Source organism: Nocardioides sp. URHA0032 (genome assembly GCF_000620645.1).
In the GTDB taxonomy this organism is placed as follows: Bacteria; Actinomycetota; Actinomycetes; order Propionibacteriales; family Nocardioidaceae; genus Nocardioides.
Map to the genome: position 1 here is coordinate 495,246 of NZ_KK211160.1, position 57,671 is coordinate 552,916.

At 68.7% G+C, this 57,671-nt stretch carries 47 protein-coding genes and 1 pseudogene (1 of these 48 only partly in view); 25 read left to right on the plus strand and 23 right to left on the minus strand.

The features are described 5' to 3' along the window. Positions 1-50: 50 nt before the first annotated feature. Both N538_RS0120585 and N538_RS0120590 read right to left on the minus strand, forming a co-directional pair. Positions 51-1,049: a hypothetical protein gene (locus tag N538_RS0120585; protein WP_036571414.1), complete on the minus strand. Its 999-nt coding sequence runs from the start codon at positions 1,047-1,049 to the stop codon at positions 51-53. Positions 1,050-1,180: 131 nt separating this feature from the next. Further along, positions 1,181-2,047 (minus strand): hypothetical protein, encoded by an 867-nt coding sequence (locus N538_RS0120590; protein ID WP_155992300.1) that lies wholly within the window; start codon positions 2,045-2,047, stop codon positions 1,181-1,183. Between the two features lie 478 nt (positions 2,048-2,525). Here N538_RS0120590 and N538_RS0120595 point away from each other — a divergent pair, with 478 nt between their 5' ends. From N538_RS0120595 to N538_RS0120615, 5 genes are all read left to right on the plus strand, one after another. Beyond that, entirely contained in the window at positions 2,526-6,527 is a 4,002-nt protein-coding gene (locus N538_RS0120595) for a YobI family P-loop NTPase (protein ID WP_028638869.1), read from the plus strand. 585 nt (positions 6,528-7,112) lie between these two features. Beyond that, positions 7,113-8,078, plus strand: a complete 966-nt coding sequence (locus N538_RS0120600; protein WP_155992302.1) for a hypothetical protein — start codon at positions 7,113-7,115, stop codon at positions 8,076-8,078. 470 nt (positions 8,079-8,548) lie between these two features. After that, positions 8,549-8,818 carry a hypothetical protein gene (locus N538_RS0120605; protein ID WP_155992304.1) on the plus strand — a complete coding sequence of 90 codons (270 nt, stop codon included), beginning with the start codon at positions 8,549-8,551 and terminating at the stop codon, positions 8,816-8,818. Continuing rightward, on the plus strand, positions 8,815-10,359 hold the full coding sequence (locus N538_RS0120610; protein ID WP_028638872.1) for a hypothetical protein: 1,545 nt from the start codon (positions 8,815-8,817) through the stop codon (positions 10,357-10,359). Before N538_RS0120605 ends, N538_RS0120610 begins: the two co-directional genes overlap by 4 nt. 5 nt (positions 10,360-10,364) lie before the next feature. Next, positions 10,365-11,765: a hypothetical protein gene (locus N538_RS0120615; protein WP_155992306.1), complete on the plus strand. Its 1,401-nt coding sequence runs from the start codon at positions 10,365-10,367 to the stop codon at positions 11,763-11,765. A gap of 81 nt (positions 11,766-11,846) precedes the next feature. Here N538_RS0120615 and N538_RS0120620 read toward each other — a convergent pair whose 3' ends face one another. From N538_RS0120620 to N538_RS0120640, 5 genes are all read right to left on the minus strand, one after another. Then, positions 11,847-13,664 carry a tyrosine-type recombinase/integrase gene (locus N538_RS0120620; protein ID WP_155992308.1) on the minus strand — a complete coding sequence of 606 codons (1,818 nt, stop codon included), beginning with the start codon at positions 13,662-13,664 and terminating at the stop codon, positions 11,847-11,849. Positions 13,665-14,019: 355 nt separating this feature from the next. Further along, entirely contained in the window at positions 14,020-14,367 is a 348-nt protein-coding gene (locus tag N538_RS0120625; RefSeq protein WP_028638875.1) for a hypothetical protein, read from the minus strand. A gap of 131 nt (positions 14,368-14,498) precedes the next feature. After that, on the minus strand, positions 14,499-14,828 hold the full coding sequence (locus tag N538_RS0120630) for a hypothetical protein (RefSeq protein WP_028638876.1): 330 nt from the start codon (positions 14,826-14,828) through the stop codon (positions 14,499-14,501). Between the two features lie 81 nt (positions 14,829-14,909). Continuing rightward, complete coding sequence (locus tag N538_RS0120635) at positions 14,910-15,689, minus strand: hypothetical protein (RefSeq protein ID WP_028638877.1); 780 nt, start codon at positions 15,687-15,689, stop codon at positions 14,910-14,912. Between the two features lie 59 nt (positions 15,690-15,748). Beyond that, positions 15,749-16,747: an IS481 family transposase gene (locus tag N538_RS0120640; protein WP_028638878.1), complete on the minus strand. Its 999-nt coding sequence runs from the start codon at positions 16,745-16,747 to the stop codon at positions 15,749-15,751. A 635-nt stretch (positions 16,748-17,382) separates the two neighbouring features. Between N538_RS0120640 and N538_RS0120645 the strand changes: the two genes are divergently transcribed. Further along, positions 17,383-17,661, plus strand: coding sequence for a hypothetical protein (locus tag N538_RS0120645; RefSeq protein WP_028638879.1), 279 nt, complete (start codon positions 17,383-17,385; stop codon positions 17,659-17,661). A gap of 437 nt (positions 17,662-18,098) precedes the next feature. Here N538_RS0120645 and N538_RS26515 read toward each other — a convergent pair. The 8 genes and pseudogenes from N538_RS26515 to N538_RS0120690 all read right to left on the minus strand — a co-directional run. Further along, positions 18,099-19,088: pseudogene (locus N538_RS26515) on the minus strand (IS481 family transposase); the annotation flags it as partial. 102 nt (positions 19,089-19,190) lie between these two features. After that, on the minus strand, positions 19,191-19,346 hold the full coding sequence (locus tag N538_RS28680) for a hypothetical protein (protein WP_155992310.1): 156 nt from the start codon (positions 19,344-19,346) through the stop codon (positions 19,191-19,193). Further along, positions 19,343-19,540 carry a hypothetical protein gene (locus tag N538_RS0120660; RefSeq protein ID WP_028638880.1) on the minus strand — a complete coding sequence of 66 codons (198 nt, stop codon included), beginning with the start codon at positions 19,538-19,540 and terminating at the stop codon, positions 19,343-19,345. The genes N538_RS28680 and N538_RS0120660 overlap by 4 nt, the downstream gene beginning before the upstream one ends. 5 nt (positions 19,541-19,545) lie before the next feature. After that, on the minus strand, positions 19,546-20,361 hold the full coding sequence (locus tag N538_RS0120665) for a DUF6308 family protein (protein ID WP_155992312.1): 816 nt from the start codon (positions 20,359-20,361) through the stop codon (positions 19,546-19,548). Between the two features lie 10 nt (positions 20,362-20,371). Further along, entirely contained in the window at positions 20,372-20,524 is a 153-nt protein-coding gene (locus N538_RS28685) for a hypothetical protein (protein ID WP_155992314.1), read from the minus strand. 160 nt (positions 20,525-20,684) lie between these two features. Continuing rightward, complete coding sequence (locus N538_RS0120675) at positions 20,685-21,224, minus strand: hypothetical protein (RefSeq protein WP_155992316.1); 540 nt, start codon at positions 21,222-21,224, stop codon at positions 20,685-20,687. 349 nt (positions 21,225-21,573) lie between these two features. Then, on the minus strand, positions 21,574-22,335 hold the full coding sequence (locus N538_RS0120685; RefSeq protein WP_231496283.1) for an enoyl-CoA hydratase/isomerase family protein: 762 nt from the start codon (positions 22,333-22,335) through the stop codon (positions 21,574-21,576). Between the two features lie 305 nt (positions 22,336-22,640). Continuing rightward, positions 22,641-23,555, minus strand: a complete 915-nt coding sequence (locus N538_RS0120690; RefSeq protein WP_028638884.1) for a LysR substrate-binding domain-containing protein — start codon at positions 23,553-23,555, stop codon at positions 22,641-22,643. Between the two features lie 143 nt (positions 23,556-23,698). Between N538_RS0120690 and N538_RS0120695 the strand changes: the two genes are divergently transcribed. Next, complete coding sequence (locus tag N538_RS0120695) at positions 23,699-24,820, plus strand: diaminopropionate ammonia-lyase (RefSeq protein WP_197025409.1); 1,122 nt, start codon at positions 23,699-23,701, stop codon at positions 24,818-24,820. Positions 24,821-24,960: 140 nt separating this feature from the next. Here the strand turns inward: N538_RS0120695 and N538_RS28130 are convergent, their stop codons facing one another. Beyond that, complete coding sequence (locus N538_RS28130; protein ID WP_155992320.1) at positions 24,961-25,641, minus strand: hypothetical protein; 681 nt, start codon at positions 25,639-25,641, stop codon at positions 24,961-24,963. A gap of 289 nt (positions 25,642-25,930) precedes the next feature. Here N538_RS28130 and N538_RS26525 point away from each other — a divergent pair, with 289 nt between their 5' ends. From N538_RS26525 to N538_RS0120730, 6 genes are all read left to right on the plus strand, one after another. Then, entirely contained in the window at positions 25,931-27,313 is a 1,383-nt protein-coding gene (locus N538_RS26525; protein ID WP_231496284.1) for a dipeptidase, read from the plus strand. 14 nt (positions 27,314-27,327) lie between these two features. Beyond that, on the plus strand, positions 27,328-28,524 hold the full coding sequence (locus N538_RS0120710; RefSeq protein ID WP_231496285.1) for an acyl-CoA dehydrogenase family protein: 1,197 nt from the start codon (positions 27,328-27,330) through the stop codon (positions 28,522-28,524). Between the two features lie 214 nt (positions 28,525-28,738). Further along, positions 28,739-29,914 carry a M20 aminoacylase family protein gene (locus tag N538_RS0120715; RefSeq protein WP_028638887.1) on the plus strand — a complete coding sequence of 392 codons (1,176 nt, stop codon included), beginning with the start codon at positions 28,739-28,741 and terminating at the stop codon, positions 29,912-29,914. A gap of 128 nt (positions 29,915-30,042) precedes the next feature. Further along, positions 30,043-31,542 (plus strand): class I adenylate-forming enzyme family protein, encoded by a 1,500-nt coding sequence (locus N538_RS0120720; protein WP_028638888.1) that lies wholly within the window; start codon positions 30,043-30,045, stop codon positions 31,540-31,542. Further along, positions 31,539-32,483 carry a CoA transferase subunit A gene (locus tag N538_RS26530; protein WP_051549479.1) on the plus strand — a complete coding sequence of 315 codons (945 nt, stop codon included), beginning with the start codon at positions 31,539-31,541 and terminating at the stop codon, positions 32,481-32,483. The genes N538_RS0120720 and N538_RS26530 overlap by 4 nt, the downstream gene beginning before the upstream one ends. Then, complete coding sequence (locus tag N538_RS0120730) at positions 32,483-33,277, plus strand: 3-oxoadipate--succinyl-CoA transferase (RefSeq protein ID WP_028638889.1); 795 nt, start codon at positions 32,483-32,485, stop codon at positions 33,275-33,277. The genes N538_RS26530 and N538_RS0120730 overlap by 1 nt, the downstream gene beginning before the upstream one ends. Positions 33,278-33,316: 39 nt before the next feature. Here the strand turns inward: N538_RS0120730 and N538_RS0120735 are convergent, their stop codons facing one another. The 6 genes from N538_RS0120735 to N538_RS0120760 form a co-directional block, all read right to left on the minus strand. Continuing rightward, the gene (locus N538_RS0120735) at positions 33,317-33,841 is read right to left on the minus strand and encodes a hypothetical protein (RefSeq protein WP_155992322.1); all 525 of its coding nucleotides are present in this window, start codon (positions 33,839-33,841) and stop codon (positions 33,317-33,319) included. A 17-nt stretch (positions 33,842-33,858) separates the two neighbouring features. Beyond that, a complete protein-coding gene (locus N538_RS0120740; protein WP_231496287.1) occupies positions 33,859-34,122 on the minus strand; it encodes a hypothetical protein in 264 nt (87 codons plus the stop codon). Between the two features lie 268 nt (positions 34,123-34,390). Further along, positions 34,391-35,791 (minus strand): L-serine ammonia-lyase, encoded by a 1,401-nt coding sequence (locus tag N538_RS0120745; RefSeq protein ID WP_197025424.1) that lies wholly within the window; start codon positions 35,789-35,791, stop codon positions 34,391-34,393. Positions 35,792-35,831: 40 nt separating this feature from the next. Beyond that, positions 35,832-36,572 (minus strand): SDR family NAD(P)-dependent oxidoreductase, encoded by a 741-nt coding sequence (locus N538_RS0120750; RefSeq protein ID WP_269320364.1) that lies wholly within the window; start codon positions 36,570-36,572, stop codon positions 35,832-35,834. A 123-nt stretch (positions 36,573-36,695) separates the two neighbouring features. Beyond that, positions 36,696-37,841 (minus strand): thiolase family protein, encoded by a 1,146-nt coding sequence (locus tag N538_RS0120755; protein ID WP_231496288.1) that lies wholly within the window; start codon positions 37,839-37,841, stop codon positions 36,696-36,698. Between the two features lie 111 nt (positions 37,842-37,952). After that, entirely contained in the window at positions 37,953-38,819 is an 867-nt protein-coding gene (locus N538_RS0120760; RefSeq protein ID WP_028638895.1) for an alpha/beta fold hydrolase, read from the minus strand. Between the two features lie 732 nt (positions 38,820-39,551). On the opposite strand from N538_RS0120760, the gene N538_RS0120765 reads away from it, so the two are divergent. From N538_RS0120765 to N538_RS26560, 11 genes are all read left to right on the plus strand, one after another. Continuing rightward, positions 39,552-41,093, plus strand: a complete 1,542-nt coding sequence (locus N538_RS0120765; protein ID WP_197025410.1) for an ABC transporter substrate-binding protein — start codon at positions 39,552-39,554, stop codon at positions 41,091-41,093. Between the two features lie 11 nt (positions 41,094-41,104). Beyond that, positions 41,105-42,064, plus strand: coding sequence for an ABC transporter permease (locus N538_RS0120770; protein WP_028638897.1), 960 nt, complete (start codon positions 41,105-41,107; stop codon positions 42,062-42,064). Further along, a complete protein-coding gene (locus N538_RS26535) occupies positions 42,061-42,969 on the plus strand; it encodes an ABC transporter permease (protein WP_051549480.1) in 909 nt (302 codons plus the stop codon). Before N538_RS0120770 ends, N538_RS26535 begins: the two co-directional genes overlap by 4 nt. Next, entirely contained in the window at positions 42,959-43,951 is a 993-nt protein-coding gene (locus tag N538_RS0120780; RefSeq protein WP_028638898.1) for an ABC transporter ATP-binding protein, read from the plus strand. Before N538_RS26535 ends, N538_RS0120780 begins: the two co-directional genes overlap by 11 nt. After that, positions 43,948-44,760, plus strand: a complete 813-nt coding sequence (locus N538_RS26540; RefSeq protein ID WP_051549481.1) for an ABC transporter ATP-binding protein — start codon at positions 43,948-43,950, stop codon at positions 44,758-44,760. The genes N538_RS0120780 and N538_RS26540 overlap by 4 nt, the downstream gene beginning before the upstream one ends. A gap of 212 nt (positions 44,761-44,972) precedes the next feature. Continuing rightward, a complete protein-coding gene (locus N538_RS0120790) occupies positions 44,973-46,379 on the plus strand; it encodes a sialidase family protein (RefSeq protein WP_155992328.1) in 1,407 nt (468 codons plus the stop codon). Positions 46,380-46,721: 342 nt separating this feature from the next. Continuing rightward, the gene (locus tag N538_RS26545; protein WP_197025411.1) at positions 46,722-48,200 is read left to right on the plus strand and encodes an amino acid permease; all 1,479 of its coding nucleotides are present in this window, start codon (positions 46,722-46,724) and stop codon (positions 48,198-48,200) included. A 143-nt stretch (positions 48,201-48,343) separates the two neighbouring features. Further along, positions 48,344-49,318: a DMT family transporter gene (locus N538_RS26550; RefSeq protein WP_051549482.1), complete on the plus strand. Its 975-nt coding sequence runs from the start codon at positions 48,344-48,346 to the stop codon at positions 49,316-49,318. A 376-nt stretch (positions 49,319-49,694) separates the two neighbouring features. Next, positions 49,695-50,258, plus strand: coding sequence for a hypothetical protein (locus tag N538_RS28690; RefSeq protein WP_155992330.1), 564 nt, complete (start codon positions 49,695-49,697; stop codon positions 50,256-50,258). Between the two features lie 650 nt (positions 50,259-50,908). Next, entirely contained in the window at positions 50,909-52,120 is a 1,212-nt protein-coding gene (locus tag N538_RS26555) for a MalY/PatB family protein (RefSeq protein ID WP_231496289.1), read from the plus strand. A 47-nt stretch (positions 52,121-52,167) separates the two neighbouring features. Beyond that, positions 52,168-54,594, plus strand: coding sequence for a HelD family protein (locus tag N538_RS26560; RefSeq protein ID WP_155992332.1), 2,427 nt, complete (start codon positions 52,168-52,170; stop codon positions 54,592-54,594). Between the two features lie 25 nt (positions 54,595-54,619). Here N538_RS26560 and N538_RS27655 read toward each other — a convergent pair whose 3' ends face one another. After that, positions 54,620-55,411, minus strand: a complete 792-nt coding sequence (locus N538_RS27655; protein ID WP_081790611.1) for a response regulator transcription factor — start codon at positions 55,409-55,411, stop codon at positions 54,620-54,622. 209 nt (positions 55,412-55,620) lie between these two features. On the opposite strand from N538_RS27655, the gene N538_RS0120830 reads away from it, so the two are divergent. Further along, positions 55,621-57,671: the 5' portion of a hypothetical protein gene (locus tag N538_RS0120830; protein WP_028638902.1), read on the plus strand. The gene runs 55 nt beyond the window's last position; the window shows 2,051 of its 2,106 coding nt (coding positions 1-2,051); it begins with the start codon at positions 55,621-55,623; its stop codon lies beyond the right edge, outside the window.

The following is a 57,671-nucleotide window of genomic DNA, read 5'->3' on the forward strand; positions in this document are numbered from 1 at the left end:
GCGCTGCCATGCCTACGCCGCCCAGCCGGTGATCGCAGCCGCTAGCGACCCTATGGCTCCCGACGTAGTAAGGCCGCGACCTCTGCCAACGCCGCGACAGATGGTGCACTCGCAGTTTCGTCGGACGCGCTCGCGGCGGGCGGAGATCCCAGCACGCGGCGCGCGAACTCCTCATGGATGCGCCATCTGGTCGGCGGATCATCAATCGGTGCCGTGAACGCCTCGAATGTCTTCAGCTGCATCTCGATCGTCTTTGCCCATGCGCTGCGCTCGGCATGTTGATTTCCCAGGCGCGCGAGATAAGCACCTAGCGCTAGAACGGCGGTCGTGACTAGGAGATGGGCTACCAAGTACGGCCACTGGGTGTCGCGCGGTTCGTCCTCAATAGTCGAGCTCAACCGCACTGCGATTGCGATCGATGTTGCAAAGAGCCCGGTTGCCAAGATCCGGTATGTCCACTTCGCTACATTTTGATTACTCGCCTCGGTCTTGAACTGCTGCGCCAAAGTCGCGTCGGCGGCGAGCCCCGCAGCCTTCTCCGCACTCTTCCGGGCGTCGTCAGCACTGCGTGCGTGCAAGTCGGCCTCGGCCGCCCGTGCCGCTGCGGTGGCGGTAAGCGCACGGAGGTGGGCGCGGAACCCGGCCGAGTTGCGAAGATCCCACCCACTGTTCAAGAGCTTCTCAAGCTTCGCTACGTCGACCGCGTCAACGTCATCGGTCGGCGGCCCGCCCCAACCACCGGTCATTGACCGGATTAGGTTCGCGAGCCGAGTCGTGAGCGCGTCGAGAGCAGCGTCAACCGAATGAGAAGGGTCGGGGTCGTCCGGAGTCTCGCCCATCTCTAGTCGCTTGCTGAGCGACTCCAGGACAGCGTCGCTATCCCAGTGCTTCGATGCACTCGTCCCTTCGACAGTTCGGTCGACCTCGGCAATCAAGTCGAGCATCGCTGAGAGCAGGCTTCGGAGCGCATCGTCTCGGAACGGACCCCAGTTGACGATGTCCAAGCTCCCGCGAAGGAGTTCGACGGGTGTCGCCTCGTCTGTTGGCATGTCGGGAGCATACGGATCTCAACGCGCCCGATGGCGAGTAGTTGCGGGCCCTGCCCTGCTTCGAGGCGATAGGAGTACACGCGGCGGTGTGACGCGCCCTGGAACGCCCTTAACCGCAACATGAACGGCGTTTAGACGCCGGTGCACAGGAAAGCGGGCGCGCCGAGTACCGGCCAGGACTCGACCGCGTCGCGGTCGGTGGTAGCGCCGGGGGTGGTGTCAAGCAGCTGGATGCCGAACCGATACGGCAGCATCGGGAGGGCGACGGTGACGGGGGCGCTCATGCCGGGCGTCAGTGTCGAAGAGGTGTAGATGTGCTCGTCGTCGGCGGTAAAGGAGATGGTTGCGGAGGACCCGTCGGCGGAGATGTCTCCGACGCCGAGGACTGCCGTGAACGACTTGCAATGCCGTCCGGGCGTGAACCGGCTCTCCCATGTCCCAGCGTGGGAGTACGTGGCGGCTCCCCAACCGGTGTACGCGACGCCGTTGATCGTGGTGGTCCCGAAGCCGGTGCCGCCGGTGGTGTAGTACGGGTCATACTCCGACAGCGGAATCCAGCGCCACACCGTCACAGTCACGGGCCTGGAGACGGCAGGCTTGGCGGTCTTTTTATAGGCGACCGCCACGCGGTACCGCTCGCTGTTGAGGTCGGCAGCGACCAACTTGAACGGAACCTTGCCCCTGTGTCCAACCTTGACGGCCTTGACTGGATCCCACCCCGCCGGGTCCCAGCCGTACAGGGACGGGTGCCATTTCTCCAAGGTCGCCCGCGTGGCCGTCGCTGCCGACCTGAGTGTGGCGGTCAAGGTGTATCGGTCACCCTCCTCGACATTCTTCGCAGACGAGGTCAGCGCGGGCTCGGCGACCGACGCGGCCGACGCCGCGGCAGCCTGCGCAGCCGGGGCCGTTGGGCCGGTTGACGCGTCCGCCGGGTCGGAGAACGCCCCCGACCACGCCAACGTCACCAGAAAGCCGAAGATCGCTGCCGTCGCACGCACCCGCGTCACTACATGCTCCCCCGTCGCAGCCCGAATCTCCGATACGGATTCAGTATCGGTCTCGCGCCGTCAGAACGTGAGCGAACCGCGCGATTCACCTAGCAGCGGAGATCAGGTCGCCGTCCAGCGCACAGTTTGAAGCAACCGGGACAGGGCGCGGGGCATCCGCTCATCGGCCAGAATCGGTCGCTTCGCGCCGTGTTGACAGGCGGCGAAAAGACGCGGTGTCCGGGGTGACATAGCCGGCGCGACCCATCGAGATTCAGCGTCCGGGTGTGGATCTCCGGTCGATCGCGAGGGAGCCGGACATCCCCGGCCAGCCGCGCTCCGGGGTCGCCAAAGCGCCAACGGGCGTCGGTGGACGCGACTAATCTGACGCCGTTGCGTCAGCGCGAGCCGAGGCCTTGCGGTCACTGCCCGGGCGGCTCCTGCGAGCAGGGTGCGACTCGTAGGCTGACGCGCGCTCAAAGGGGGCACAGTGATCAACGGTTCTGGCCAGGACAACCACGAGTCGGAGACCCCTGACGAGCACAGCGCGGGGTCGGGTAACCCGCAGAACTCGGACGCCGCCGCGGACACTGACCACGGTGCCGCGCACGACGGCGAGCCGGACGGCGCCGAGGACGAGGACGAGGGCGGCGAGGAGGACGAGGGCTCTAGGTCGGCCGACGTGCCGTTGCGCTCCCTGACTCCGCACTACGAGGAAGAGCACCACGAGACGTACCTGCTGCGCCTCGAGGAGGCCCTGAAGGACCCCCGCAACCACAACATCGCGCTCACGGGCCGGTACGGCGCGGGCAAGTCGAGCGTGCTCGACAAGTTCGAGGAGAACCACCGCAAGGCGACGCAGCGGCTGGCGATCTCGACCCTGGCTCCTGGTGAGCCGAACGAGTCGACGACGAACCGCATTCAGAAGGAGATCGTCAAGCAGCTCCTCTACGGGGCGTCCCGCAAGGTCGGGAAGAACTCACGCTTCAGTCGGATCGCGGTCTTGTCGAAGCGGCGGGTGTTCGCCGAGGCGGTGGGGGTCGTCGGCGCCGTCGCTCTGGTGCTCCTGATCTTCGGGTGGTTGCCGGAGCTCCACTGGCCGGACTCGGACGCTGACGGGTGGAAGCGCGCGGCCGCGTGGGGTGTCGTTGCTGCGGTGGCGGTGGCGGTGGTCGCGGCCGTCAGGGTGATGACGTACGGGTGGTTCATCTCGGACGTGGGGGCCGGCGGTGCGACGGTGACGTTGACGTCGAAGGAGTCGTCGTCGACGTTCTTCGACAAGTACCTCGACGAGATCGTCTACTACTTCGACCGTGAGTCGAAGGACATCGTGATCTTCGAGGACTTGGACCGGTTCGAGGAACCGGGCATCTTCGAAGCCGTTCGCGAGCTCAACATTCTGCTCAACGACACCCCGCACCGGCGTGCGCGACGCCGTGGTCGCGCACCGGGCCGGTGGCTTCACTGGGTACTGATGAAGCTGCCTGGTGACGTGCCCGGACGGCTCGCGGAGAAGCTGCCGGCGAAGTGGTCTCGGCGTCTGCTGGGGCTCGGGGTTCCGTTGCGGTTCGTGTACGCCGTGAAGGACTCGATGTTCGAGAAGCTCGGCGCGGACACGAAGAAGCTCGCGGCCGCCGGGGAGGCTGCGGCGGCGGAGACGTTACGAGCGAACCGCACGAAGTTCTTCGACATCGTCATCCCGATCGTGCCGTTCATCTCGCACCGCAACGCCCGCGAGCTGCTCTCGGACCTTCTTGAGGAGTCCGCCATCACCGGCATCGACCGTGCCCTGGTGGGTCTGGTCTCTCAGAACTCGACGGACATGCGGCTCCTGCGCAACATGTGCAATGAATACCTGGTGTTCGCGGAGCGGCTGTTGGAGTCGAAGGACACGGCGCCGGGGTTGGAGCCGTCGAAGCTGTTCGCGTTGGTCGCGTACAAGAACTTCCACCTCGAGGACTTCGAGAACATCTCGCGACGCGCCAGTGACCTGGACCGGCTCTACGACTTCCACCAGCAGCTGGTGCGGAAGGCGGTCGCGGCCAACGAGAAGCGGGTGCGTGACCTTAGGGTCGGTCGGGGGCGGCGCCGCACCCAGGCGGCTGTGGCCCAGCGTGTTGGGGATCGGCTGACTCGGTACGTTCAGGCAGTCCACGGGGGGTCGAGCTACAGCGGATGGCCCTACCTGACGCTCACCGTCGGGTCGGCGTCGTTCGAGCTCAACGACGTCACGGGGTACGAGTTCTGGGGCGCGGTCGCCGACGCGGAGTCGATCGTGGTTGCGGCCTCCCCGAACGCACAGGGCGGCCAGAAGTACAACGTGCTGACCATGGCGCGCGCAGACCTCGAGGTCGTGGTCCCGGAAGGCCTGGACGGCACCCAGTGGAACGCCATCGACGAGGAGGCGGCCCGCGTCGAGCTGGCACAGCTGGGTGTCGACATCGAGCGGTTGCGCAGCGCTGACTTCAAGGACCTGGCCACGATGTCGTCCCACAAGCTCAACGTCCCTGTGGGCTTGCCGAGGTCGAAGAAGGCGAAGTCCGACGACGCGGGCGAGGTGACGTTTGCCGAGCAGACGTTCGCTCAGCTCGTGAAGTCCACGATGAAGTCGCAGCTGGCCCGGGACCTGGTCTTGCGCGGCTACCTGGACCGGAACTTCTCCCTGTACGCCGCCCAGTTCTACGGCCACTTCTCCGGCACCGACGTAGCGAACTTCATGGTTCACCACGTCCAGGCGAACACGATGAACGTCGACTACAAGCTCAGCCGCCCCGGCGCCGTCGAGAACCTCCTCGCCGAGACTGAGGAGGTCGGCGAGGAGCTCACCGACACCGTCGCCGCGTACAACATCGACATCGTCAACTACCTCCTTGCCACCGATCACCCCGGTGCGAACCGCATGATCAAGCGGCTCGTGACCGACCACGACGATGACGCCGCCACGTTCCTGACCGCCTACCTGACCTCCGGGAAGGAACGCGAGGCGCTCGTCGGCCGCCTCGCCGCACAACCGTGGCCGATCGTGTTCCAGTACCTCGTCACCGACCCCGACGTGCCCGACGAGGCGCGCCCAGCGCTCGTCGGCGCTGCGCTCGCGGCCGCCGTCGGCGACGTCCCGTACGAGCTGGGCGAGAAGGTCCGCGAGTTCATCACCGCCAACTACACCGACATGCCCGCATTCATTGAACCGCTGCCCGAGGACGCGATCGGGGCGGTCGTCGCGCTTCTGGAACGCACCGGTGTTCGCCTGCCCGACCTGTCCGCCATCGACGACGATCTCTGCGACGTCATCGTCGAGCACGACCGGTACACGCTGACCGGTGAGAACCTGCGCGCCGCGCTCGGCGTCGACGGTGCGGTGTCGCTCGACGCCGTCCTCGCCAACGACACCGTGTACGAGCACTGCCTGACCAACCCGGGCGCGTACCTGACCGCTGTCGAGCAGGACCCGAAGACCAAGCGCACCGTTCGCACCCCGAAGATCCTGGTGAAGGTCCTCAAGGACGCCGTCGAGCAGTGGAGCGAGGATCAGCTCGCAAACCACCTTCACGACCTAGTCGTCGGCGCATCGCCGAAGGCACGGATTCCGCAGCTGCGGGCCGTCCCGGACGCCACCTGGGCCGAGCTCGCCGCCGCGGGTCTGTTCGACGCCACGCTGGCCAACGTCGAGCGGTACCGCGCGCACGTTGGTGGGGAGATCGATGCCGACCTCGCCGGGCTCCTGGAAGCGGCCGCAACGATCGACGACGTCGATGATGGCAGCGGTGAGGAGTTCGACCCGGTCGCGGCCGCGGTCGCTGTCCTCAACGCGACCACGTTCTCCTCAACGGCTGTGCGCGTCGCGCTGGCCGCAAGCCTCGGCGCCGAGTTCCCTCTGCCCGTCGCCGACATCACGCCCGAGCCGAGCGACCTGTTCGCGCGCATGCTGACCGCAGGCATAGTCGCCGACGAGGCGGAGTCGTTCGAGCACTTCCACACAGCCGGATGGGACGCGATCAAGCCCGCCATCAAGGCCTCGTCCGACATCGCCACGTTCCTGACCCCGGCACTGGTGGACGGCATGGTCGACAAGGTCCTCACCAACACCACCGGTCGCGACAAGCTCGGCGACAAGATCGTCTCCAACGTCGAGGCGTACGTCCCCGGCCCCGACACCGACGCCCTGCGGGCGGTGGCCGAGTACGCCGTCGAGCACGGAATCGCGCTCCAACCGGCCACGGTTGCCCGGGTCGCGGCTGCTCAGCCGGGCAAGGCGGAGCAGGTCATTCGTCTCCTTGCCGCCGCCGTTCCGATCGCGTCCGCGCAGCAGGTCGTGGAGGTGTTCACGGCGCTCGGCGCCGAGTACGCGAAGGTCCTCACCCCAGGGAAGAAGTTCCACGTCGGCAAGGACGACGCCCACACGGCCGTGCTGACGACCCTTCGTGAGGGTGGTGTCGTCAAGCAGTTCCGGAAGAGGATGGGCAAGGACATCTACGACGTGACGGCGATCTGACCTCACCCCGCCGCACCACCCCGGGCAGATCCACATCGCGACCCGGGAACGAGGTTCGGAGTGAGTCTCGTTTGATTCAGAGCCTGAGTGTTGAACGCGCTCAACGCCGGGTATCGAGGTGTAACCGCGTTCGTGGCAGACCGAGATGCGTCTTAGTGGGCGGGATTGCGCGGGCGATCTGGTCAGTCGGTTACTGGCAGCTGGGCTTGCCGTGCCAGCCCACGGGGCGTGAGCTCGGCGCCGGTGCGGTAGTAGCGGTTGAGCACCGTCGCCTCGTTCTCCCGCCCGCCGAGGGGCCATGAGCATCCCGAGGTCGGCCTGGTAGAGGTTGATGGCGACCCGAGCGAACCGCAGGAGTGCCAGGTCAGCACAGCGGGGGTGCGTTCACGGGTCTCGCGGTGATACCGCCTGGTCAGGCGCGCGCGGTGCGGACTCCTCTGCGGGCGCGGCCGACGGAGGTGTAGACGAGGGTCCCTTCGGCGTGCTGATCAACGATCTCAGCGCCCGTGAGCCGGGCATTCTTGTTCCGCCCGTGAGCCGGGCATTCTTGTTCTTCCCGTACGCCGGGCCGATCGAGGGGCCCGATTGGCGGCCGCGCAACTGTTAGCGCGGAGTCCCGATGGCGGCAACGCAAACGCGGATGGCGGCGGCGCAACCTCGTTGGCGGTGGCGCAGATACCCGCCGTCAATCCGCCGCAACTCGACAGCATGGTGTGCGTGATTGACGGCGTGGGCGAGCGCTGCACGGTGCCTCCTGTCCGCCCTTACGCCGTCGGGGCACCAACCGAGGAGAACCCCATGACCAATGCTCGCTACCGCCTGATCGAGTCACTTCCGTACCCCCGTGCCTCCCGCACCGGGGGGCTGAGAGATCGGACGGGGATGCCGCTGCACGGCGTCTATGAGCGCAAGTTGGAGTCCGGCTTCCGTGCCGCCCTCGTCAACAACGGCAACGTCGTCCACCGCTACACGTACCGGACCAGTCACGCCGAATGCGCGCCCAGCCCCGTCCGGAGCTTCGCCAACCTCGTTCACACCCTGGAACCCTGGAAGGTTCCCGACGACGCCGAGCGTCCCGTCACGAACCTCCCGGCCAGCGAGTCACCCTTCGCGTGGTGGCGGCCGCTCTGGAACGAGCCGATCGTCCTGAACAGCGTGCTGAACGGTTCCAAGCTGGTCGGGTCTGTCTACGGGAGCCCCGTTGAGGTGGAGGGCTGGGCGGCCGTTGCGCAGGACCGGGGCCTGGTCGTCCGGACGGACAGGTCCTGGACCAACGGACTTGGCCAGCCCCATCTCAGCGTGCTGATCGCGCGCTCGGGGCCGCTGGCGAGCGAGGAGTGCCTGGCGACCCTCGAAGAGGAGTACGCGCGCCAGCTCCCGGATCTCTACACCGGCGGTGCGCTCAGGCGGCTGCAGCAGACGGCGGGTGAGGACGTGTGCCTGCATGAGCTGGCCAACCCCTGGAGTGCCGGCGACCTAATTATGTCGGGCTACTGCTTCGGCTACCCGACCGCCACGACAGCTGCGTGCGTTGAAGGGACGCACGGCTGACGCGTGCGGCGGTCCTCCTCGGCGCGGGCGCCGCGGACCATGATCGACATCGGCGTCGCCAGACCGGGTGCACACGGGCAGGCGATGATGAGCACCGTGACGGCGACTGCGTGCGCGAGATTCGGGTCCGGGTCGACCGCCGCCAGACGGCGAAGGCGACCACGGCAGCGGCAATGACCGAGAGGGCACGAACCACGCCCAGACGTTCTCGACGAGGCGCTGCCCGCTGGGCAGATCACCGCGCTGATCGGTCCCTCGGGCTGCCGCAAGCCGACGTCCTGCGGATCCTCAACCGGATGCACGAGCTGGTTCCCTGGGCGCAGCTGGCCGGCGAGGCCGTTCCGCCATACCGTCGCCGACCGGACGCGGACTGTCTCGACTGGAGTTTCCTGTTCGGACGACCGGACACTCCCACCGGATTCCGCATGGGAATGATTGCGACCTTCGTCTAGGTCAGGACGGTCGCCCACATGACACGACGCATGAGCAATCTGCCAGTGACCGACGTCGTTGCCGGCGATCTGGTCGACGGGACCCTGCACGCCCTCCGTTGCCTCGGACGTCAGCGGATGAGTGAGGAGATCCAGGGCGGCCGTCTGTACGCGCGGTTCCTCGACTTTTGTTGGTCGACCGGCCACGTCGCGACGGCCGAACTCCTCGAACTCTGGATGACGGAGATGTGCGGAGTCGATCGACCAGACGAGGACGCCGCCCGCCAAGCCCTGCGAGCGATGAGATGACCCCGGCACGCGGCCCGGTCGACGAGACCGGGGACGATTTCCAGCGGCTGCTCGAGGTGGCGAGCGAGATGGTGGCGCAGGCGGTCACTGAAGACACCGAGCAGGTGTACAGCAATGCCTTCGCCAATGTCTGGGTCCCGTTCTGCGAGCACCACGGGTACTCACCGTACGGAAGTCCGCCAGACTCCGTCGTCGCGTTCCTCGATGACGCCGCACATGGGAAGTGGAGGCGGCACGGACGGGGACCGGCCCGTAGCGGCGCGCTCAGTCCCGGCTATGTGGACGCCGTGTTCGCCGCAGTGCGCCACCTCCACGTCGTTGCTGGTCGCCCGACCCCCTTCGACGCCTACAGCGGCGAGGAGATGGCGAGCCTGCGTCGCGCCTACCGGAGGCGGTACGCCAACCAGGCGCGCCAAGAAGCCCCTTCGCCCGTCATGACTTCCGACGACCTCGTCACCCTCTGTGAGACGCCGTGGTTCGGCATAGCTCACCACGGCGCCATCGCGATCGCCGGCCTGTTGTCTCTCGATGCCCAGGCGAACCTCGACGACCTGGTCTGGCTTAAGACGAGCGACGTGCAGCCCGGCACCGACGGCGCGATCACCATCGGCTTTCGACACCACCAGGTCACCCTCGTGTGCCGACATGAGCTGGCCCAGAGGATCCGACCGGCCTGTGCCGCGTGCCTGACCACGCACTACTACCGGCTCAAGGCCGGATCCGACCCCGAAGGCGCGTTCCTGGCCCAGCAGCCCGACCATGCGCCGGGCAGCCCGGTGTTCCGAGCGTGGATGAGCGTCCTGTTGCGCCGAGCCGCTGCCAGCTCGGCCGCCTTGAGCCTGGCCCGTGGTCGCGGCAGGGTGCGGGTGGAGTACTCCGCCGCGGCGAGCGAACGGGCCGCCCTGGGTGCCCGGCAGCTGCTCGCCGTCGCGCCCACGCAAGGAAGCCGCGGCCTGCTGGCTGCCCAGACTGCGATCAAGCTCGTCGCCCACCGCGGTCTGACCGCCGCTGACCTGTTCGACCGACTCACCGTCGCCAAGGTGCGGCGCTCGTCGGAGGACCCGAGCGCCGTGGAGCTGCAGCTTCGCGACACAGTCCGCGGCCGCGAGCAAGAGGTCAGTTGGTTGACCGTTCAGCCGAGTAGCAACCCGGCCCTCTGTCCGGTCACCGCCCTGACCGAGTGGCTACTGGTTCGCGAAGCCGCAGCGGGTCAGCCGCTGCGACCAGATGCCGGCCTGTTCGTCGGGTCCGCGGGTTGGGCTGACGGGTCCGCGCAGTCGATCACCATGGGCGCCGCGCGCGTCCAGTTCAGGAAACTTCTCGAAGCCGCCGGGCTCGCCGAAATGGGTTATCGCTGGGAATCCGCGCAGAAGCTCCACGGCAAGACGCTGTACGAGCAAGGCGCCACGGAGGCGAACCTGTACTACACCCTGCGCCGGAGGAATCCCCAGCACGTCGCCCGGCTCCTTGCTGAGGTGAGCTCGAGGACCGCGGCGATCGGCAGGCGGGCTGCCGGTGATGCGCCGCGGGGAAACCGGTGAGTGCCGTGCGCGACGACCTCGAACGCCTGGACACCGTCACGGCGGAGATCTCCACGAAAGGCAGGTTCGCCGAGACGACCCAATGGCAGATGGATGGCGTGTGGCCTCGGTTCGCGGCCTTCTGTGCCAGCTACGGCCGAGAACCGCTGCCCTGTAGCGAGGACACGGTCCTCGCGTTCCTCGCCGCCACGCCGGAGTGGACACGTCACACCTATGCCAGGGACCTGGTCACGCGGATTCGACAGAAGCATCGCGATGAAGGAGCCGATTGCCCGCCCTGGGGTCGCGTCGAGAAGCAGCTCAACTACCTCAGACGCACCGCGCCAGCCCGCCAGCCGAAGGTCAGCGCGTTGCACCAGGACGAGGCCGAGCAAATGGCACAACGGCTGAAGGAACCTGCGATCGCGGCTGCGTCGGTCGCGTACATTCGCGGCCGTCTGTGCCTGGTCAGGCTGCTGAAGGCCACGAAGTGGAGCCAGGCTCGACTCGACAAGCTCGCACTCGTCCCGAACCTCGGGTTCACCTATGACGGTACCGCCATCGAGGTCCACCCCGCGTCGCCCGAGGCCGAGCTGCTCGAGGACGCCGTCCGCGCCATCCGGTCCGGAGATTCCACGGGCAAGGCGGGGATCGGGGAGCGTGTCCACGCCGCTGCGCGCAGGGCCGGCCTGGCAGTCGCGGGGCCGGCAGAGGTGCAGAACCTGGACAGCGGCGAGTTCCACTCCCTGATCGCCCACTGTGATCCGGATGTGGACCGCCATACCCGGGACCTCGCTTGGCTCACGCTGGGCATCGGCGGTGGGCTGAGGCACATCAGTCTCGCCGACTTCGACATCCGCGACGTGTACCCGACCCCCACCGGGTACCGGGTCGTGTTCCGCAAGGCCAAGCTGTCCGCGGGCAAGACCTTGACCAAGGAGTTCCACCACCTCGGCGCCGATCCCGACACCTGCATCGACATCTTGTGCCCTGTCTGTGCGCTCGCCCGGCAGCTCGACGCCTGCCGGCGCCAAGGACGAACCACGGGCCCGGTCCTCGCGACCTACTACGGCGGCCGGTGGCGGGCGATGACCCGCCAGAACGGGCGCCTGCGGATTCTTCGAGCCTGGGGATCGATCTCGCGCGCGTACGCCGGTGAAGCAACGGGCCGGGCCGCCGGCCAAGCAGCGTGCCAAGCAGCCGACGGCACGGCAGCTGAGACCACCGATGAGACCGCCGGCGAACGCGGGGAGAAGCGCAGGATCGCGACCAGGTCACTGCGCCGGACCGCTGCCACGTGGGCCATCGCCGCAGGCATGAGCATGTCCGAGGCAGCCGAACACGTCACCAACCATCAGACGCTGACCGTCTTCGCCTCCTACGTGGAACTCACCAGGAACGACGAGGTTCATCCTCGATTCGAATGACGTCCTCGACCACCACTGATGGCGCCCGGGTGGCGGCCCGGGCGCCATCAGTGGTGAGAGGGGAGTGCGACCGCGGCATGGTCACACTGCGCGCGCGACGTCGCGGAGCGTGTCCATGGATGAGCGGTCGTTGGGCTTGTTGTAGGTCACCAGGCTGCGCGGATCGGCGTGGTGGGTGACCTGAGCGATCTCGATCAGCGGGACCCGGTTCAGGCAGGCCTGCGTGACAAAACCCGAGCGCAGGCTGTGGCCGCCAAACGGGTTGCGGCCCTGACGGTCGCCGGTCACCAGGCCGGTCCGAACGACGAGCTGCTGGATGAGGTCGTTGACGGCCTCGCCTCGCAGTCGCCGCATCGAACCCTCCTTCATCTTGAACTGGTCGTGGCGGTTCATCGCCGCAAACACCGGCGCGTCCGGGCACACCGCGGCCGGGTCGCCACCGACCAGCTCAGCCACCCGATTGCGCCATTCGGTGAGCGCCGTGGCGGGGCAAGCGCTGTCACCGTCCAGACGAGGCAGCCAGTTCCACTTCCCGGTGCCCTGCTGGTCGGTCTTCGATCGGCGCAGCCGGACCCGGATCTCGCCCCCGGGGTACCAGGTCAGGTCGGACCATCGCAGCGCGACGATGTTCGAGCGCCGCAGCGCGGCGAACCAGCCGCAGGTGAGCAGGGCGGCGTCACGAAGACTCTTGTTGCTGGGGCGCGGGGTGGGCGCGACGTCCCCTGCGGGGCGACGGGCCAGAACCCGCAACCGCTTGTCGATCGCCTGCCGGGTCAACGCCTCACCGGCAGGACCGGTGAGCACCGGCCCGGTTGCGCCCGCGAGGTCACGCAGGTCGCGCAAGGCCGCTACGGGGCACCGCGTGGGCACGGTAGCGGCCCGCAGCCGGGCCCGGCGCCGCGGACCGCCGCGTCGTTCCGGCGCGAGGACCAGGTAGGCGTCAACGTCACCGATCTCGACGTCGGCCCAGTCCAGCCGGGCCAGCTGGCCCGGGGTCGCGCGCAACTGTCGGCGCGCCTCAGCCATCACGCGGTCGCGCACCGACTGCGCCTGCTCGCGGCGCACCCCGGCGACGATGAGCCGCAGATCCGCCAGGAGCAGGGGCCCCTTGGCGTGCACCGGCGCCACACCGTAGAGGCGCCGGATCCCCTCCATGAGCTCGCGGACCACCAGGTGCTGACCGGGCCGATCGCGCCCGGTCCGTTCGAACGCCTTGTCGATGGCCGCGAGCCGGAGGGCCAGCGTCGAGGTCGCGACCGAAGCCACCGGGTTGCCCTCCTCGTCGCGCAGCACCTGCCCGCTCTCGTCGCACTCGATCAGGTAGCCGGTGAGGTGGCGCGCCACGTCCTGGGGCGTCGCCTCGCCCGGGGCGATCTCGCGGTCACGGCACCAGTTCTCCCAAGCACGTTGATGTCCCGCGTAATTGCGCCGTGTCTGCGTGGCCAGCGAGTGCTCCGCGAACTCGCGTCGCAGCTGGTCGAGCACGTCGCCGTCACGATCCGCCAGATCCGCCAGGTCGGCCGGCTCCGCCGCGTCGTTCGGGCGGGCCGCGGCAGGCACCCCGGCGCCCGCGCCGGGCTTCGACTGCACCGGGTTGAATCCATCGGGCGCGCCCACCGAGTGCGATGCGCCGGCAGGCGAGGCGGCGCGAGCGAACATCCGCACCGCAGCGGAGCGGGGCGAGTCGGCACCGCCGGGGGGACCGACCAGGCGTGGGACGTCCGTCCCGGTGCTGGACAGGTCGCCTCCGCCGGGCCCGTCGCCGGCGGTGGCATGCGCCGACGCCACGGCTCGCAACCGGTCACGAGCCTTGGCGCGTGCGGGTGAGGGCACCACGGAACGGCGAGGAGTCGATGCCGGGTCGTCGTTCCCGGCGAGCCTCTCGGAGCGGTTGGTCATGTCGGGGACGGTGCGCAATGCCTCGCGCGACGCAATGGTCTCTGACCTGCATCTGCGACGACATGGCGCCAACCCTGGCCGCCGCAAAGGGTGGTTAGCAGCGGTCAGGGTTTGCACCAGTCCGCGTGGCCACTCATCGAGTCGATGCTCGGCGTCGGAGCCTGCGCGGCCGACTGGTCGGTTCTGTGCCCGGAGTGCGTCAGTCAGCCTGTTCGGTGCCACTGTGCGGTCGCCGCCGGTTGCCGTGGACCGCGCGGGCGAGCATCGACGTTGAGGCAGTCCGGCTGCGGTCGGCGTGCAGATGCCTTGAGTGCCACATGGCGGCCGACGCGTCGTCGGCCGCCATGTCGATGGGTCAGTCGGGCAAGCGGGCCAGGATGTCTCCCAAGCCGAGAGCGCCGTGCGCGCAGGTGGCGCAGTCCAGATGGAGCGGCGGTGTGCCCGGGTCATGGACCAGGCTCGCATCGTAGGCGACCCAGAAGGCGACCAGCTGTCGGGCTAGGGCGGGGTCGACCGCGAGCCCGACGATGGAGGCCTCCACCAACTCTAGCTGTCGCTCCAGGGCCGGCACTTCGACGACGCCCCAGCAGGCGAGTTCAGCGATGATCCGCGCCAGGTACAGCCGGTGCTTGGCGAGTTGGACGAGGCGCCGCCGCTTGCCGCGGGGGAGCTGGTCATGGAGCTGTAGTTCGAGATCGTTCATCAGACGACTCCGTGTCTCGGCGCCGGAACCCCAGGCTTGGGGCCCTGGGCGCGGCACGTCATGTTGGACGTGGCGAACGGCACCGTGGGGGCGAGCCCGCTGCAGGCAAGTCAGATGAGCTGGAGTCGAGATCAGCGTGCAGCGAGCGTCCGAGCAGCGGCGGCCGCGGCGTCCCGCAGCGGCTCCGCGCCCCAGATCGTGCAGAACCCGGGCGCAGGTGCGGCGACGCCGGCAAGTAACCCGTGAGCGAGCAGGAAGGCGTCCGCGAGGCAGTCGGGGTCCGCGGCCGGGTGGGCCTGGCGGGCCAAGCGCAGGAGCGTGATGAGGTCGCTTCCGCGGTCCAGATGCTCGGCGATCGCGAGAGCGAGCTCCCGTAGCGCGCCGTCGAGCGAGCACCGACCGGCGGCGACGTGGTCCTGCGGGGAGTCGAGGTCGTCGTTGGGTCGGCCGTCCTGGGTCATGTGCCCTACCGTCCGGCCAGCCCGTCCTCCTGCCTGTATCCCGAATCGTGCAAGCCGGCCCGCTGCCGGGGCCGGGCGACGTCAGCTGAGTTGGCTGATGACCAAGGGCATGCGCGCTCGGAGCACGGCTTCGGCTCGCGCGAAGCCTACGAGGTGGACGTCTCGGCGCCGGTCGCTGGAGGTGGGGGGTTGGCGGTGCTTCAGGGCCAACGCGCAGGCGGCGTCCAGTGCTTCAAGACCGGCGTCGAGGAAGCACTCGACGCGGATGAGGGAGTAGGACCAGGGGTGTGCGGACGTGGCGGTCCGGAGGCGGAGGAATGCCGTGAGCCGGTCCCGCTCACCGATGCGGGTCGCCGGCAGTCGTAGGGCCGGCGACCGCCAGCCGCCTTCCTGAGGGAGGCCGCTTGGGTCGGTCAACCACGGCGTGTCCGCGGCGCCCTTGATGATGCCCGCTACGTCGGGGCGGGAGGTAGGCGGCAGCGATCCGTCGACCATGACAAAGGCGCCCGGCCGGGCAGGAGCTTCCTCGAGGGCCTGCCGCTCGAGGCGTCGACGGGTCTGGTCGATCCAGGTGTCGGTGGAGAGTGCGAGATCCCAGGGCTGGAGGTCGGGAAGGGCGACGATCGGCATGTCGTCGCAGGCACGCCGGACCTCTGCGGCATCGGCAGCACTACACAACGCCGCGAGTTCCTCCTCGACGTTGAGGAGGTCCCGTCCCAGCACCGTCCCGGCCGAGCAGTAGGCCAAGGTGATGTCTCGGTGGCCGGCGACCCGCCCTGCCAGGCAGCGCGTCTGGATGCCATCGATCCACCCGATCGGTTCCAGTGACCGGTCCCCGACTGGCCGCGGCCCGTCCTCCACGACGAAGGCCGTCCGACGGTAGCCACCGGCGGTTGCCGTGCCGTCGGGGCGGTGACGCGCTAGTTGTGATGTTCAGCCAGGTTGTCCAACCGGGTGATGGGTGGTTGGCCGCCGAGTGCTGAGTGGGGCCGGTGGTGGTTGTACTGGTGGAGCCATCCTGCCAGTGCGGCCCTGCGGGTGCTCTCGGATGCGTAGAGCTTCTTGTAGGCCCACCCGTCGGCCATGGTGCGGTGGAGTCTCTCGATCTTGCCGTTGGTCTGGGGGCGTCGGGGTCGGGTCTTCTTGACCTTGATGCCGAGCTCCGCACAGGTGTCGTGCCACAGGTACGACTTGTAGGCCGCGCCGTTGTCGGACAAGATCCGCTCGACGACGACGCCGCGTTCGGCGAACCAAGCCACCGCCCGGTAGAGGACCCCGACCGCGGTGATGGCCTTCTCGTCGTCGTGGCACTCGGCATAGGCCAGGCGGGTGTAGTCGTCGATCACGGTGTGCACGAAGCACGTCCCGACCTTCGGGTGGTACTTGCGGGCCTTGATCCCGGTCCGGTCGCGGGTGGCACGCCGGTTGGCGTAGCCCTGGGACTTGCCAACGAAGCGCCACCCGCCACCGTCGGGGATGTTGCCGAACTTGGTGACATCGACATGGAGCAGCTCCCCGGGTCGCGACTTCTCGTAGCGCCTGGCTGGTTCCCCGGTGGCCCGGTCGATGTAGGCGAGCCGGTTGAGGCCGCAGCGGACCAGCACCGCGTGCACGGTCGAGGCCGGCACGTCGAGCTTCGCGCCGATCTGGACCGGACCCAGTCGTTGCTTCCAACGCAGGTGCACGATCTTGCGCACCACCGGCTGCGGGGTCTTGGCGTGCTGGGCATGACGTGCCGAGGACCGGTCGTTCATCCCGGCGACGCCCTCGTCGCGGTACCGGCGAGCCCACTTGTCCGCGGTGCGCCAGGTGACGTTGAAGAACTCAGCAGCACGCGACGGTGGCCACCCGTCCTCGACGACCAACCGAGCCAGCCGTAGCCGATGCCGTGGGGTCAGAGCAGCATTAACGTGAGACATGAAGGCCTCCTGGGTGGGAGTGGTTCCTAGGTAGCTCCACTCCACACCGGGAGGCCTTCACCCATCTACGACTTCGCCGTACCCAATCGCACAACGTGCCTGGGCATCACAGCTAGTTGCTGAATGAAGTGCTTCAGGTCGACTGGGGCAGGCCGAGCCACGCCGTTCGTCAGTGTTGAGGGCTCTGTTCCATTCCCCGGTTCGTCGGGTGATTGGGTTGTCGCCCCGGACGGAACCGGTTGGACGGCGGGTGGCTGACTGTGGGGAAGCTTCTGCATGGGTCCTCCAACGGGCTCGGGAACTCGAGCGGACAGCGAGCAGCTGACGAGACCATGGGTGCCCTCGGGAGCCGTCGGTGCAGTGGCTACGGCCCGCGCCCCAGGTAGGCCAACATCGCACTGGCGCATGCCGTCGCGACCGGCCATCAGCTCCCCTCGGCCGGTGCGCGCGAGCGGGCCGGTACGGTCGACCTGTGCTCCGCCGATTCGCTGAGCGCAATAGTTCACCGCGCCGAAGATGCCTCATCACAGGTGTCGGTTGCCGGACGTGAGTCGATGTCAACAGGGCGTCCCCCACGACGCGGCGCCCGTCTACGAACGGCTGCGCGCATCGGAGATCGCCGCACTGTCATTGCTATGCCGATCGACCTCACTGCGACACACATCCACATCGTGTTCCGCCGACGACGCGACCACTGGGTCAGCGCCATCACGTGTTACACGGGTAGCGGGACCGTGCACTTCCACGACGTAGGCGTGTCCGCCGATCCGGCGGTCGCTTTCGCGCCGGCTCTGACCGCGTTCGAATCCTTGGAGCAAGCGCCCGATGAACTCATCTGGGCCGTCGCACAGGCGTACGTGCCCGCCGACGATCTTCCCGCCCTCATCGAAGCAGTGTACGCCGCCAACTTCTAGACCGTGGTCGCCGCGCGCGCAACAGGACGTGCCGGGCACGTCGAGCACATCTTTCGCAACCTCGACGGCACCATTGGGGAGCGCAACACCTACGGGCACGGCCCGCGCAACATTCCCAGCTGATGGGTCGGTGGTGGCGCTGGCATGGCGGCCGGCTGATGCTGAGTGCCGGCGCAATCTGTCTGGTTGCGGCTGCAGTGCTCACCGTTGCCACTGCTGGCTAGCGATCGCGGGCACGCATCGAGGCGGCCTGTCGGCATCGACGCCGAGCGCGATGCAGCCCGCCGCCACCGGATGTCTCCGGTGACGGCGGGCGGCCCTTCGGGGTTGCTCTAGCGGCTGGCGAGCTCCTCGGCTGAGGGATTGCTGGCGGCTGCCGCGGGCTCGACCTCGCCGTCGGCGACAGGGGCGTGCTTCTCGAGGCTTAGGGTGTAGTTCCCCGTGACGTTGTGAACGCGGTCGGCGGGGACCCGGCCTCCGATGCCGGTGTGGGGTCTGTGGTGATTGTAGAAGTGGAGCCAGGCGGCGTAGGTCGCTGCGCGGGCATCGTCTGAGAGGTAGACCCCGGCGTAGGCCCATTCAGTGACCAGGGTGCGGTTGAAGCGCTCTACCTTGCCGTTGGTCTGAGGCCGGTAGGGCCGGGTCCTGCGGTGCTTGACCCCTTCGCCGAGCGCGGCCGCGAAGTCGTGCGAGCGGTAGCAGGCGCCGTTGTCGGTCATGACTGCTTGGACGGTGATCCCGGCGTCGGCGAAGTAGGCCTTGGCTCGCAGCCAGAAGCCAGCGGCCGTCTCCTTGCGCTCGTCGAGGAGTTGCTCGGAGTAGGTCAGCCGGGAATGGTCGTCGACGGCGTGGTGGAGAAACACGTAGCGGCGTGAGGGTGATGCGCCAGCGCGAGCAGCGCGGTCAGTGGCAGCCTGTGCACGCTTGTGCTGAGCCGAGCCTCGTCCGAACGCGCGCCAGCTGCCGCCGTCCGGGATCCGGCCGAGCTTCTTGATGTCCACGTGCACAAGTTCGCCTGGTGCGGCGGCTTCGTAGCGGTGTGGCTTGGGTTTGCGGATCACCAGGCCCGTGGCCTGATCGACGTGCGCAAGCAACGGCATCCGGTATCGCTGCAGCACCCGGCCGACCGTCGAGCGAGGCACACGCAGGTGATAGCTGATCCGGTGCGGGCCCCACCGCCGGCAGTAGCGCAGCTTCACGATCCGGCGCTCGAGGCGGGTCGGGGTCTTGGTCGGGGACGAGTGAGGTCGCGACGAGAAGTCCGTCATCGGCAGCCCCGCCCGCAACCGGGCAGCCCACTTTGAAGCAGTGGCGGGCGAACACTGGAACCGCTCGGCCGCCCGGCGGACCGACCAGCCGTGCACGACGATCAACTCGGCCAGCCGCCGGCGTCCGACCGGAGTCAGCGGAGCATTAGCGTGAGTCATGAGGACCTCCAGTAAGAGGGTTGGTGTGGTAACCCCCTCCGTACTGGAGGTCCTCCTCATTCGTCTACGCCTTGGCGTTCACAACCTGTCGGGGAACTACACCTAGTCGTCGAGCGGGTGCACCGGACCAACGTCGGGGACCAGCCACACTTCGACGCCGAGCTTGCGACGAACCCGGGCGGGCACGCGTGCGGTCGCCGCCCCAAGTGTCTCGGGGACGGCGAGGACGAACATCGCGTCAGAGTTCGCGTCGGTCATCCGGCGTAGGAGCTGTCCGTACCCGGTGTCGAGGTCGGTGCCGGCTCGGAGGTGTGGCCCTTGACCTCGGCGACGATGAGCTCGGCGCCTCGGCGCGCGATGACGTCGGTGTGGTCCAGGTTCGTAGTGGTGACGTCCCACCCGCGCTCAAGCAGGTGCGCAACCAGGGCGGCCTCCACCTCGGCCTCAGTCATCGACCTCAACCTGCCCGCGTGCTCCTTGCCGCATGCATCCACAACACGGCGTCGAGCAGACGGAGGTCGACGGCGTCGACCTGCACTTCACGTTCGGCCGCCTCTTGGCGTAGCCATCCCAGGGCGACCTTGACCTTCGCGTCGGTCATCAGGTGGGCATAGACCTGGATGTCGATCGAGAAGTTGCCTGGTCGATCCTTCGCACCCAGGGGGCGGTCGCCGCCGAGGTAGGTGCAGACGAGGTTGTCGCGCACTGGGAACAGGTAGGGCCGCTTGCGGGCGCAGAGCTTCGCCGCGGTCACCCAGCGGTTCGCGTCCTCGCGGAGCAGGGTCTTGAACCGGTGGTGAAGTTCCCACATGCGGGTCAAGGTCTCGACGCTCCCGCCGGGCCCGTGTTCGAGGTCGGTGATGTGCGGCGAAGGGTCTAGTCCCTCAAGCTGACGAATCACGTCCCGGCGCACGTCGCTGGGCTCGAGCAGGAGCCGCCCGTACCGGGCGTCGAGCGTGATGCTGAGGGTGGTGACGGCGTACAGGTCGGCCGCGTCGATGCCGACCGGGTCGTTCGGAGACGCGTCCAGGAATAGGGTCCCGGAGTACCCGCCGGCGCGGTCGTAGTAAGCCGCCATCGCGCCCACGGCGTCGGCGGCCGTGAGCGCGGCCAGCGCCTGCGTGACCGCCGTGTCGAGAACCTCGTCGGTGGCAGACGGCCAAGAATCGGGCAGTGCGAACTGGCGGCCGTCGGCGTAGCGACCCGGCTTGGACATGGCCACAGCAAACCACTCGGGGTCGACGGCCGGGCGGAAGCGCACGCGTGAAGCCATGTCCGAGGCCCTAGTCGCTGGCCGGCCGAACGTGGGCGGCCGGTACCCACTGCGTGGTGACGGTGACGTCCACGTTGCCGCCGCCGGTCGCGTACATGACGTACGCGAACCATTGCCCGTCCCGGTCCTTGCGCCAGTTCAGGAGAACCCCTGGTGAGGCCATCGACCCGAACCGAACCCACACGTGCCGAGGCGAGACGTGGCGCCGCAGCCCCGTCCCATCGCCCGCGCGCCCCATCACCCAAGAGTAGAACGTATGTTCGAACAACGGGCCGGGACTAAGCGGGGCCTCCGAGGCGCGGGGGTGCGTTGAGCCTGGAGAGTTAGCCGCGGCGCAGCGTGAGTGGCTTGTTGGGCGCGTACTCGCGGCGGACCCCGCCGCCTTCCTGAACGCCTCCGACGACTTGGACGTGGTCGCGGCGAGGGTTGGTGCCGCGGTCGGTGCACTTGTGGGGGAGCCGGAAGGTGATGGTGTCGGCACGGTAGTCGGCGGTGACACCCTTCCCGGGGCACCTGACCTTTCTCACGAGCCGGTCGCCGCGGACCTGCCAGAGTGTGACCTTCCAGCGGCCGTCGAAGTCTTGGAATCGCATCAGTGCATACTCCGGGCCGCCCGATGGCCCAGGGTTGACGTTCAACGAGGCCCCGAGGTGTCCGGCGCGAAGGTCGCGGTAGGTCGCGACCGCGTCGATGCGCGAACCCTTGTCCTTGACGGCCACCTGAATCACGTCGTTAGGAGCGTTGGTGTCGCGCGCCGGGTCCAACGCGGTCTTGTTCTGTGCCATCGCGGACGACACTCCCGTCGCGGCGAAGAGGACCGCGGCCACAGCAGCGCCTGAGGCGACACGCAGGGTCCGAGACATGAGAGGGACACTAGCTCCCTTCGCGCTCCAGTCTCATCGCTCGCGACCGGCCGTGAGCCGCGGGGGGCAGCCGGTCGGACGCCTCGAGGGCTGCCTTCAGCTCCTCGCGAGCGGCGTCCCCGAGCGCGTCGAGTCGCCGGTACAGCGCCGCGACAGCCACCGCGTCCGGCGCGTCCTCGAGGGGTCCCCGCTCTCCCGCTGAACGACGTCTGCGGCCGTTCGCGCGACTGGCTGAGCCGTCGGTCGGCCGTCGCGGGTCGGCCGGTGGGGACGGCGGCGCCGCTTCACGAGTTGACGGGTCTCCCATGCGCGGTAAGTCACCTTTAGATTCCGCCAATCGCTGACTCGGCTAGCTCGCCGAGACCCAGCTCTCCGGAGCCGGCGCGAGGCGAGCGACTGCCGGGGCGAACATCATCGCCTTGATCGTGCCGAGCGCCTGGTGGTCCTTGCCCGCCAACAGCGCGACTCGGTCGATCGCAGTGCCCAGCAGGTCATCGACCGCTGCGGTGTCGTCCACCAACCCGATACCGAGTGCTTCGGGGGCAGTGAAACGGTGGCCGGTCGTCATCGCCGCGACGGCGGCGGCCGGGGTGAGTTTGGCCTGGATGAGTGCCGCCATCCCAGGCGAGAAGGCCACGCCCAGATCGACCTCGGGCAGGCAGAAGTAGCCGCGGTGGCTCCTCATCACACGCCAGTCGTGAGCCAGCGCGAACATGGCTCCCGCCCCGAAGGCGTGCCCGTTGATGGCGGCGACCGTCGGCACCGGCAGGGTCAGCACGCGGGCCAGCAGTCCTGCGATGCGCCGGCCGTGCACCTCGCGCAGGTCCGGGTTCGCCTCCAGCTGTTCGAGGTCGAGCCCGGTGGAGTAGAACTTGCCCTCCGCGACCGTGACCAGCGGAGCCGGGGACGCCATCACCTCATCGAGTGCGCCACCGACGGCATCAACCCAGCTGAGGGAAAAGCGGTTCTCGTCGTCGCCCAGGCACAGGACGTGCACACCGTCTTGCTGAGTCAGAGAGGGCATGACGGTTGTCTCCTTCGCGAGTGTTGCTTCGGTGACCGAACCGCCGCAGCGTGACCGGTTCAGTAGTGCCAGGTATCGGTGGCCCACGTAGTGCCCCTCCGCGCGAGCGTGCCCCATGACGCTGCCACGGAGTAGAGCCCACGGCCCGCCAGCACGGAGACGTGCCCGGCTCGAGCGCCTCGTTCTCAAGCAATCGTGCCGATCCGGACTGCTAGGAGTAAAGCGGGAAGAAGCGGCCGCAATGCTGAAGCAAACACGCATGATGACGGTGCCCAGTCCCACTGTGCTCGGCGCCCGCTTCACGGGGCCGCCCACGAGCGGCGTCTGTCAGCGCGGCCTCGCCGGGTACCCAGGGTCGTGCTGTCGGCGTCAAACCAGGTGCGGACCGCGTCCTAGGTAGGAGCGAGGGTCGCGGCCGCCTGCTCGAGTGCGGCGCGCATCGCGACGATCGCGGTCCGGTTGCGTGCCGCCTCCCGGTAGGCCAGCAGGAGCTGGCGATTCTGGACCTGCGGCGCGGCCGGCAAGCTGCGCACCTCGGAGATGGCCAGCTGGAGCGCAAGCCGGGGGAGGACCGCGACGGCCAGGCCGGCCTCGACGAAACGCAGCTGCACGGCGAGATCCTCGGTGGAGCACACGACGCGTGGTTCGAATCCCTGCTGGCGGCACTGGCTGACCACCCACGTGTGCGGGACGGAGTCCGCAGCCTCGACTGCCCAGCCGGCGTCACTGAGCTGTGCGATGACGTTGGCCTCGCTGTCGACAGAGGCGAAGGTGTCTTCGTCCATGACGAGCATGAGGGGGTCATCGAGCAGATGGTCGAACACCAGCCCCGGTGTGGCGGGTGCTGGGATGCCGGGATAGGCCTCCGCGACGACCACATCAAGGTCGGCTGCGTGCAACGCCGGAAGCGTCCTTTCCGGCTCGCCCTGGTGGAACTCGACGGTCAGCTCCGGATGGTTCTCGCGGAGAATGGCGACGGCCTGCGGGACGAGGGTCATCGCAGCTGACTGGAACGCGGCAACTCGCACGGTGCCGCGCGGCTGGTCGAGTGATTGGGAGATGTCGGCCTCGGCCAGCTCCACGAGGTCCAGGATGCGTGCCGCATGGTCCACCAAGATGGTTCCCTGCGGCGTGAGGTGCAGCCGGCGGCCAACAGGCTCGACCAGGGAAACGCCGACCTCACGTTCGAGCTGACGAATCTGCTGGGAGACCGCGGACGTGCTGTACGACAGACTCTCGGCGACGGCAGAAAGCGTGCCGCGACGGTGCAGTTCGCGCAGCACCTTCAAGCGCATGATGTTGAGCATTTGCGGCCTCTCTCGCGCCGCCGTGCGGCATCGACCTGATGTCGCCCCTGAGGCGACGGGGACTGATTGTGAAGCAGCGCCGGAAGGAAATGTCCCAGAACTGCCGCTTTGTCTTCAAGGTGTGGCCGACCATGATGGGCGCCATGGTGCTGGACCACTGGTATGCGAACCCCGCCGCGAGGGCGTGGCGCACCCCGCCGCCGGAGTCGGCGCGCGCCTTCCACCGGACGTTCACGGGCTACCGACCTACGCCCTTGACCTCGCTGCCGGCTTTGGCTGCTGAGCTCGCTGTCGGGCACGTCTTGTTGAAGGACGAGTCGCATCGCCTCGGGCTGCCCGCGTTCAAGATCCTGGGCGCATCGTGGGCAACCTGCCGCGCGCTCTGCACGCGCTACGGCCTGGACCTGGGCGCCGCGACGGTCGCCAGCCTCGGCACCTACCTCGGCGCTGAAGTCGCAGCGGAGCTGCGACCGGTGCTGGTAACGGCCACCGACGGCAACCACGGAAGGGCCGTGGCCCGGGTGGCGTCCCTGCTCGGTCTGGCCGCGCGGATCTACGTCCCGAAGGGCGTGAGCGACGCGGCGCTCGAAGCGATCCGGAACGAGGGAGCGAAGCTGGTCGAGACCGACCTGGACTACGACGACGCGGTCGCGTTGGCGGCCCGGTCGACAGAGGACGACGAGGTCGACCTTCTCATCCAGGACACCTCGTGGGCCGGCTACACCGACGTCCCCCGGTGGATCGTCGACGGCTACGCGACCTTGTTCGAGGAGGTCGACGAAGCGCTCGAGATGCGCGGCCTGTCCGGCCCCCACCTGGTGGCCTGTCCGGTCGGAGTGGGTGCGTTCGCCCACGCGATGGTCGACCACTACCGGTCGCGAGCCAGCTCCCCGGCCCTGCTCAGCGTCGAGCCGGACACCGCCGCCTGCCTGGCGCAATCCCTCCTGGCCGGACAGCCGCTGACCGTCAAGACCGGCGAGACCATCATGACCGGGATGAACTGCGGGACGCCGTCGGAGCTCGGCTGGCCCGCGCTGCTCGCCGGCATGGACGCCGCCATCACGGTCTCCGACGAGGAATGCCGTCGCGCCGTCGCGGACCTGACCAACCTGGCGCAGGACGTCGGACCGTGCGGCGCCTCCACCCTCGCCGGCGTGCGGAAGGTCGCCGCGATGAGGGCTCGCCGGGACGCGCTCGGCCTCGACGACCAAGCCGTCGTTGTGCTGGTCAGCACCGAAGGGTTCCAGGCAAACCCCCTCGGCTGACGCGGCCGCTGGCTTAAGGTCACGCATTGGTACCGCCGGTGCCTGGCGCGCAGGCACCGCGTCCCCTGCCCCGCTCGGCGTCAGTGTCAGCGTCGACGTCAGCGTCGACGTCGGGTCCGGCACGGTGCGCTCGACCCACCTCACGCTGTCGTAGCGGCCGGCTCGGCCACGACGCGGTCACCCGATGCTCGGCCGGTGATGACGACCAGCCAGATCATCCAGGTCAGGCTCAGGAGCCACGAGGCGACGATGAGCACCGAGTGGACGGCGTTGAATCCGCCGGTCCCTGCGACCCAGCCCTCGACGAGGTAGACCAGGCCCGTCACAGCGACCAAGGCCGCCACCACGCGGGGGGCGCCTGTCCGGACCGCCGCCAGGGCGGCCGCAAGAGCGATCAGGGCGAACCCCATCGCGTAGGCGTGGTAGCTGCTCATGCCCCACTCCAACCACCGCATCGCCTCGGCGCTGGCGAACCGGGCCGACTTGTCTGCGTCGGACGCCGTCAGCCAGGCGTGGTCGACCTGCTTGTTCCCGATACCGTCGACGGCTTGCAGGACGCCGTACAGCCCCAGCGAGACCACCGCCAAGGCGGCGCCAACGCGACCGGCCCAGACGGGACGACGTGCCGAGATCTCAAGCGCGCCGGACAGGACCACGAGCCCGGCGACCAGGACGGCGACCGCCACGAACTGGAGGGCATGCACGCCCTTCCAATCGCCGCTGTGGGCGTACGCGGAGAAGATGGAGTCGTGATCGTTGGCGTCCCCGCCGGTGTGGAACTGTGTGACAAGGATGAAGAGCAGCTGCCCGGCAAGGAGCAACCTCGCCGCGAGTCGAAGGGCAGGGCGCCCAGCCTGGTGTGACGGCAAAGATCCGGTGGTCACGGTGACCTCCTGTGCTGGTGACGGGGGATGACCGGTCCACGGTGCCGCGGGTAGCCAGGACTTCGGACCGGCGAAATCACCGGGTTTTCGTTCGCCTCTTCCCCGGGGGCCGGACCGCCCGCTCCGGGCTGGCCGGGTCAGGGCCGAGACGGTGAAGTAGAAGTGAACGAGACAGTCCGGAAAGTGCCGCTTTTGCTTCACGGTTGGTCTCAGCAAGATGGTCGCCGTGACGAGCGTCGACGACATCAAGGCGCGCGTGACCGCCGTCCTGCCCGGCATCCGCCAAGACCTGGAGGAGCTGGTCAGGATCGAGTCGGTCAGCGCCGACCCGGCGAGAGCCGGGGACGTGCGGCGCAGCGCCGAGGCGGTCGCCGACCTGCTCCGGGCCGCAGCATTCAAGACCGTCGAGATCGTGAGCATCGACGGTGGCGCCCCCGCAGTGATCGCCCACAAGGCCGGCCCTGCTGGGGCGCCAACGGTGCTGCTGTACGCACACCACGACGTCCAACCGGAGAACGACCACCACGACTGGCACTCGCCCCCGTTCGTGCCGACCGAGCGAGACGGCCGGCTCTACGCCCGCGGCGCCGCCGACGACAAGGCCGGCATCGCCGCCCACCTCGGCGCCGTTCGCGCCTACGGCGACGACCTCCCGGCCAGCGTCACCGTCTTCATCGAGGGGGAGGAGGAGGTCGGCTCCGCCACCTTGCCGGCCCTGCTCAGGGAGCATCGCGGCAAGCTCGACGCTGACGTCATCGTCATCGCCGACTCCACCAACGCAGCCGTTGGTGTTCCCGCCCTGACCACCAGCCTGCGCGGTCTGGTCCGCGTCGACGTCGAGGTCCGCACCCTCACCCATGGCGTCCACTCCGGCGGCTGGGGCGGGCTACTCCCCGACGCGCTGATCACACTCTGCCGCCTGGTCGCCAGCCTGCACGACGATCGCGGCAACGTCGCAGTCGAGGGACTGCGCCACGGACGGACCGCGGACATCGAGGGTGCCGCGGAGCTGCTGCGCGCCGGCTCCAGTGCTGCCGAGGGCGTGGAGTGGATCGGCGACGGCTCCGCGGTCGACCGACTGTGGGCCAAGCCGGCCTTGAGCGTCACCGGCATCGACGCACCGCGCGTCGACGGCGCCAGCAACACCCTGGTGCCGACCGCCCGCGCGCGGATCTCGTTGCGGATCGCGCCCGGAGACACCCCCGACAACGCGGTGGCCTGCCTGACTGCCCACCTGAACGCCCACGTGCCCTGGGGCGCCCACCTGGACCTCACCGTGGTCGACACCGGCAAGGCAACCCAGCTCGACCCCTCCGGCCCGGCCTACGACGCCGCCCGGGCCGCCTTCAAGGAAGCCTGGGACGGCATCGAACCCGTGACCATGGGCGTCGGTGGCTCCATCCCGTTCGTCGCTGAGTTCCGCGAGGCGTTCCCCGGAGCGACCGTCCTGATCACCGGCGTCGAGGACCCCGACAGCCGTGCCCACGGCGCCAACGAGAGCCTTCACCTCGGCGAGTTCGCGCGCGTGGTCCTGGCCGAAGCCTTGCTGCTGCACCACCTCGGCAGCCCCCAACCGCCCACCGAGAGCCCGGAGCACCGCACCATATGAGCTTCACGGACCCCATGACCCTGCCGGACATTGACCCCGCCGACCCGGCCTGCCTCGACGACCTGCTCTCGGCCGACGAGAAGGCGGTCCGCAGCGCCGTGCGAGCCATGCTCGACACGTCCGTCGAGCCCTACATCGCGGACTGGTTCGAGCAGGGCCGCATCCCGAACATCCGCGAGGTCACCAAGGAGCTCGGAGCGCTCGGCGTGCTGGGCATGCACCTCGAAGGCTACGGCTGCGCCGGCATGTCTGCCGTCGACTACGGCGTCGCCTGCCTCGAGCTCGAGGCCACGGACTCCGGGATCCGGTCTCTGGTCTCGGTCCAGGGCTCGCTGGCGATGTTCGCGATCTGGCAGTGGGGAAGCGAGGAGCAACGACAGGAGTGGCTCCCCCCGATGGCCGCGGGCGACCTGATCGGCTGCTTCGGCCTCACCGAGCCCGACGTCGGCTCGGACCCGGGAGCGATGACCACGCGGGCCCGCCGGGACGGAACCGACTGGATCCTCAACGGGCGCAAGATGTGGATCTCCAACGCCCCGCACGCAGACGTGGCCGTCGTGTGGGCCCACGCGTACGGACAGAACGGCACGGACGAGGGGATCAGAGGGTTCGTCGTACCGACCGACTCACCCGGCTTCACCGTCCACGAGATCCGGCACAAGATGTCCCTTCGCGCGTCGGCGACAGGCGAGCTCGTCCTCGACGACGTCCGGCTTCCCGACACCGCTGCCTTCCCCGAGGTCCGGGGGCTGCGCGGTCCCCTCGCATGCCTCAATGAAGCACGCTACGGAGTCGTGTGGGGGGCGCTGGGCGCCGCACGCTCCAGCATCGAGACCGCGCGACGGTACGCGGTCGAACGAACCCAGTTCGGCAAACCGATCGGCGCGTTCCAGCTGACCCAGCAGAAGCTCGCCGACATGACGCTGGAGTACGTCAAGGGCTACCTGTTGGCGGTGCACCTCGGCTTGCGCAAGGACGCCGGAGGCCTCCGCCCCGAACAGGTCAGCATCGGCAAGCTCAACAACGTGCGCGAGGCGATCGAGATCTGCCGCACCGCGCGCACCATCCTCGGCGCCAACGGCATCTCCCTCGAATACCCCGTCATCCGACACCAGAACAACCTCGAATCGGTGCTGACCTACGAAGGCAGCGTCGAGATGCACACCCTGGTGCTCGGCCAGGTGCTCACCGGAATCCAGGCGTTCCGCTGAGCGCTCCCGAACCCGCGACCGACCCGATTTGCTTCACGGATCCCTACGGATTTCGCCGCTGTTCCCCGCGCCCGCGTCCCCCCAGCATGGGCGTGGCGCTGGCGCGATTCACCTAGCCCTCCGCCCGGCCACCCCAACGGCAGGAAGCCCACCGGGCTACCGGTGCCCCCGCCGACCCGACACACGACACCCCGATTCGAACGGAGACCCATCCGTGCCCACCTCCGCGGCCTACCCGCGTGACCGCTTCGCCAGCCAGCTTCGCGACTGGCGCCACCACCTGCACCGCAACCCCGAGCTGCCCTTCCAGGAGCACGCCACGGCCGCCTACCTGGCCGACGCCCTCCGCGCAGCGGGGGTCACCGACATCGCGACCGGCATCGGCGGCACCGGTCTCGTCGCCACCCTGCGCTGCGGTGACGGGACTGGGGTCATCGGGTTGCGTGCGGACATGGACTGCTTGCCGCTGACCGAGGCCGGTTCGCGGAACCATGCCTCTCGCAATCCCGGCGCGATGCACGCCTGCGGCCACGACGGTCACATGACCATGGTGCTCGGGGCAGCAGCCGTTCTGGCCTCGGAGGGCGGGTTCGACGGAACGGTGCGCTTCATCTTCCAGCCCGCCGAGGAACCGGGCCGCGGCGCCCAGGCCATGCTCGACGACTGGCTGTTCGACACCTACCCCGTCGACACCATCTACGGCCTGCACAACGCCCCGGGACTGCCCGTCGGATGGTTCAGCACCCGCACCGGCCCGATCCTGGGCAACGAGGACAACTTCGAGATCCGCGTCCTCGGCCGCGGCGGGCACTCGTCGATGCCGCACCGAGTCATCGACCCCATCGTGATCGGCGCGGAGATCGTGACCGCGCTGCAGACCATCGTCGCCCGCAACGTCCCCTACGGCGAGTCAGCCGTCCTGTCCTGCACCGAGGTGTTCACCGACGGCTCCCGCAACGCCATCCCCAACCAGGTGGTGATCCGCGGAGACACCCGCAGCTACACGACCGAGGTCAGCGACCTCCTCGAGCGGCGCATCCGAGAGCTGGCGGACGGCATCGCACGGAGTCATGGCGGAACGTGCGAGGTCACCTACACCCACGAGTTCCAACCCACAGTCAACGACGCCGCCTGCGTCGAGGTCGCAGTTGAGGCTGCCCGTTCCGTCTTCGACGCCGTGGAGGCTGACTGCGATCCCCACATGGGCAGCGAAGACTTCGGTGTGTTCGCACGTGCGGTCCCCGGATGCTTCGCATTCATCGGCAACGGCGTCGAGCCCGGCCAGGGCGGCGACCCCCTGCACAGCACCGACTACGACTTCAACGACGACATCCTCGAGCTCGGCGTGCAGTACTACGCCGGCCTCGTCCGCAGCGTCCTACGCCAGTAGCGCAGCGACGACACCGACCCCCGCCCCGCTTTCGCGGTCCTGGTCCCGCCCGCGAGGTCACGCCCACCGCAGCCACCGACCACGCACTCGGGCGTCCCTTGTCCGCCCTCTCTCCAGGAGTCCTCATCGTGCATCTCGCCTCCTTGCCCGACCTCCGTGCGCGTATCGCACCGGATCGACGCGCCATGTCCGACCACGCGCGGAGCCTGACCAATGCAGAGCTGCTCCGCGAGGTCATCGCCGCCGCCGAACACCTCCGGGAGCTCGGGATCGGCCGGGGCGACGTGGTGGCACTCAAGCTGACCAATCGGATCGAGTTCGTCACCCTGATGTTCGCGACCTGGCGTCTCGGCGCGACCGTCACCCCGGTCAATCCGAGCCTGACCGAGGTCGAGGTCGCTCGCCAGCTCGACGACGCCGGCGCCCGCCTGCTGGTCACCGACGCCGTGGACGACGCCGTGGACGATGCCGCGGACGACCCACGGGTCCCGACGCTCGCGGTCGGCCACCTGCGGCGTACGTCGCTGCAGCCGGAGATGACTGCGGAGACCGACCCGGCGGCGCTGGCTCTGCTCATCTACACCAGCGGAACCACCGGCGTGCCCAAGGGCGTCATGCTCGACCACGCCAACCTCAACGCCACGCTGGCGATGGGTCACCCCAGCCTCGACCTCGGCGCCGACGACCGGTGCCTGCTGATCCTGCCCCTGTTCCACGTCAACGGCATCGTGATCAGCGTCCTCCTCCCGCTCTCGACCGGAGGCAGCGTGATCATCGCCGACAGGTTCGACCCCCACACGTTCTTCGGCCACGTCGAGGCGCACCGTCCGACCTACTTCAGTGCCGTGCCCACGATCCTCACCATGCTGGCCGCGCTCCCACCGGAGATCGCCCCGGACACCTCATCGGTGCGGTACGCCATCTGTGGCGCGGCACCCGCCTCCCCGGACCTGTTGGACCGCTTCGAGGACCGCTACGGCATCCCCGTTCTCGAGGGCTACGGCCTGTCCGAGGCGACCTGCGGGGCGACGATCAACCCGCTCGCCGGTCTCCGCCGGCCCGGTTCGGTGGGTCTGCCGTTCCCGGGCCAGGACGTGCGGATCGTGGGCGCCGACGGAGCCGACGCTCCCGTCGGTGTGCCGGGGGAGGTGGTTCTGCGCGGCGCCAACGTGATGCGCGGCTATCTCGGCCGGCCCGAGGAGACCGCCAAGGTGCTCGTCGATGGGTGGCTGCACACCGGCGACCTCGGTTACGTCGACGAGGATGGCTACCTGACGTTGGTCGGCCGCTCCAAGGACCTGATCATCCGCGGGGGAGCGAACATCTACCCCCAGGAGATCGAGCACGCCCTGGCGGCCCACCCGGCGGTGGCCGAAGCGGCCGTGATCGGCGCACCCGACCCGGTATGGGGAGAGATCGTCGTCGCCTACCTCGAGCTCGAGGCCGGCCAGGTCGTCGAGGTTGGGCAGCTGGAGGCCCACTGCGCGGACCACCTCAGCGGCTACAAGCGCCCTGTCGAGTTCCACGTCCTGGACGCCTTGCCGCGCAACGCTCTGGGCAAGGTCGCCAAGCCGGTGCTTCGCGATCTCCGCGCGACGTCGGCCAGCGGCGTCGGGGCAGAGGTATGACCAGCTCGAAGGTCCTCGACCTCCCGACGGCGGTCTCGCGCTACGTCACCGACGGTGCGACGGTTGCGTTCGAGGGCTTCGGCCATCTCATCCCGTTCGCCGCCGCCCATGAGGTCATCCGTCAACGTCGCCGAGGGTTGACGCTGTGTCGGATGACGCCTGACCTGCTCGCAGACCAGCTCATCGGGGCCGGCTGTGTCTCCCGTCTCGTCGCCTCCTACTTCGCGAGCGGGTCCGCTGGAGCGCTGTACGAGATCCGACGGCGTGTCGAGAACGCCGACCCGGATCCCCTGGACGTCGAGGAGTACAGCCACTACGGCATGGTCTGCCGTTACCAGGCCGGCGCTGCGGGCCTGCCGTTCTTCCCGCTGCTCTCCTACGCCGGCAGTGACATCCCCGCCGTCAACCCCGACATCAAGAAGGTCGCCGACCCCTACGGCGGCCCGGCCATCTACGTGGTCCCGCCGCTGCGACCCGACGTCACGATCGTGCACGCCCAGCGCGCCGACCGGGACGGCAACGTCCAGATGTGGGGCATCGTCGGGGTCCAGCAGGAGGCCGCCTACGCAGCCCGACGGGTGATCGTCACCGTCGAAGAGATCGTTGAAGACCCCGTCGTCCGCTCGGCCCCGAACCGAACCATGATCCCCGCGCACAAGGTCGACGCCGTCGTCCACTGCCCGGGTGGAGCACACCCTTCCTACGTCCTGGACTACTACGTCCGCGACAACGCCTTCTACCGCGAGTGGACAGCCATCAGCCGCGATCGACGTCAGCTGCTGGCATGGCTCGACCATTGGGTGGACCGCGCGCCCGATCGGGCGGCCTACCTCGATCGTCTGGGCCCGGCCCGATGGCAGCGCCTGAAGGCCGGCCCGGTCCCGATCGAGCCGAGCGCCTCCCTTCGTCGCGACGTCAGCACTCCCGGAGGTGAGGGCTGATGACCGACGCGTCGCGTGTCCTCTCCGACGTCCCGCCGTCGAGCGCTGAGTTCCTCGCGTGCGTGGCGGCCCGCCAGTTGGCGGACAAGCACCGTGTTTTCGCCGGAGTGGGCCTGCCCACGCTCGCCGTAGACCTGGCGCGGCGGACCATCAACCCCGACCTCGACCTCGTGTACGAGTCCGGTGTGTGCGGTGCGGCACCCGGCGCCATGGCCGAGGGCATCGCCGACTCGGTGCTCGTCTCCGGTGCCGCAGCTGTCCTGCCCATGGCCGCGCTGTTCGGGTACGTCCTGCAAGGAGGGCACATCGACGTCGGGTTCCTGGGGGCGGGCCAGGTAGATCGCTATGGCAGCCTGAACACCAGCATCATCGGCGACTGGAAAACCCCGGCTGTGCGGCTGCCGGGTTCTGGTGGTGCGGTCGAAGTCCTGCGCAACGCCCGGGAGTGCATAGTCGTGCTCCGCCGACACGACCCGGACGCGCTGCCACTCGAGTTGGACTTCTGCACCTCGCCCAGCCCGGTGCGTGTCTGCGCGGAGGACGTGCGCATGGTCCCCGCCGGCCATGGGGTGTCGACGGTCATCACTCCTCTCGCTGTGCTGCGACGGCCCGAGAAGTTCGGCGAGCTGGAGATAGCCCAAGTGCACCCGGGTACGAGCGTGAACGACGTGCGCGCCGCCACGGGCTGGCCGATCCGTGTCGCCGCCACCGTCACCGAGACCGAACGCCCGACGGTCGAGGAGGTCCGCCTCCTGCGCGAGGAGATCGACGTCGTGCGCCTGTACCTGCGGTGAACGAACGTGGGCCGGGAACGAGGTTGTGGCGCGGCGCCGTCACTTGCCGTCAAGAAGGGCATCCACTCGTCCGCTCGAATCATGGAGCGGCATCGGCGGAACCGTCTCGGGTAGCCGGGCTTCGACGACCCTCCAGTCGTTGTAGATGCTCAGCAACAGCGCCTTGAGGTCGGCCGTCCACTCGTCCAGCGGCCTGGTGGCTGCGTCGTCGAAGTACGCCGACCAGGAACGGGTGTAGTCCACGTAGGCGTCGCGGGCTCGGTCGGTCGAGCGGTGCCAGGGAAGAACGAGCAGCCCCTCGGCATCGGATCGGGATGCCGCCAGCTCTCCGGACACCTCGATCGCCTGGGTTTGCGCGGTCGCGTACGCCTGGTCGTCAGCCGCAGTCGGGGCGGCTCGGTTGATCCCGGCGATCTCGTTCGACATCTCCTCATTCGCGGCCCGGATGACCTGTTGAGAGGCCTCCATCTGATCTAGCAGCGTGTCCAGCTCGCGGTTCGACTCCCACCAATCCCCGGCTACCACACCCGCGACCACCAGCGCCGGCGCCGCGATGCCGACCACGACCCGCGAGCTTCTGTTCACCAGCAGGTCCCGGCGTGCTGCTGTCCCGGCGTGTACTTGCGCTCGTAGGCCTTGATGGACGCACAGAACCCGTCGTAAAGCTCGGCCGCCACCGCGTCGGCCACGGTCGCGCCCGGGGGAAGCTCGGCCCACACGCCCGGCGCAATCGCGACCGCGAACTTCGCTTCCCCGCTCATCTGGTACCAGGACCGCACCTGGTCCGGTAGTGAGGACACCGCCACCTTCTTCGGATAACCCTTCGGGAACGGAGCCGGCGGCATCTCCGGCTTCTCCGTCGGCGTTACTGCAGGTGCCGTGCTGCGTGTCGCAACATCTGACGGGTCAGCAGCAGTCGACACCGTCGTAGTCGCCGTCTCCCGGGGCGCGGCAGCCGCGGGTCCGTCGTCCGCACCTCCACACGCCGTCAGACCGGCCAGGGTCGCCAACACGGCGACCGACACCCCCGTGCGTCGCATGGACCGCACCTTAGAGCTTGACCAGGCCCCGCGTCGCCCGAACGACGCCTATCCGCGGATACGGCTGAGTTAGTCAGCATTCGACGACGTTGACGGCCAGACCACCGCGCGACGTCTCCTTGTACTTGGAGTGCATGTCCCTGCCGGTGTCGCGCATGGTCTTGATGGCATCGTCCAAGCTGACCTTGTGTGAGCCATCACCGTGGCTCGCCAGGCGGGCGGCGTTGATGGCCTTGACCGACGCGATCGCGTTGCGTTCGATGCACGGGATCTGCACCAGTCCGCCGATCGGGTCGCACGTCAGTCCCAGGTGGTGTTCGATGCCGATCTCGGCGGCGTTCTCGACCTGTGCGGGAGAGCCGCCCAGGACCTCACAAAGCGCGGCCGCGGCCATCGCGCAGGCGGAGCCGACCTCACCTTGGCAGCCGACCTCCGCGCCCGAGATCGAGGCGTTCATCTTGACGAGGATGCCGATGGCTGCGGCGGTGAGGAGGAACCTCACGATCCCGTCCTCATCGGCGCTGGGTACGAACCGCACGTAGTAGTGCAGCACCGCGGGCACGATCCCCGCGGCTCCATTGGTCGGGGCGGTCACGATCCTGCCGCCGGAAGCGTTCTCCTCGTTGACCGCGAGGGCGAACAGGTTCACCCAGTCCAGGACCTGCATCGGATCACTGGCGGTAGCGGTCTCGCCGGCTTGGGTCAGCGTGCGGTAGATCGCCGGTGCACGCCGCGGCACCCGCAGCGCGCCCGGGAGCTCCGCCTCGGTCACCGGGTCGCGGCCACAGCCGGCTTCGACACAGGACTCCATCGTGTGCCACAGCTCGAGCAGGCCCGACCGGACCTCGGCCTCGGACCGCCACGTGTACTCGTTGGCCAGCATGACGTCACTGACCCGCAGCCCCTCTGACGCGCAGACGTCGAGGAGCTCAGCGCCGGTCGTGAACGGGTACCGGACCTGGATGGCAGCGTGAGGATCTGAGGGTGCGTTGAGCTCGGCGTCGTCGAGCACGAAACCGCCGCCGATGGAGTAGTACGTCTTCTGGAGCACCGGTGTGCCGACGTCGTCGTAGCCGGTGAACGTCATGGCGTTGGGGTGTCCGGGCAGGGTTCGACGCCGATGGAGCACGATGTCGTGCTCGGGGTAGAAGCGGATCTCCCTCCTGCCGCCGAGCAGCAGGGCACCTCGGGCGGCCGTGGCGGCGACACGTCGGTCCACGGAGTCGGTGTCCACGGTGGCCGGGTCCTCGCCCTCGAGGCCGAGCAGAACCGCGGTCGCGGACCCGTGTCCGCGACCGGTCGCTCCCAGGGAGCCGAAGAGCTCGGCACGCACCTGGACGACTCGATGCCGGGTATCGATGTCGTTCAGGTCGTCGGCGAAGCGCTTGGCGGCCCGCATCGGGCCCACGGTGTGTGAGGACGAGGGTCCGATGCCGACGGAGTACAGGTCGAAGGCGCTGAGTGTCACCGAGATCTCCTCGTCGGCGGGGGATCGGCCCGCTCGAGCACTGGACTCATCGCGGCGCCATGCGGATGGCTCCGTCCAGCCTGATGGTCTCGCCGTTCAGGTAGGAGTTCTCGATGATGCTGACGGCGAGGCGGGCGTAGTCGTCGGGGTCGCCCAGCCTTCTGGGGTGGGGGACGGACGCGGCGAGGCCCTCGCGGATGTCTTGTCGGAGACGAGCGAGCATCGGAGTGTCGAAGGTGCCCGGGGCGATGGTGTTCACCCGGATCTGACGACTCGCCAGGTCGCGTGCGGCGACCAGGGTGATGCCGTGGACGGCGGCCTTGGTCGCCGTGTAGGAGGTCTGGCCGATCTGGCCGTCGAAGGCTGCGACCGAGGAGGTCAGGACGATGGCCCCGCGGTCGCCGTCGACGACGTCGTTCTTCGCCATCACGGCTGCGGCATGACGTAGCACGTTGTAGGTGCCGATCAGGTTGATCCTCACGACGTTCTCGAAGGCGTCGAGCGGTGCGGGCATCCCGTGCTCGTCCAGGATGCGCGTACGGTCGCCGCCGCGACCCGCGCAGTGCACGACAGCCCGCAGAGGCATGATCTGGGAGGCCGCCTCGAGGGCATCCGCGACCTGCGCCTCGTCGGTGATGTCAGCCGGGTGAAACCGCGTAGCACTCCCGAAGGGGTGCAGGGCAGCGTCGCCCGGGCTCTCGGGCAGGTCGAGGACGGTGACGGTCGCGCCGGCTGCAACCAACCTGCTGGTGGTCGCCAGCCCGAGGCCGGACGTGCCTCCTGTCACCAGGGCCGATGTTCCCTTCACATCCATGGTGCCTCCTCGGGCTGGGACGAACTGCTGATGGCTGGTGCCATGACGTGGGGCCGTTCTGCGTCTTCCGCGACGTCGCGAGCGGTCACCGGGCGGTCACCGGGCAGCCTGGTCGAGCAGCTCGAAGACCGTGGCGTTGGCGGTACCGCCGCCTTCGCACATGGTCTGCAGGCCGTAACGGATCCCGTGGTCGCGCATGTGGTGGATGAGTCGGGTCGCCAGGACCGCGCCCGACGCGCCCAGCGGATGGCCGACGGCGATCGCGCCACCGACCGGGTTGGTCAGCTCCGGGTCCGCGCCGGTCTCGGCGAGCCAGGCCAGCGGGACCGACGCGAACGCCTCGTTGACCTCGAATGCCCCGATGTCGTCCAGCCTCAGTCCCGCTCGCTGGAGGACCTTGTGCGTAGCCGGGATCGGGCCGGTGAGCATCATGACCGGGTCGTCGCCCACCACGGCGCCGCTGTGGTACCGCACGATCGGGGTCAGTCTCAGCTCCGCCGCACGTTCGGGGGTGGTCATCACGATGGCGGCCGCGCCGTCGGAGATCTGGGAGGAGTTGCCGGCGTGGATGGTGCCGTCGTCAAGGAAGGACGGCTTGAGCTGGGCGAGCGTGTCGACCGTGGTGCCGCGGCGCAGACCTTCGTCGGCCGACAAGGTGCCGCCCTGGAACGGCACCGGCACGATCTGCTGGTCGAACGCCCCGGCGTCGGTTGCAGCGGCGGCCCGTCGGTGGCTCTCGGCCGCATACGCGTCCAGGGCGCCGCGGTCCAGCGCCCAGTGTTGGGCCACAAACTCAGCGCTCGGTCCCTGGGCGAGCTCGGTAACGCCGAACCGGTCCAGCACGGTCTGCCCGTAGGGGAAGCCGCTGGCTCGCGCGGCACCCAGCGGGACGCGGCTCATCGACTCCACGCCGCCGGCCACCACCAGGTCGAATGCCCCCGACATCACCGCATGTGCCGCCTGGTCGATCGCCTGCTGGCTTGATCCGCAGGCACGGTTAACCGTCACCGCCGGCACGGTCTCGGGCCAGCCCGCCGCCAGCACGGCGAACCGCCCGATGTTGCTCGACTGGTCGCCGAGCTGTGTGACGCAGCCCCAGATGACGTCGTCGACGTCGGCCGGGTCGATGCCGGTCCTCGCGCACAGCTCGCTTAGCACCACGGCGCTGAGGTCGGCGGGGTGGATGTCCACCAACGAACCGTTGCGTTTGCCGATCGGAGTACGAATCGCCTCGACGATCACTGCTTCACGCACCGTTGACGACCTGCTTCCTGGTGGGGATTCACGGATGGGTGCTGCTGGGGGAGGGGGTGCCGGGCGGGGCCGCCGGTCAGGCGGTCACTGTTCGCGGGCTCACAGGCCGGCCTGGTTGATGAGGTCGTCGAAGATCACTTCGACCTCGCTCCACAGCGAGAGGTGACCCTCGTTGTCGTACAGGTGCGCGACTGCGCCGGGCACGTGGGCGGCCAGCCACTTCCCGTGGGCGAAGGGGATGGTCCAGTCCGCGGTGCCGTGCCAGATGGACACCGGCACGGTGATGTCGGCCAGGTCGAAGCCCCAGTGCTGGGTGAAGGCGAAGTCGTCGTCGAGCCAGCCGTCGACGCCATGGGTGAGGCCCCGGTTGATCGACGCGAGCAGTCGGGACGCGAACTCGCCGGTGGCGTAGGCCTTGTCCGCCGGCGAGGCCAGGTCTCCCAGCGCGTCGGCGACCTGCTCGATGGACACGGCGTCGAACTTCGCGGCCTCGGACTCCAGGAGCGGTCGGAGCGCGTGCCGCCCGGCGAGGGCGGCGGTGTACTCGACGATGTTGTCCTGGCCCATCCCTTCAAAGAAGTTCAGGCCGTCGGCGCGGAACGGGGCTACCCCGGCGCCGACTGCCGCTGCGCGGCAGCGGTCGGGCAGCGTGGCTGCGCAGGCAAGCGCGTGCGGACCGCCACCGGACCACCCGAGGGTGATGAACTCCTGGCAGCCCATGTCGTCGAGCACGCCCGCGATGTCCTGGGCGATGTCGCCGATGGTGCGGTTGGGGAGTGCGGTCGACGCGCCGTACCCGGGGCGGCTGGCCACGACCAGGGCGAGACCTCGGTCGGCCGCTGCTCGGGCGACGCGCGGGTAGGGGACTGCGGCTCCCGGGGTGCCGTGGTGGAAGACCAGCGGGAATCCCTCCGGGTCCCCTTCGACGAGGTACTCGACCTCGCGACCGTCAGGGAGGGTTGCCATGCGGTAGTCGCCGCCGGTCTGTGCCATCGCTGTCGCGGCGCTCGGAGAGCTGGTCGCTGCGACTGCTTCGTCGTAGCTCGAGCCGGGAGTCGACATGGGGGTCTCCATTCGTTGAGGTCGTGGGGCCGGTCCAGGGATGTCTGGTGCTGACACCCGTTGCGGAACCTGGCGGCGTGGGGGATCTGGTGGCTCGTGCTCTCGAGCCTGGGCGGGCATCGTCGAGCCTGGGCGGGAAACGCGCGGTTCGTCGACGCGTCGGTGCGCCAGATGCGGTCGAGCACCGGCGTTCCGCCCTCCAGGGCGTCCTCGTCTGCGCGAGGCCGCACTCCAGCCTGCCGGCCACCCATCGTGGCGGCGTCGAGCCTGGATGAAAAGCGACAAGGTCTGGTCGTCACGGTGAAGGATATCCGCACGTTGCCGCCTAGCTCGGGCCGGCGGCGCCTCGATGGCCGCCTGTGCACGCGGGGCTCGAGGCGAGGTAGACGAGGAAAGGCAAATGTCCGGTTGTGCTTCAAGATCGAGGCCGGAATTTCCCGCTTTTCTTCAGCCAACGGCGGCCCTCAGGATTCGGCTACGCCACCGTCGAAAGGGTTTCTCATGCTGAAGTCGCGTCAACACGCACGGCGCCTTGCCAGGCGCGTCGGGATCGGTCTTGCCAGCGCAGTGCTCCCGGTCTGTCTGCTTGCCGGCTGCGGGAGCGGCGACTCGAGCTCGGCCGGCGGCGGTGGCGGGGTGCTCCGCATCGGCGACGCCCTGTCGCGCATCGACTCCTTGAACCCGTTCGTGGGTCGCAATGGGTTCGCTACCGCGACGTTCCGTGTCATCTACCCGTACTTGCTCCAGTACGACGAGACGCAGAGCATCGTGGGTGACTTCGCCAAGACGACCGAGGTCTCCGACGACGCGAAGACGCTGACGTTCACCACCTACGACGGGGGGAAGTGGAGCGACGGCGAGGACCTCACCGCCGAGGACGCTGCCTGGACCATCAACACGATCGTTCGTCTCAAGGACGGAGCGGCCGCCAAGTTCGCCCCCTACGTCGCCAACATCGTGCGCGCCACGGCGCCCACGCCCACGACCCTGACTGTGGAGTACAGCACTCCGACCGCCACTGCCGAAGACGGTCTGGCCTCGTTGCCGATCCTTCCCGAGCACATCTGGGCGCCCATGGCGGAGGGGAAGGGCGAGCAGTTGACGACGTTCGTCAACGACGCCCCTGTCGGTGCCGGACCGTTCCAGGTCACCAAGTACACCGAGAACCAGTTCGTGAACTTCTCCGCCTACGACGGGTACTACGGCCCGGCCCCGAAGCTCAAGGGCTTCGGATTCCAGTTCTTCACCAGCAACGACGCGATGCTGAGCGCGCTGCGTTCGCACGAGCTCGACGTCGCCTACGAGGTTCCTCCTACGGCTGTGTCGCAGCTGGAGTCCGACAAGTCGCTGACCGTCAACAACGTCCCCGGTCTGGACATCGACGTGCTCGGCTTCAACTCCAGCGCCTCCCAGGACGAGCACCCCGAGCTGAAGAACCCAAAGGTGCGGCAGGCCATCGACCTGGCGATCGACAAGGAGTCCCTGATCGACGTCGTCGCCGACGGCTCCGGCACTCTCACCGGCACCATGGTTCCGCCCGTCCTGGAGAAGTGGAACGACCCGTCCGTCACAGCGACCCCGTCCGATCTCGACGCCGCCAACAAGCTCCTGGACTCGCTGGGCTACACCAAGGGCGCTGACGGCATCCGCACCGCCGACGGCCACCCGATGGACTACACACTGCTGTTCCCGTCGGTGGCCACCGGAGCCCCCACCGTGGTGACCGAGGTCGTCAAGCAGCTCGCCGCTATCGGCATCAAGGTCGAGGCGCGATCTTCGGACTTCCCCAGCTTCCTCCAGGCCATCTACGGGCCTGACAACCAGTACCGCGGCTGGGACATGATGATCAGCGACTACGCGTTCGGCTACGACCCGTCCGGCTACCTGTTCTCGTGGACCTGCGCGCAGCTCGGCGGCAACAACCTCACCGGTTACTGCGACAAGGACTACGACGACCTGTTCGCCCGCCAAAGCACCCAGATCGGTGACGAGCGTGTCCAGACCGTCCGCGAGGCCCAGCAGCGATTCGCGCAGCAGAAGCCGGTCATCCCGCTCTACGTCGCGAACGCGATCAGCGTGGCCCGCAGCGTCGGCAACGTGCCGGAGCAGACCAGCTCCCCCCTGGTCGTGGTGAACTACATGTCGAAGCTTTGGATCGAGCAGGCCACGCTGGGATGAGGAACTCACCCTTGACCGCGCTGCTCCCGCTGACCCGACGCCTGGCCGCTGCCGTCGTGGTCACGCTGGCGGTCGCCGTGGGCAACTTCTTCCTCTTCCGGCTGGCGCCAGGCAACGCTGCCAACCTCGGGCTGGTGCCCAACGCCTCGCCCGAGCTCCGGGCGTCGTTGGAGCACCAGTTCGGGTTGGACCAGTCCACGGCCACCCAGCTGCAGGCCTACCTGATCCAGCTCGCGCACGGAAACCTCGGGGTCTCCTTCGCCAACCGGCGGCCGGTGGCCGACAACCTGTGGACTGCCCTGCTCAACACCCTGGCCATGGTGGTCCCAGGACTCATCCTGGCCCTGGTCCTGGCTCTCATCACCGGGGTGTACGCGGCGTGGCGGCGCGGCTCGGTCAGTGACCACGCGCTGCGGGCGGTGGCGCTGACCATGTTCGCGATCCCAGGACAGTGGTTGGGGATGGTGCTGCTCTACGGCGCTCGGGGCCACCTGCCGGCGGGCGGGATCTCTGATCCCTTCCTCGTCGGGACCGGCTTCCAGGCCGAGCTGGCCGACCGCCTCCAACACATGGTGTTGCCATGCCTGACCTACGCCTTGATCGTCTACGGAGCCTTCATGATCGTGCTGCGGACCTCGCTGGTCGAGACCCTCTCCGAGGGCTACATCTTGGCCGCGAAAGCGCGGGGACTGAGCAACCGCGTCATCCTGCGCCGCCACGCCCTGCGCAACGCCCTGCTTCCCCTGGTCACCCTGATCGGGCTGACGATCGGGACAATGGTCGCGGGCGTCATCCTCGTCGAGAGCGTGTTCTCCTGGCCCGGCCTGGGGGAGGCGATCTACGACGCGGTCAACGCCCGCGACTACCCGATGCTGCAGGGGGCGTTCCTGCTCCTGACGGTCGTGGTCGTGCTGAGCAACCTGGTCGTCGACATGACCTACAGCTACCTCGATCCGCGGGTGCGGCTGTGACGCCGCTGACGGCCATCGCTACCGTCGAGGGCAACCGGCGGCCGCGGATCCGGGACCACAAGGCAGCCACGCTGGGGCTGTTGATCATCGTCGGCTTCGGCACCCTCGCCGTGCTCGCGCCGGTGATCACGCCGTCGTCGGTTCACCAGCAGGCGGGACCGGTGTTCGGGCCCCCGTCGAGCAGCCACCCTCTTGGGTTGGACGACAGCGGAGCCGACATGCTCGGCCTGGTGCTCGTGGGGACGCGGATCAGCATGCTGGTCGGGCTGACCTCCACAGCCATCGCCGTCCTCCTCGGCGGCGCGATCGGCGTGCTGGCCGGTTACTTCGGGGGGAGGGTCGACTCGGTGCTCATGCGCCTGACCGACGTCTTCCTCGTCGTGCCGATCCTGCCGCTGATGATCGTCGTGGCGGCACTGTGGGGCCCGAGCGTGGGCCACGCCATCTTGATCATCGGCCTGCTGTCGTGGACCCCAACGGCGCGAATCATGCGATCGCAGGTCCTCGCCACACGCGAACGGGCCTTCGTCCGCCGAGCGAAAGCCCTGGGGGCCGGGCACGCCGGGGTCATCTGGCACCACGTCCTCCCCCGGGTGCGCGGCCTGCTCGTCGCCAACTCGGTGATCGTGCTGGCGTCCGCGATCTTCTTCGAGGCAGCCCTGGCGTTCCTCGGACTGGAGAGCGTCGCCACCACGTCGTGGGGCACCCTGATCGCGAACGCGTTCAACCGGGCCGCTTCGAGCGCGGGAGCCTGGTGGGCGTTCGTCCCACCCGGAGCGTGCATCGCACTCATGGTGCTGGCCTGCAGCCTGGTCGCGATGTCCTTCGAGGACGCCGGCAACGCGCGCGTGCCGGAGTCCCACATCTTCGCCGGCCGTCTGGAGGTGGTGCGCGATGAGCAGTGATTCGCTCCTGGAGGTCAAGGACCTCAACGTCTGGCTCCCCGGCCGCAGACGCGGGACGCGGGTGCACATCGTGCGCGACGTGTCGTTCACCGTCGGTCGCGGTGAGCGGCTCGGCGTCGTCGGGGAGTCCGGGTGCGGCAAGTCGACGACGCTGCTCTCCCTGGTCGGTCTGCTGCCGGCCCGCGCCGCCGTCTCCGGGTCCATCCTCCTCGACGGCGTCGACATCCTGGGCGGCGCGGCGCCGCGGGGACACGCCCTCGACGCCGTCCGCGGTCGCGACATCGGCGTGGTCCTGCAAAGCAGCATGAACACGCTCAACCCGGTCTACCGAGTCGACCGTCAGCTGCGAGAGGTCCTCCCCGCCCAGGTGCGCGCCGACAGCACCACGGCTCGTGCGCGCATCAGTGAGCTCCTCGACCGCGTGGGTCTACCCGATCGCGTCGCCCGGGCCTACCCCCACGAGCTGTCCGGCGGCATGCGCCAACGGATCGCCATCGCGATGGCGCTTGCTCCCGAACCCAAGCTTCTCCTGGCAGATGAGCCGACCACCGCGCTGGACACCATCGTCCAGGCCCGCATCATGGAGCTGCTCGACACCTTGTGCGCGGACGACCAGCTCGCGGTCATCCTCGTCTCCCACCACCTGGCACTGGCGGCACAGTTCTGCGACCGCCTCATGGTCATGTACGCCGGCCGGGTGATCGAGCAGGCCTCCCGCCAGGAGATCTCAGGAAACCCCGCACATCCGTACACCAGGTTGTTGCTCGCCGCGACAGCCGACCTAGGCACTCACAAGGACGACGTGATCACCATTCCGGGCGCCCCACCCAGCTTGACCCTGGCGCACTCCGGGTGCCCATTCGCCCCACGTTGCCCCGAACGGTTCGACGCCTGCACCACCGCAGTCCCAGCGCTCGACCGGGTTGCGGCAGACCACCACGTCAGCTGCTTCGCCAGGCGCACCGCGAGCGTGTCGGCATGACGTCCCTCGACCTCGACATCCGCGACCTCGTCATCGAGTACCCGGCGCGGCGCGGAAGCGGCGTCACCCGGGCGGTGGATGGCGTCAACCTGCAACTCAATCGCGGGGAGTTCGTCGGCATCGTCGGCGAATCGGGGTCCGGCAAGTCTTCGATCGCGAACGCCATCATGGGCCTGGCGCCCGTCACGGCCGGTGAACTCTGGCTCGGCGACACTAACCTCGGTGCCCTGCGAGGCAAGCAAGCCCGGCACGCCCGCCGGCGGCTACAGCTGGTGATGCAAGACCCCTTCGAGGCCCTCGACCCGCACATGAACGTGCACCGCCTCATTGAGGAGCCACTGATCGTCCACCGGTTGGGACTCTCCAAGGCCAAGCGCCGAGCTCGCGTGCGCGACGCGCTCGAGCGCGTCGGCCTGTCCCCGGCCGAGGACTTCGAAAACCGCCGCCCGCACGAGCTTTCCGGTGGACAGCGGCAGCGCGTCTGCGTCGCCGCATGCCTGATTGTCGACCCGTTCGTCGTGATCGCCGACGAGCCGGTATCGATGCTCGACGTCTCCGTGCGAGCCGGCGTCCTCCACACACTCGACGCCTCTCGCCGACGAGACAACGCCGCGGTGCTGATGATCACTCACGACCTACCCACCGCGGCGGCTTTCTGCGATCGGCTGATCGTGATGCACGAGGGCCGGATTGTCGAACAGGGCACCGCCGCCGCTGTCGTCGAGAACCCCAGCCACCGGTACACCCAGGAACTGCTTGACGCGACGCCCGCTCTGCGGAGGCAGGACAGCTCGACCCTGCGGGGTTGACGACTCACACGCCGAGGTCGGGTCAGCAGCGGCCGCGGTCTCAGGCCGAGCCCTCACCGGCGTGGGTTGATTCAGTCGGCGCGCCCGCCCCCGCTCCATCCCATTTCTCGGCGCCTCCGAGCGCACGAGGCAGCACACCGCTGCACCGGAAGTCACAAAGGAAGGGCAACACGTTGAACAAGCATCACCTACTCGCTGGAGTCGCAGCGTCCGTGCTCGCTGCAACACCGGTCGCCGCCGCAGCCCAGGGCGCACCGACCACCGCACCGGCTGAGCCCGCGTTCTCAAACACGACGTTGTTCTCGCCAGCTTCGCCGGCTGCGTTCCCACTGCAGCCCGGCGCGACGACCGCGCCGCACTCTGGCCAGTCGGGCAACAGCGAGCCGGCGATCGCCTTCGGCGGGCCCGGGAACGTGATGGCGGTCGACGGGCTAGGCCAGATGTCGGTTCAGGTCAACCTCTGGAAGGGCCACTTCGGCGAGACGCCGCCGGCGTACTTCGGCGCGATGGACACGTTCCTGCCGACCAACGGCTCCGGCCGGACCACCGTCGGCGACGGGGACGCGGACGTGGAAGTCACCTCGGCGGGGACGGTCCTGCTCGCCGACCTTGACACCCTCGTCAACCGCGGGGTGCTCGGCGGTCATGCCCCGCTCAGTTCGGCGCGGCTCGGCGTCTCCGTGACCCGCTGCCCGGCGGAGGCGTCGGGACCGTCTGGGTGCACGACCACCCCGATCGACGTGGCCGGTGCCGACCGCCAGTGGATCACGACGAATGGAGAGAATGCCTGGCTGTCCTACCACGATTCGGTCGAGAGCGAACTGATTCGGGTGTGGCGCTCGACCGACGACGGTCGGACGTGGACGCGCGTGGCCAGTCCGATCTCGGGCCAGGGCGGTGTGACCGGCGACGGCATGGCGAACAACCGCGTCGGGCCGATCGTGGCCGACCCCCAAAGCGGCAACGTCTACGAGGTCTTCATGACAGGGGAGGCCAGCGCCGAGAAGGGGAAGAGCGAAGACTTCAACAATGTCTACGTCTCGCGTTCGACCGACGGCGGTGAGTCGTGGAAGGCGCAGCTCGTCTACCACGCCCCCCGGTCCACCAACCTGTCGAACTTCTGGCCCACACTCGCCGTTGATCCCGCGACCGGCGTGCTGTGGACGGCTTGGAGCGACGAGCACGGCGTCTGGGCCAGCTCGTCGTCGGACAAGGGGGACCACTGGAGCGCACCGCTGCAGGTATCACCCGCCGCCCTCACCACCACCGTGATGCCGACGGTCGCGGCGCGCGACGGCAAGGTCGACGTCGTCTACTACGGCTCGACCGCCGACTCGGTCGACGAAGCAACCGCAGTCTGGAACGTCTACGACGCGCAGCTCCAGGGCGGCGCATGGACGAATGGACGCGTCAGCAACGCGCCGAACCATGTCGGCAAGATCTGCCTTGAGGGCGAGGAATGCACCAGCGACCGCGAACTGCTCGACCTGTTCGAGGTCGCCGAAGACCCCGCCACCGGCAAGGCGGCCGTGGTCTACACCGACACCACGACCGACACCTGGACGCTGGGTGGCGTCACCCGACAGCTGCCGCAGATCGTGCTCGCCTATGAACAGTAGTCCCTCACTCGCGCCCGCACGAGCGGCGAGATGACCCGGGTGTGAAGCCTGTGTCCCGGGCGGGCAACCGCCCGGGACACAAGCGTGACGAGTGAAGATGACCGCGCATGACTCCGGCCACTCTCGGGTCAGTGCTTGCCCGGCGCGACGCCACCGGAGCCCGCGGTCACGCACGCGGGCGAACGTTGGATCGCCAACCTCCTCTTCTTCTTCAACATGCCCTTCGCGAACTCTCGCTTTTCGCGACGTGAGCTGCCACCCAGGATTGATACCGCCCCGCGCCCGGGGTCGCCGTAGGCCATCAGTGCGGGCGATCAGGCCCGCCCACGACAGGAAGTACCGATGAGTTCGCACGCCCAAAACGGCCGCGTCCACACGACCCAGACCGTCCTCGACGAGGGATACCACCGAGGACTGAGCTCTCGGCAGATCCAGATGATGGCCATCGGTAGCGCCATCGGAGTCGGACTGTTCTACGGAACAGGCGCCGCGATCACCACGGCCGGGCCAGCGATCATCGTTACGTTCCTGGTCGCCGGCCTCATCGGCTTCCTGGTGACGCGTGCCCTCGGCGAGCTGGTCGTTTACCGGCCGACCTCCGGCAGCGTCATGGACTACGCCAGAGAGTTCCTCGGCCCCTTCGCCGGCTTCGCCATCGGCTGGTCCTACTGGGTGACAGCTGTCACCGTCTGTACCGCCGAGTTGATCGCGGCCGGCTACTACATGACTTACTGGTTTCCTGGCGTGCCGGTTGGCCTGACCGCCGCTGTCGCCCTCGCGGTCCTTCTGGTCGCGAACCTCCTCTCGGTCAAGATCTTCGGCGAGCTGGAGTTCTGGTTCGCCAGCATCAAGGTCACGGCGATCCTGGTCTTGATCGTGATCGGCGTCGGGGTCCTGGTCTTCGGACTTTCCTCGCTCGGAGACACCGCATCGATCACGAACCTGTGGCACCACGGGGGATTCGCCCCCAAGGGTGCAGGGCAGATCTTGGTCGCCCTGCCGGCAGCTTTCTTCGCCTACTCGGGAATGGAGCTAGCGGCTGGCACTGCCGGCGAGGCGGTCGACCCGCGCCGGACACTTCGCAAGGCGATCAACCTGATTCCCCTGCGAATCGGCGTCTTCTACGTCGGGTCGCTAGCGGTGATCCTGACGCTGATGCCCTGGACCAGTTACGACGAGAGCAGCAGCCCCTTCGTGCAAGTGTTCGCGGGCATCGGACTGCCCGCCGCGGCTGGGATCATGAACTTCGTAGTCCTGACGGCCGCCTTGTCCGGGTGCAACGTGAACATCTACATGGCAAGCCGTCTCATGCGTCGGATGTCCATCCAGGGCGAGGCGTCCGCTGTGTTCGGACGTCTGAGCGCTCGGCAGGTTCCCACACCTGCGCTCGCCCTGATCACCGTCGGCATCGCGGTTGGTCTCGCCGTCAATCTCGCGTCACCGGAGGGTGCCTTCAGCCTCCTCGTCGCGATTGCTGCTTGTGCAGTGCTTGGCGCGTGGACCGTCATCGTCGTCTGCCATCTCCGCTATCGCACCGCGGTCCGCGCGGGTCGACTGCCCGCCAGCGAGTTCAAGATGCCTGGGGCCCCGCTCACCAACTGGGTCACGTTGGCCCTCGTCGCGCTCGTCGTCGTCCTGCTCGGCCGGAGTCCCGACACCCGCGTCGCCCTCTACGTCGGCGCTGGTTGGGCGCTGCTCCTGGCAATCAGCTACGCGGTGCGCAAGCGGGCTCGCAAGTCGGAAGCGGGGGTCACCTCCAGCCTCTTCCTCTCAGAGACGTCGGCTCCACGAGCGCGGGGGACGCACGCGGAAACTCCGTGAGCTGCATCCCGCAGGTCGTCGCTGTCCTGCCGCCAGACGGACGTCCGTCCATGACGACTTGCGCGTCCCTTACGCCAGCCCATGCCTGCGGCGCATGAACAGCGTGCCGCGAATGATTCGACCCGAGCGGGTGAGGTTCAAGAATGCTCAAGCGACGTCAGGAGCGCCCGTTGATACCTGCGCTGCAGGCCGTCCTTGCCGCGCTGCTGTTTGGCACCACCGGTACCGCCCAGGCGATCGGCCCACACGGAACCACGCCCGTTGGAATCGGTGCGCTGAGACTCGTCGTGGGAGGCGCCGGCCTTGTCGCCGTGCTGCCGATTCTCGGTCTGGCTGCTGAGGACGCAGCACGGCTGTGGCGCACCCGGCGGGGCCTCATCGCGGGGGTGTCCACAGCGGGGTACCAGCTGTGCTTCTTCGCCTGCGTGAACCACACCGGCGTCGCCGTGGGCACGCTGGTCGCGATCGGAAGCGCCCCGATCTTCACCGGCACGCTGGCTTGGCCGACCCTGGGCGAAAGGCCGGCACGCGGGTGGGCCGCGGCAACCGGTATCTGCGCCTCCGGGCTAGCGCTCCTCACGCTCGGCGGGGCCGCAGACGCCACTGTGGAACCCGTCGGAGTGCTGCTCGGGCTGGGTTCGGGTCTGGCGTATGCCGTGTACACGGTGGCCTCGCGTTCGCTCGTCAAGGAGGGGGCGCGGAGTGAGGTAGTGATGACCGCGGCCTTTGGGCTCGGTGGGCTGCTGTTGCTGCCAGTGCTCGCCGTCCAACCGGTTGGCTGGGTGTGGACGCCGCCGGGCGCCGTCCTTGCGCTGTACCTCGGGCTGGGCACGGTCACGCTCGCCTACGTCCTCTTCGGTCGGAGCCTGACCGTGCTGCCGGCGGCAGAGATAACGACCATGATGCTGGCTGAGCCGCTGGTCGCTACCGCGCTGGCGGTGCTCGCGCTCGGCGAAGGCCTCCCTGCGATCGGTATGGCTGGGGCCGTCTTGATCCTCGTCGGGCTGGTGACGCAGGGGTGGGGAACGGGCTGGTCACGCCCCGCTCAGTCGACACCGTTGCTGGCGCGGCGCGATGTCCGTTCCTCCGCGGACCCGGCGCGCTCGATCTCGCCCTAGGTGTTGAGCCGGAGGGGAAGCAATCGCTCTCGGCCGAAGGTACTGAGCCGGTTCGACACCTGGGGCCGATCTTCCTGTTCGGTATCCCCGCTCGACAGGTCCGTGCGAATCGTGACAACTCGCGATGATCGCGGCGTCCTCGGCGGAGTGTCTCCCCGGCTGCGGGCCAGCGGGGTCGGCGACGCATCCACTTCGCCGACTTGCGCCTGGTCACCAACGTCGCGTCCGCCGCACTCGCCGCGGATGTGAGCCACGCCACGGGCGCCAAGATCGTGAAATTCCAACTCTCGACAAGGAATTCGTGTCTAGCAAGTGTGCCTCACTCGGAGGCACCCCGGTCATCCTTCGCGGTGGCCGTTCGTACCTAGGAGCCCCAATGTCCACGACGGTCATGCGCACCTTGTCAGCCGCAGCCGCCCTCGCCGCCCTCGCCGCCCTAACCCCGGTCCTAGCAGCCGCACCGGCTTACGCGGCCACCGCGACTTTCAATGACGCCGTGGGGGACATCTCGCATAGCGCCGATTTGCGTTCGGTGTCGGTGAACAACGCTGACAAGAACGTTCGCATCAGGTTGACAGTCCGGGACCTCGCGCCGAACAAGGGCGTGGGCGCCACAGTGTTCCTCGACACCGACGGCGAGCGCGGCCCGGAGTACGCGATGGTCGCCGGTCTGACCGGGGGCGCCGACTACTACCTCGTCCGCACCGACTCTTGGAAGCTCGGCAAGGCGAGGACGCCGATGACCTGCTCGCACACCCTGCGGCTGGACAATGCCGCGAACACGGCCCGGATCCGCATCAGCAAAGAGTGCTTCGAGGCAGTGCCAGGGGACGGCGACATGCGTGTCGAGGTCCGCACTTCCGGCACCGCCGACGGCAAGTCGGTTGTCGACTGGCTCGGTTCGGCTCGCACCTTCGGCGCCTCGATCGCACAGGACTGACCCACCACGGCAGCACCAAGCGGGCGGCCGGCCATGAGCGCAGCCTCCTGGCCGGCTGCCTCGTTCCCTCACCCACCAAGCGGTGCGGGTCTGGGAACCAGTTCTGACCTGCGAGCTTCGGACAACGCCAGCTTCGGCCCCCGCGAAGATGGAACGTGGACGGAGTGACGGCGGAACGCGAACCCAGACACAGCTCGGACTGTTCGTACCGCCAGTCGTCGCGCACTCAGTCTGGTGCGGAGTCTGGTGGCAGTGTCATGCAGTCCCGTTAAGACACTCAGGTCCAGGTCGGACACTCCCCGTTCCACTCCGGACACTCAGCCCTCGCGTCAGATCGAATCGGGACAGTCAAAGGCGTGATGCCGGGCGGCGGGAACGTGGTAATGACCGGGAGTTGGTGCTGTGCGCCAGTGCGTGGTCTCCGCGAGGGCGAGGTGGTAGGTGATGTCAACGAGGTCGTCAGCTCGCTTTCGGGGACTGCCGGGCGCCGTGGGCCATGGGGTGCAGCCGATCCGCCGTGGGGCTCGTGATGACCTCGGCCCCACATCCCGGCGATTTCGCCAGTGCCATGACCTGAAGGTAGGGGCGAGCATCAAGAGCCCGACCACTCCACCGACCTCCGAGGAGCTTGCATGACTCCTATCGCGCCCATGGCGCCATTGACCGAGCTGCGCCGACGCCGTAGCGCGAAGTGGCGCACCTACCCTGACGAGGTCCTGCCGTTGTTCGTGGCCGAGATGGATGTGCGACTGGCGCCGGCGATCTCTGAGGTGCTCCACAGGGCCATCGACGTGTCCGACACCGGGTACGTCGCCCCCGATACCGAACTGCCTGCCGCCTTCGCCCGGTTCGCTGCACGGCGCTGGAGCTGGGACGTTGACGTCGAGCAGGTGAGTCTCGCGCCCGACGTCAGTGTCGCCATGGTGGAGACCCTGAGGGTCCTGCTGGAAGACAAGGGCAGGGGGGCCCGCGGCACCGACGCCACCATCGCGCTCAGCCCGCCGGTGTACCCGCCCTTCTACGGCTGGATCTGCGAGGTCGGCGCCCGCACCGTCGAAGTTCCGCTACGTGAAAACGGTGATGCCGGCGAGGGGCCCCGGCTGGACCTGCCGGCGCTCGAGGCGGCCTTTCGGGCCGGCGTGGACGTCTACCTGTTGTGCAACCCGCACAATCCCGTCGGCACCGTGCACACCCATGACGAGCTGGCGGCAGTCGCGCAGCTGGCGGTCCGCTACGGCGTGAGCGTGGTCAGCGACGAGATCCACGCACCACTCGTGCTGCCGGGCGCCGTCTTCGTCCCCTTCCTCAACGTGAACGCCGAGGCGCGTCGGTGCGGCGTCGCATTGGAGTCGGCGAGCAAGGGATGGAACCTCGCTGGCCTCAAGGCGGCGATGATCGTGACCGGAGACCCGCGGGTGCAGGAGATCCACGGGCGCTTCCCCGCGGAGCTGGCATGGCGGACCGGGCACCTGGGCGTGCTGGCCAGCACCGCCGCCTTCACCGACGGCGAGGAGTGGCTCGATGACGTCATCGGCGTCCTGGACGTCAACCGGCACCTCGTGAGCGACCTCCTGGCCGAGCACCTGCCAGAGGTCCGGTACCGGCCGCCGGAGGCCAGCTACCTGGCGTGGTTGGACTTCCGCCACCTACCTGGGGTGGCTCGGCTGTCCGGGTCCGGTCAGCTCGCCCGCGACATCCTGGGCAGCTGCGGTGTCGCGCTGAGCTCGGGCGACGACTTCGGGCCTCAGGGCGCCGGCCATCTCCGCCTCAACTTCGGCACTAGTCCCGAGGTCCTGCGTGAGGCGATGCAGCGACTGGCGACGTACACGCCCACTGCCCCGATGCTGGGCGAGGTTGGATGATCACCGGGGAGCGCCCAGCCCGCGATGTCCGCCAAAGCAGCCAAGACATGCGTGGCCGCTTTGCCGAAGACACCGCCGCTGTCGCGGACCTCTACGGCTGCCTCGACACCTCGATCGAGTCCGCTGAAACGGAACTCGGCGCCGAGCTGCGGTCCTCGAACCGCCTCTCAGCCCAGGCGCAGGTCGAACGAGAGGCGCAGGTGGCTCGACTGAGCCGACGGCTGGGCCAGCTGCGGGCCGCCGAGCGGCGACTGGTCTTCGGACGCCTCGACCTCACCGACCGCACCACCCTCTACGTCGGCAGGCTCGGCCTCCGACCCGAGGGCCGGGTCCTGGTCGACTGGCGGGCCCCCGCTGCGGCGGCGTTCTACCAGGCGACGCCGGCCTGCCCTGGCCCGGTCCTGCGACGTCGACAGCTCCACCTCGATGGCCGCCGGCTCGTCGACGTGAACGAGGAGGTCCTCGTCCCCGACCACCAGGGGGTTGACGAGCAGGCCGACGGCGCGCTCGGCGAGGGCTCGGCGAATCGATCGGTCGATGAGTTGGCGGAGGGGTCGGTGGACCTCCTGACGCGGGTGTTGGCGGCGCCCCGAACCGGTCGGATGGGCGACATCGTCGCCACCCTCCAAGCCGAGCAGGACCGGATCATCCGCAGCCCGGGCCAAGGGGCGCTCGTAGTCCACGGCGCACCGGGCACCGGGAAGACGGTCGTCGCGTTGCACCGGGCGGCGTACCTGCTCTACAGCGAGCCGGCCCGCCGGGCCGGGGGCGTGCTCGTCGTCGGCCCGAACCCACGGTTCCTGCGGTACATCGAGCAGGTGCTGCCCGCGCTCGGGGAGACCGACGTCGTTCTCGCCCAGCCGACCGACCTCTACCCGGTCACCGAGCCAGACCTCACGGCTGAGGACCCCACTGTCGCGCAGCTGAAGGCGGATCTCCGGATGGTCGAGGTGCTGCGGCGCGCCGTCGCCCACCGGCAGCGCCTGCTCCCCGGCCCGGTCCCGATGCTCGTCGACGGCGTCGAGGTCCTCCTGCGGCCCGAGGTGATCCGCCGCGCCCGCGATGCGGCCCGCGCCAGCGGAGAACCGCACAACCAGGCACGGGACATCTACGCCGAGATCGTCCTCGAGGACCTCGTCGACCAGTTCCTCACAGCCACGTCAGGCGGTGCAGGCTACCGCGACCCGGCGTCCGGCAACTCCGACGGATCAGCTGACCACCCGGCCGATTCCCCTACTCGCGAGCAGGCTGACGGGCAGGACGACGACCGGAGCTCACGTGCGCAGGCCCTGGCCGCCCTACATCTAAGCGTCGCTGTGCGCCGGGAGGTGAACCTGCGGTGGATGCCGCTGGCCCCGGAGAAGCTCCTGCGCGACCTGTTCACCAGCGACGAGCGGCTGCGGGCCGCCGCACCGGATTGGCCGGCAGCCGACCGGGCGCTGCTGGTTCGCCGGCGTGACGCTGCCTGGACGCGAGACGACATCGCGCTGCTCGACGAGGTCGCGGCAATGCTCGGGCCGCCACCGCCGTCCGCCGCCGATCGAGCCGAGGCCGCGGTGCAGGCGGCCGCGAAGCGCGAGGCAGTCCGGTTCGCCAGCGACACGCTCAGCTCCTACGGCGTCGCCGAGACCATCACTGCCGAGGAGCTCGCACACCGCTACGGCGTCGACGACCACCTAGCCGACCACCGACCCCTAGCCGAACGCGCCGCCGCGGACCCGTCCTGGGCGTACGGACATGTCATCGTCGACGAGGCCCAAGACCTCACCGCGATGCAGTGGCGGATGGTGCTGCGGCGCTGCCCGTCGCGGTCGCTGACCATTGTCGGAGACCTCAACCAGCGCTCCGGTACCGCCACCCGGCCACGCGTGTGGGCTGACGTGCTTGCACCGCATCTGTCCAGCTGGCGCGAGGAGACGTTGACGGTGAACTACCGGACACCCGGCGAGCACCTCCAGCTCGCCCGCCGCCGCCTCGGTGAGACCGGTGTCGACATCCCCGACGTCGACTGCGCCCGCTGGGGCGGCACCGTCCGCGAGGTCGACGTCACCGACACGAATCTCCCGGGCCTGGTCGCCGAGCAGCTCGACGCTTGCCACGGCACCCTCGCCGTCGTGACGCACGAGTCTGGCAGCCTCGCGGAGCGCCTGCCCGCGTACGTCGCGGTGCTGACGCCGCCGCAGGCGAAGGGGCTGGAGTTCGACACCGTCATCGTCGTCGACCCCGACCACATCGCCTCCCGGCTCGGGCCTGGCGACCTGTACGTGAGCCTCACCCGGGCTACCCAGCGCCTGGTGCTCGCGCGACGCAGCACCGGCCGAATGGTCGAGGCGGCGACGTTGACCGGATCAGACGCCATGACTCTCGACGTGCGCCCGCTGAGCGCCGACGACCAGCAGCTCATAACTGGGTGTGTCCCTATTCCGGCAATGGACACCCAGCCTCTAGATCGACGTCGGCCGGTCCGCGAGTGAAATCACCGCGGGGTTCAGAAGCCGGCTAGCTTTTGGAAGACACCTCCGGTTCGACGAGACCTCGCTCGCGAGCGACCGCGACCGCCTGAAGTCGGTCCGTGACTCCGAGCTTGCGGTAGATGTGTTCGAGGTGCTTGGTCACCGTTCGCGGCGAGTTCGCGAGGCGGCGGGCTATCCCGTAGGCAGTGTGCCCGTCGGCGAGCAGGTTCAACACCGCCAACTCGGTGGCCGTGAGACCCGCGGTACTCGCGGCGGCGCACATGTCGGTGCGTTGCGGGGAGCCGGCCACCCGGCCGGTGGTGCGATGCAGGCCGAGGATGAGCCGCTGCAGGTGCCGGGCGAGCTCGAGCTCCTCCTCGGTGTAGTCATCGTCGGGGCGGCCCAGGACGAACGCCTCATACGTCGCCCCCTGCAGGACGAACGGCAACGACAGCTGTTTCTCGATGCCCACCGGCTTGAGGTACTCGTTGATGCAGTCCCGGTTGTACTGGCTCGAGATCTGGAACGGTACCCGCCCGTCGGACTGGGCGGTGACGTCTTGGGTGACGTTGAACCAACGGACTAACGGGTGTCGGTCCAAGTTCGCGTCCTGATGAAAGTCCGGCATGCCGTCGGCGGCGCTGAAGTCAACTTCTGGCCACGTCTGGAACAGCCCCGACCGGCCGTCCTCCTCGCGCCAGTCGCACGAGGTAGCAACGACGTCGAAGGTGCGCGAGAGCTGCGCTCCGATCTGGTCGCGGGGGAACTCCGGCAGCGGGCGACACAGCACGTCTGAGACCAGATCCAGCCATTCGATGAGTCGTCGGTCATCAGACATCGCAACTTCCGATTCCGCCGGAAGCCCCGGTTCCGCAGGCGCTCCGACAAGTGCTCGCGCTACGCATTCCACGGTACCGCCGCTATACGCACATGTGCGTATAGACCGGACGGGCGAAATCCCCCACCGTGAGAACCGGAACCGAGCGCGGCCAAAGACCTGTCCCGACTCCAGACTCATCGCCAAGGACTGCCTAGGAAGACCGACCCATGACCACTTGGATGCTTCGATTCACCCCGACCCGGGGACGCGCTCGCGCCGCCGCCGTGGCCGCCGCCGCCGTGGCCGCCGTGGCCGCTGCCGCCGCGCTCGGTCCCGCGGCCTCCGCGACCAGCCTGACCCGCCACGCCGAGCCGGCGGCGAACAGGTCGTTGCCCGATGACGCGGTCTGGCCGGCCCCGCAGGAGCTGTCGGTCGACGGGCAGGAGTCCGACTCTCCGGCGGTCGCGACCGACAACGGGTCGATTGGGGCGGTCTGGCGGACCTTCGACGGGGCCCATTGGCGCATCCAGTCCTCCACGTATCTTTTCAGCGGGCGTTGGTCCGCGCCCGTGTACCTGTCGCCTGCCCGGATGGACGCCTCAACCCCGCAGGTGGCCGTTTTCGAAAGCAGGGCGTTCCAGCTCGCGGCGTGGGTGGTCGACGACGACGGCACGGACCGGGTGCAGGTGGCGGTTGGGAGCCGCCGCACCTGGTCGAAGCCACAGACCGTCACCCCAGCCGGCGAGGCCGCGGTCGACCCCATCCCCGTCATCCTCAATCAAGAAGACCCGGTGTTCGTGTTCAAGCACCCGATGGTGTTCTGGCGAGGCTTCGACGGCACTAATTGGCGCATCCAAGGGGCCGCTGTCTCCGATACCACCGGCGAAATCGCCGGCGAGATCAAGACCTTTTCCGCCGCGGGCCCGGCCGAGGACCTGCGACTGAGCGACGGAACCTTGACGTGGAGCCGTTTCGACGGGACCTTCTGGCGCGCCCAGTGGATGCTCTTGGACACTTTCTTGCCCAGGGTCCAGGACGTCGTCACCCTCGACACGATCGACGAGGACATGCACACCCCGGCCATGTACGGCCCCGCGATCGTATGGACGAACGAACAAGCCGGGGTGACCCGGCTACGCGCCTTGATGGGGTCGCAACCGCAGACGCTGTCCAGCGCCGGCGCGGACGTCATCGGCATCACGTACGCCGGCAGCCGCCCCGCGCTGGTCGGTCCGCCGGCCGACGCCGCGGAGGTCGTCTGGCAAGAGCACAGCCCCGGTCCCTCCGGGGTGACCCGGGTGGCGGCAGTTGACGCCGGCGGGCCCGGAGTCAGCAATGACACCGGCTGGGGGGACACCCGGTTCTTGTCCGCGGCCGGGGTGGACACCCGACCGGCAGCCGCGTCCGGCCCCGGCCACGGCGTCGACGCGGGCCCGGTGTTCGTCACCTGGCCCGAACAGCGAGACGGGGCATGGGGACTGCGGTACGCGGCAAACGAACGCGGCACCGGGTGGACGACGCCCACGACCCTGGGCGAGACCGCCGAGTCGGCCGACGCATCCGACGCCAACGCCGGGGCGCCCGGTAGCCGCGACCCGTTCCTGGGCGTGGCCATGACTCGCACCAGCGGGGGGACCTCGCAGGTGCTGGTCCGCGGGCCCGACCTCGCCGCCCCGCACACCACGACGACCGTGAAGCCTCAGATCGCGGTCCGCCAGACCACCGGCGTCAGCTGGCTCGGCCAGGACGACTGGTCACCGATCGCGACCTACGACGTCCAACGCGGTGTCCGCACGCTGAACGGCACCGAGTGGAAGATCACTGACCTGCTGACCGCCACGACTGCCACGTCGACGGCGCAGGACGGACTGCGGCCCGGATCCACCTACTGCTACCGCGCCCGAGCCACCGACGCTGTGGGCCGCGTCAGCCCTTGGCCCGTCGGCTGGGGAGTCGACACCAACTGCGCCACCGTCCCGCTCGACGACCGCGTCTTCGCCGCCGGCCCAGCCTGGAAACGTCAGACCGGTGCCGGCTACTACCACAGGTCACTGCTCGCGACCACGCGTCAGGGCGCCACCTTGCGCCTGGACACCGGACCCGCCAACTTCGTCTACCTGGTCGTCGCCACCGGCCCGACCGCGGGCAGGATCCAGACCCGCATGGGATTCGAACGGCGCACGATCAACCTGAAGACCACCAGTACGAAGGCACTCGTGTTGAGGAAGGCGGTCCACGAGGTCGGCAACCCTGCGACAGGAATCCTAAAGATTCGAGT

What these genes read in the sequence shown, in the direction of transcription:
- N538_RS0120585 (WP_036571414.1), bottom strand. Translation starts at nt 1,049, where the DNA reads ATGCCAACAGACGAGGCGACACCCGTCGAACTCCTTCGCGGGAGCTTG.
- N538_RS0120605 (WP_155992304.1), top strand. Translation starts at nt 8,549, where the DNA reads ATGACACGACGCATGAGCAATCTGCCAGTGACCGACGTCGTTGCCGGC.
- N538_RS0120610 (WP_028638872.1), top strand. Translation starts at nt 8,815, where the DNA reads ATGACCCCGGCACGCGGCCCGGTCGACGAGACCGGGGACGATTTCCAG.
- N538_RS0120620 (WP_155992308.1), bottom strand. Translation starts at nt 13,664, where the DNA reads ATGACCAACCGCTCCGAGAGGCTCGCCGGGAACGACGACCCGGCATCG.
- N538_RS0120625 (WP_028638875.1), bottom strand. Translation starts at nt 14,367, where the DNA reads ATGAACGATCTCGAACTACAGCTCCATGACCAGCTCCCCCGCGGCAAG.
- N538_RS0120630 (WP_028638876.1), bottom strand. Translation starts at nt 14,828, where the DNA reads ATGACCCAGGACGGCCGACCCAACGACGACCTCGACTCCCCGCAGGAC.
- N538_RS0120640 (WP_028638878.1), bottom strand. Translation starts at nt 16,747, where the DNA reads ATGTCTCACGTTAATGCTGCTCTGACCCCACGGCATCGGCTACGGCTG.
- N538_RS0120645 (WP_028638879.1), top strand. Translation starts at nt 17,383, where the DNA reads ATGCCGATCGACCTCACTGCGACACACATCCACATCGTGTTCCGCCGA.
- N538_RS28680 (WP_155992310.1), bottom strand. Translation starts at nt 19,346, where the DNA reads ATGACCGACGCGAACTCTGACGCGATGTTCGTCCTCGCCGTCCCCGAG.
- N538_RS0120660 (WP_028638880.1), bottom strand. Translation starts at nt 19,540, where the DNA reads ATGACTGAGGCCGAGGTGGAGGCCGCCCTGGTTGCGCACCTGCTTGAG.
- N538_RS0120665 (WP_155992312.1), bottom strand. Translation starts at nt 20,361, where the DNA reads ATGGCTTCACGCGTGCGCTTCCGCCCGGCCGTCGACCCCGAGTGGTTT.
- N538_RS28685 (WP_155992314.1), bottom strand. Translation starts at nt 20,524, where the DNA reads ATGGCCTCACCAGGGGTTCTCCTGAACTGGCGCAAGGACCGGGACGGG.
- N538_RS0120675 (WP_155992316.1), bottom strand. Translation starts at nt 21,224, where the DNA reads ATGTCTCGGACCCTGCGTGTCGCCTCAGGCGCTGCTGTGGCCGCGGTC.
- N538_RS0120690 (WP_028638884.1), bottom strand. Translation starts at nt 23,555, where the DNA reads ATGCTCAACATCATGCGCTTGAAGGTGCTGCGCGAACTGCACCGTCGC.
- N538_RS0120695 (WP_197025409.1), top strand. Translation starts at nt 23,699, where the DNA reads ATGGTGCTGGACCACTGGTATGCGAACCCCGCCGCGAGGGCGTGGCGC.
- N538_RS0120710 (WP_231496285.1), top strand. Translation starts at nt 27,328, where the DNA reads ATGACCCTGCCGGACATTGACCCCGCCGACCCGGCCTGCCTCGACGAC.
- N538_RS26530 (WP_051549479.1), top strand. Translation starts at nt 31,539, where the DNA reads ATGACCAGCTCGAAGGTCCTCGACCTCCCGACGGCGGTCTCGCGCTAC.
- N538_RS0120730 (WP_028638889.1), top strand. Translation starts at nt 32,483, where the DNA reads ATGACCGACGCGTCGCGTGTCCTCTCCGACGTCCCGCCGTCGAGCGCT.
- N538_RS0120740 (WP_231496287.1), bottom strand. Translation starts at nt 34,122, where the DNA reads ATGCCGCCGGCTCCGTTCCCGAAGGGTTATCCGAAGAAGGTGGCGGTG.
- N538_RS0120760 (WP_028638895.1), bottom strand. Translation starts at nt 38,819, where the DNA reads ATGGCAACCCTCCCTGACGGTCGCGAGGTCGAGTACCTCGTCGAAGGG.
- N538_RS0120780 (WP_028638898.1), top strand. Translation starts at nt 42,959, where the DNA reads ATGAGCAGTGATTCGCTCCTGGAGGTCAAGGACCTCAACGTCTGGCTC.
- N538_RS26540 (WP_051549481.1), top strand. Translation starts at nt 43,948, where the DNA reads ATGACGTCCCTCGACCTCGACATCCGCGACCTCGTCATCGAGTACCCG.
- N538_RS26545 (WP_197025411.1), top strand. Translation starts at nt 46,722, where the DNA reads ATGAGTTCGCACGCCCAAAACGGCCGCGTCCACACGACCCAGACCGTC.
- N538_RS26550 (WP_051549482.1), top strand. Translation starts at nt 48,344, where the DNA reads ATGCTCAAGCGACGTCAGGAGCGCCCGTTGATACCTGCGCTGCAGGCC.
- N538_RS28690 (WP_155992330.1), top strand. Translation starts at nt 49,695, where the DNA reads ATGTCCACGACGGTCATGCGCACCTTGTCAGCCGCAGCCGCCCTCGCC.
- N538_RS26555 (WP_231496289.1), top strand. Translation starts at nt 50,909, where the DNA reads ATGGCGCCATTGACCGAGCTGCGCCGACGCCGTAGCGCGAAGTGGCGC.
- N538_RS26560 (WP_155992332.1), top strand. Translation starts at nt 52,168, where the DNA reads ATGCGTGGCCGCTTTGCCGAAGACACCGCCGCTGTCGCGGACCTCTAC.
- N538_RS27655 (WP_081790611.1), bottom strand. Translation starts at nt 55,411, where the DNA reads ATGTCTGATGACCGACGACTCATCGAATGGCTGGATCTGGTCTCAGAC.